Raw genomic sequence first — 56,639 nt, forward strand, 5'->3', positions numbered from 1 at the left:
CCCGCCGTACCCTTCCGGGCCACCAGTCCCGGATCGAGGTCGGACCACGTCAGCTCGCGGGTGGCCGACCGGTACACCACGAACGCCAGGAAGTTCAGCCAGCGCGTGGCCCGGTCCAGGTCGTAGCGGCGCAGCGTCCGGTCGGCCAGCGGCGCGCGGGGCTCCCGGCGGTAGATGCTCGCGAGGTACCCGTCCATCAGCCGGGCCCGGACGGTGCCGCCGTCGCCGTCGGCGAGCAGGTCGCGCGGGTCGCTCGCGGGGCCCATGAACGCGGTCCGGGCCAGCGACACCATCAGCGGCGTCGACAGGACCCCGGCGACGACGCCGTCCGGTTCCTCGCGCAGGTGCTCGAAGACCGGCTGCCAGCGGGCGCCCGCCTGCGGTGGGTGCGACAGGAACGCGATGGCGTCGTCCGCCCGGACCGGTTCGAGCTCGACCACCGCGGCCCGGGACAGCACGAGCCCGCCGTGCTCGACCGCCCGCGCGTACTCCTTGCTGCGGCACGTCACCACCAGCGGGCGCCGCGCCACCACCAGCCGGTCCAGCTCGGCGATCGCGGCCGCGTGCCACTCGGGCCGCATCTCGTCGAGGCCGTCGAGGATCGGCACGACCCGCCCCTCGTCGACGAGCAGGGCCGCGGTGCGATCGCCGGCGCCGGCCAGGAAGCGGTACTCCTCGACCATGCGCCGCGCCACGAACGCCTCGACGTGCTCCGCGTTCGGGTCCCAGGAGGCGATCGGCAGCAGTACCGGCACAGGTTCTCCGGCTTCCGGCCGCTCCAGCAGGTTCAGGGCGAGCAGCAGCGCGAGCATGCTCTTGCCGGCGCCGGGCTCGCCCAGCACGACCAGCTGGCGGTTCGGCAGCCCCCGGAAGGCGGCCGCGATCTCGTCGGCGTTGCCGGTCAGCGGCAGCGACCGCCACTCGGTGCCCGCGGCGTCGTCCAGGACCACCTCCCGGGCCGCGGCGACCGGCCGGCCCGTGGACGACCACCGGACCTGCAGCGGCAGCGGCTGGCGGAGCCGGCGCAGCGCGGCCTCGGCCACCCACTGCCGCCGCGCCTTGGCCGTCAGCCGCCGCACGGCCCGGTCCAGCCCGTCGTCGTCGGCGGGGCCGGCGCCCCGGCCGGGCAGTTCCAGCAGGCCGGCCGCGGCGATCAGCAGCACCACGGCGGTCCAGGCCGCCCAGGGCCACCAGCGCCAGGTGACCTGCACCGTGTCGGTGGCGAGATTGCCGGCCAGGCCGAGCGCCGCGGTGACGATCACGCCGGTCAGCACCGGCCGTCGAGGCATGGCCCAATGATCGCGGCGCGCCGCCGCGGAATACATCGACGAACGGTCAGGCTCGCCGCGCGACTCAGGCCCGCTACTAAGCTCGCCCGCATGGGCAAGGGGATCACCCGGGACAAAGTCGTCACGGCGGCGCTCGGGGTGCTCGACGACGGGGGCATCGACGCGGTGACGGTGCGGGCGGTCGCGGCCCGGCTCGACGTCAAGGCGCCCGCGCTCTACTTTCACGTGCGCGGCAAGCAGGAGCTGCTCGACGAGATGGGCACCGAGATCCACCGGCGGGTCGTGGCCGCGCTCGCCGGGCGGGCCGCGGACTCGCACTGGCACGAGGATCTGGTCGCCTACGCGGGGGCGCTGCGGGCCGAGTACCTGGCGCATCGCGACGGCGCGCGGGCGTTCAGCGGCACGCTGATCACCGATCCGGAGGTCCTGCGGGCCCAGGAACCCTGGCTGCGCCGGTGGTCGGCCGCCGGGGTGCCGCTCGACGCCGCCGCCGACGCGTTCGAGATGGTCACGGCGTTCGTGGTCGGGTTCGTGATCGAGGAGCAGGAGCGGCGGCAGTCGGCCGCGACCGATCCCGCGCGGTACTCCACGTCAGAGCGGGACCGGCGGCTCGGGACCGGCGTGCCGCTGGTCGCCGCGGCCGGGCACGCGCGCCGCGACGACGCAACGCGGTTCGAGCGGCAGCTCGGCACCCTCATCGCCGGGATCGCCGCGCGCTTGACTGCTTAACTTAGTTAAGCAAGGCTTGAACGTCATGACGCCAGAGAACTTGACCGACTTCTTCGTCGCCAGCGCCGGGGTGGCCGGGGCGCTGATCGGGCTGCTGTTCGTGGTCCTGACCGTGGCCGAGCCGCGGTTCGCCGCGCAGGAGAAGGCGGCGCCGCTGCACCGGGTCCGCGCCGCCGCCGCGCTCACCGCCTTCCTGAACGCGCTGACCATCTCGCTGTTCGCGCTCATCCCGGGCGACAAGCTGCCCTGGGCGGCCGTCGCCGTCGCGGTCGCCGGGCTGCTGTTCGTGCTGGCCACGCTCCTCTCGCTGGCCCGGCCGCGGGTGCTGCTGTCGCGGCGCATCCACGAGGCGATCTTCCTGGTCGGGCTGGCCGTCGTCTTCGGCTTCGAGCTGGCCGACGGCCTGCGCCTGAGCCGCCGGCCCGCGGACGAGGACCTCGTCAGCAACATCGCCGTGCTGGTCGTGGCCTGTTTCCTGATCGGTGTGTACCGCGCGTGGGACCTCGTCGGCGGCCCGTCCTTCGACCTCGGCCGCGAGGTCCGCGGACTGTTCAACAAGGACTGAGCGCCTACATGGCACCCATCTGACGCGCGAACGCCGCCGGGTCCTCCCGCCACGCGCGGTGACCCTGCCGGGCCATCGGATCGGGGAAGATCGACTCCTCGTCCGCCTCGACCCCGTCGAGGATCGCCGCGGCGACCAGCGCCGGGGCGGTCTTCGGGATCGGGAAGTCCCGGATCATGTCGGTGTCGACGGCGCCGGGATAGACGCCGTGCACGGTGATCTTCCGGTCGGCGAGCTGTGCGCGCAGGGCCTGGGTCAGCGACGCCGCCGCGGCCTTGGACGCCGAATACCCACCCATCGCCGGTACCGCGCCAAGGACCACCAAACTGAGCAGGTTCACGATCGCGCCGCCGCCGTTGCCCTCCAGCACCGGCACGAAGGCCCGGCTCATCGCGAGCGTGCCGGTGAAGTTGGTCCGCAGGTCCGCCTCGATCGCGGCCAGGTCCCCGGTCAGCGGGTCGGCGAAGTGCAGCGAACCGCCGTTGTTGACCAGCAGCGTCGCGTCGCCGGCCGTCGCCGCCGCCCGCGCGATCTGGCCGGGGTCGGTCAGGTCGAGCCGGATCGGCACGACGCGCTCGTCGCCACCGAAGGGAGTCAGGGTCTCCGGCCGGCGCGCGGCCGCGTAGACCTTGGTGGCGCCCCGGTCGAGCAGCGCCGATACGAGGGCCCGGCCGAGGCCGCGGTTCGCCCCGCTCACCAGGGCGGTACTGCCAGTGATCTGCATGTCCATCACCATCGCCCGGACCGCGGACGCCGCCCATTGCCCCGCTCGACCCCGGTTGCCGGCGAACGTGGGTCTGACAGGACCAGGCTCCGGCGGTACCACCGCGGCCATACTTGCGGCATGGACCGACGCACGGAGCTGGCCGAGTTCCTCCGCTCGCGCCGCGCCCGGGTCGACCCTGAAACGGCCGGGGTCCCGCCGTTCCACGGCCGCCGCCGCGTCCACGGCCTGCGCCGCGAGGAGGTCGCCCAGCTCGCCGGGGTCAGCGTCGACTACTACGTCCGGCTCGAGCAGGGCCGCGCCACCAACGCCTCCGCGGCGGTCCTCGACGCCGTCGCCCGCGCCCTCGGCCTGGACGCCGAGGAACGTGCACACCTGGAGCGGCTGACCCGCCCGGCCCGCCGCGGGCAGCGTCCGGCGCCGCCGCAGCGGGTGCGTCCCGCGGTACGACATCTGCTGGAAGCCATGACCGATGTGGCGGCTTATGTCGTCGGGCGGCGCACCGACGTGCTGGCCTGGAACCGGCTCGGCGCCGCCCTCATCCCCGGCCTCGACTCCGCGCCCGTCCCGCGGCGCAACTTCGCCCGGCTCCTGTTCGGCGACGAGGCGGCCGCGCGGGCGCTGTTCGCCGACTGGGACGCCAAGGCCCGCGACCTGGTGGCGTTCCTGCACGTCGACGCCGGCCGGCACCCCGACGACCCCGAGCTGGCCGACCTGGTGGACGAGCTCGCGCGGCACAGCGACCTGTTCCGCCGGCTCTGGGCCGAGCACCCGGTGCACGACAAGGGCCACACCACGGCCCGCCTGCGCCATCCCGTCGTGGGAACGATCGACCTGGCGTACGAGGCGCTGCGGCTGCCGGACGACCCCGAACAGCTGCTGGTCACGTACAGCGCCCAGCCGGACTCCGACGCCGCCACGGCGCTGCGGTTGCTCGGCTCCTGGCAGGCCGCGCCGGCCGGACCGTAGGCTCGCCGGCATGGAGATCGGGCTCGGGACCTGGCGGCGCGAGCCCAGCACCGTGGTGCGCCAGGCCGGGCCCGAGGACGTCCACGCGAAGTCCGTCATCGTCGCCGAGTCCGAGGTCACCGGGGTCCCGACCGAGTGGGCGCCGCACTCGCATGCGCGCCACGAACTCGTCTGGGTCCGCGGCGGTACGTTGACCTCCCGCGTCGGCAACCGCATCTACACCGTGCCCGCCGGGTTCGGCCTCTGGATGCCCGCCGGCACGGTGCACGGCGGGCGGCTCACGGCCAAGGCGGACTTCTTCGACGCGTTCTTCACGAAGGCGCCCGAGCCGACAACCGTGGCGCCCGAGCGCACGCCGGTGGCCTTCGACCGCCCGACGCTCGTCGCCATGACGCCGCTGCTCGAATCGCTGCTGCTGCGGCTCGCGCGCAAGGACCTCGAAGGCGACGCGCGGGCGCGCACCGAGGCGGTCGTGTTCGACGTGCTCGAGCCAGCCGAGCGGCAGTACGCGCTCGAGCTGCCCGGGGACCCGCGCATCGACGCGATCGCCGAGGCGCTGCTGGCGAATCCGGCGGACGACCGCGGGCTGCAGGAGTGGGCGGCCGCGCTCGGGGTGAGCGATCGCACCATCACCCGCGCGTTCCGGGGCGCGACGGGGCTGTCGTTCGCGCAGTGGCGGCAGGCGCTTCGCGTGCATCAGGCGCTCGTGCTGCTCTCCGAGGGCGCGGACGTGCGCGGGGTGTCCGAGTGGCTCGGGTACGCGCAGCCGAGCACGTTCATCGCGGCCTTCCGGCGGGTCATGAAGGTGACGCCCGGTAATGTCCGGAATCCCGTATCGCCTGTCCCGGATGCCGGATTGCCGACAAGGGGGCCCGTCGCCTAGCCTGCTAAGGCAAGGCAACCCTTACTAAACGGCCAGGGCGGGAGCACCAGGCATGCCAACGCCCTCGAACACGCTGCGTGGCGACGCGGTGGTGCTGCGCTACGGCAAGACCGCGGTCGTGCACGGCGCCTCGATCACGTTGCGGCCGGGCCACGTGACCGCGCTGGTCGGACCGAACGGCAGCGGCAAGTCGACCCTCCTGCGCGCGCTCGCCCGGCTGCACCGCGTCGACGGCGGGCACCTCACGCTCAACGACCAACCGGTCTCGATGCTCAACGCGCGCCAGTTCGCGCGCGAAGTGACGCTGTTCTCGCAGTCGCGGCCGGCGCCGCACGGCCTGACGGTGCGCGAGGTCGTCGCGTTCGGGCGCCATCCGCACCGGCGCGGCTTCGCGGGACCGTCCGCGGCCGACCGGCAGGCGATCGGACGCGCGATGGCGCTCACCGGCGTGCACGACATGGGCGATCGCGCGGTCGGCGAACTGTCCGGGGGCGAGATGCAGCGCGTCTGGCTGGCGGCGTGCCTCGCGCAGGAGACCGGCGTGGTGCTGCTGGACGAGCCGACGAACCACCTTGACCTGCGGTACCAGATCGAGACCTTGGATCTTGTCCGCGATCTCGCCGTCGAGCACGGCGTGGCCGTCGGCATCGTGCTGCACGACCTCGACCACGCCGCGCGCGTCGCGGACACGCTCGTGCTGCTGCGCGCCGGGCACATTCACGCATCCGGCGACCCGCTGGCGGTGCTCACTGCCGAGCACATCGGCGAGGTCTACGACATTCGCGTCGAGGTGAGCGTCGACGCGCGCACCGGACGCCTTCGCATCGACCCCGTCGGGCGGCACTCCGCTCGCCTTCGCATCCCCTCAGGAGAGAACCCCGCATGAAGTCGATAGTCCGCCTCGCGGCCCTCGGCGCCGTCGCCGTGGCGCTCACCGCCTGTGGCACCACGAACGTGGACACGGCCGGCCCCAGCGCCGCCCCGCCGAGCTCGCCGACCTGCGCCAACGACACCACGAAGACCTCGACGGCGCCCGTGTCGCTGACCGACGGCGTCGGGCGCAAGGTGGAGCTGGCCAAGCCGGCCCAGCGGGTCGCCGTGCTGGAGTGGCAGCAGACCGAGGACCTGCTCACGCTGTGCCTGACCCCGGTCGCGGCGGCCGACCCGGCGGGCTACGGCACGTACGTGAAGGCCGAGACCCTCCCCGCCGGCGTCAAGGACGTGGGGCAGCGCGGCGAGCCCGACCTGGACGCGCTGTTCGCCACGAACCCCGACCTGATCGTGATCGAGGCGTTCAAGCCGGACGACGAACTGCTCACCAAGCTCGCCGCGCGCGGCGTTCCGGTGCTCGCCACGCTCGGCGCGGACGCATCCGGGCAGATCGCGAACATGAAGAAGGTGTTCACGATGATCGCCCAGGCGGTCGGCCGCACCGAACGCGCGGACCAGGTGCTCGAGCAGTTCGACGCGCACCTGGCCGAGGCCAAGCAGAAGGTCGCGGCGGCGCAGGTGAAGAACCCCGACTTCCTGTTCTTCGACGGCTGGATCGAGGGCGGCAACGTCGTCATCCGCCCGTACGGCAAGGGCGCCCTGTTCACCGAGCTCGGCGAGCAGCTCGGCCTGAAGCCGGCGTGGACCGACGAGATCGACAAGAAGTACGGCAGCGGCGGCGTCGACCCGTCCTACGGCCTCGCCCAGACCGACATCGAGGGCCTCACCGCGGTCGGCGGCGCGACGCTGTTCTACTCCGACGACCAGACGGCCGAGAGCTACGTGCCCGAGCTGAAGAAGAGCCCGATCTGGACGGCGCTGCCGGCGGTCAAGGACGGCCGCGCGTACGCGTTCCCGGCGGGCGTCTGGGGCGCCGGCGGCCCGCTCTCCAACGAGCAGGCGATCGACGCGTACGTCAACATCCTGACCAAGGCGTGAGCCGACCCCCAAGCCAACCGCGGGGCCGCGCGAGCGGGTCGGCCGTCCTGGCCGTCCTGCTCGCCGCGGTCGTGTCCGCCGGGCTGTGGCACGTCACGCAGGGCACGTCGGGCGTCGGGTTCTGGAGCCTGCTGCGGTACCTCTTCGGCGCCCACGAAACCGTCGGCGGAGTCCCCATCGGGGATCTGGTGACCGGTTCGCGCCTGCCGCGGATGTTCGCCGGGATCGCGGTCGGGGTGGCCCTCGGCGTGGCCGGCGCGCTGCTGCAGTCGGTTACCCGCAACGCCTTGGCCGCCCCGGACACGCTCGCGGTGACCGCCGGTGCGTACTTCGCGCTGTGCGTCGTCGCCGCGATCGGCATCGGCGTGCCGCTGTGGGCCTCGGGCGCGGTCGCGTTCGGCGGCGGGCTGGTCGCGGCCGGCCTCGTGCTCGCCCTGGCCGGCAGCGCGGCCGGCATCGGCTCCACCCGGCTGATCCTGGCCGGCTCGGCGGTGGCGCTCGCGCTCGATGCGGCCACCGCGCTGCTGCTCATCCTGTTCAAGGAGAGCACCACCGGCCTCTTCGCCTGGGGCAGCGGCTCCCTCGCGCAGCTCAACCTCGACGCGGCCGAGCGCGCCGCCCCGGTCATCGCCGTCGTGCTGGTCGCGGCGCTGCTGCTGGCCCGCCGGCTCGACGTGCTCGGCCTCGGCGACGACGCGGCCGCCTCGCTCGGCGTGCCCATTCGCGCGACCCGCGCCCTGGCCGTGCTCGGCGCGGTGCTCCTGACGAGCATCTCGGTCACGCTCGCCGGCCCGATCGCGTTCATCGGCCTGGCCGCGCCGGTCGCCGTGCGCCTCGCCGCGAACCGGATCGGCGTGCTCGGCCGGCACGCGTTCCTCATCCCCGCCTGCGGGCTGGTCGGCGCGCTGCTGGTGCTGCTCGCCGACGCGGTGCTGCGGGCCGTGCTGGGCGCGCAGGCCGCCGCCTCGATCCCGACCGGCATCCCGACCTCGCTGCTCGGCGCGATCGTCATCGTGGTGCTCGCGCTCCGGCTGCGCGACGCGGGAGCGGCCCGCGAGGCCCCGCAGGCCCACGTGGCCGTCCGATCGCGCAGTCGTTTCCTGGCGGTCATTTCGGTTTCGACGGTACTGCTGGCAGCTGCCATCCTCACCGGCCTGCTCGCCGGCAGCCTGTGGCTGCGCACCGGCGACCTCGCCCAGTGGCTGCAGGGCACGGCGCCGAACCTGATCGCCCGCGCCCTGGACGACCGAGCCCCGAGGGTCGCGGCCGCCGTCGTGGCGGGCGCCGCCCTGGCGCTGGCCGGCACCATCGTCCAGGGCACCGTGCGCAACCCGCTGGCCGAGCCGGGCATCCTCGGCATCACGGCGGGCGCCGGCCTGGGCGCGGTGATCATCGTCACCTCGGGCGCCGCCGGCGGCCGCCCCGCGCTCATCGCCGCCGCCGTCGGCACCGGCCTGGCCACCTTCGCCCTGATCGCCCTGCTGGCCTGGCGCGGCGGCCTGCTCCCGGACCGCTTCCTGCTCATCGGCATCGGCTGCGGCTACGCGCTGAGCGACATCAGCACGTTCCTGCTCCTGCGCGCCGACCCGTGGGACACCCCGCGCATCCTGACCTGGCTCTCGGGCACCACCTACGGCCGCACGTTCGCCGACGTCCTCCCGGTGGCCGTGGTCCTGCTGGTCGCGACCCCCGCGGTGCTGGCCATGCGCCGCCGCCTCGACCTGCTCGCGATCGACGAGGACACCCCGCGCATCTTCGGCGTCCCCCGCGAGCGCTCCCGCCTGATCCTGCTCACGATCGCCGCGGTCGCCGGCGCGGTGAGCGTCGTCCCGATCGGCGTGGTGAGCTTCGTCGGCCTGGTCGCCCCGCACATGGCCCGCGCCCTGGTCGGCGCGCGGCACGGCCGGATCGTCCCGGTGGCGATGGTCCTGGGCGCCCTGCTCGTCTCGGTCGCCGACACCCTGGGCCGCACCCTGATCGCCCCGTCCCAGATTCCGGCCGGCCTCATGATGGCTCTGGTGGGCGCCCCGTACTTCGTGTGGCTCCTGCGCCGATCGACCCCAGGAACTCGCGGATGAGCGTATTGACCAGCCCCGGCTTCTGCCGCACGAGCCCGTGCGTGGTCCCGGGCACGATGGCCAGCTGCGCACCCGGAACGGATGCGGCAATGCGCAGCGTGTGCTCGGGCCGGATCGTGTCCCGATCGGCGGCCATCACGAGCACCGGCGCCGCGATCCGCGCAAGCTGATCCGGCTCGATGTGCGGTTCGCTCGTCCACAGCCGGAACAGCTTTTCGAGCACCACATCGGCATGCCCGGGCCCGTCGGGCGAGAGCCGCTCATAGGCCAGCCGCTCAGGGTCGGGCGCGCCGCCGTCGCCGTCGTCGTCCACATCGGACAGGTCGAACGCCGAGGGGTCGAGGTTGGCACTGATCGCCACGAGCGACCGGACGCGCCCGGGATGCGCAAGGGCGAGCATCAGCCCGATGATCGCCCCGTCGCTGAACCCGACCACGTGTACGTCCCGCAGCCCGACGGCATCCAGATACGCGCACGTGTCGCCCACCATGCGCGCGTAGCTGTAGTCGCCGTCGACGTCGGCCGACCGCCCGTGGCCGGGCCGCTCGAACGCGAACACCCGATAGTCGGCCACGAGCGCGTCGGCCTGCGCCTGCAGGTACTCGAGCGAGCACCACCCGCCGTGCAGCAGCAGGACGGGCTCGCCCTCGCCGGCGACCTCCGAGTACAGCTCGACGCCACCGATCCGGACGTATGCCACCGGTCCGATGGTACCGGCCGTGATCAGGACTCCTGGTCGCCGCCGACGACCGGAGGGGCGGTGGACTGGTCGTCGCCCCAGACCATTTCGTCCTCGGTCAGCCAGGTGCGGTGCTCTTCGTCCTCGTCGTCGGCGCCTCGGCGGGCGCCGGCCGCGCCCGTGCCGCGGTTGATGCCCAGGGCGCCCTCGTCCGCCACGCGGCCGCCGGTGCCGGAGAAGAGGTTGCCGGGGCGGCCGACGCCGCTGCCGCCGGTGGCCTCGGCGCTGGCCAGGTTGCCGCCGGTGCCGAAGGGCAGGCGGCCGGTGGCGCCCAGCGCGCCGATGCCGGCCGCGGTCGCGCCCAGGGCGGTGGCGGCCAGGGTGCCGTTGCTGAGCAGGGAGCCGCTGCCGGTCGAGCCCGGCAGGCCGCCGATGGCCAGGGAGTCGCCCGTGGTGGTCAGGCCGACCTGGTCGCCGGTGCCCGAGAGCAGGGCCACCTCGTCGGTCTTCGTCGCGTCCACCACCGGGGCGGCCGTGTTCACCGCGGCGCCGGTGCCGTGCACGCCGTGCGGGGACGACGTCGTGCCGGTGGAGGTGCCGAAGGTCAGCGGGTTCGTCGAGTCGACCGGCATCTCGGAGTCGGCGATGGAGACCGTCTCGGGCATGCGGTCGCTCGTCGTGTAGTTCGCGGCCAGGGTGGCGACCAGCGTGATCATGCGGTCGTGGGCCTTCTGGCGCTCTTCCTCGTCCTGGTTGTGGCCCATCCAGCCGCCGATCAGGCCGCCCGCCAGCATGCCGGGGACGCCGAGCGGGGCGCCGGCCGCGGCGCCGATGGCGGCGTCCTTCACGGTGCTGTTGTTGTCGTCCGTGTCGGCCGGGTTGGCCTCGGACTCGGCCCGCTTCTTGGCCTCCCGCAGCAGGCCGGACCAGCTGGTCAGGGTGGTGTGCACCGAGTCCAGGTCGGAGTGCAGGGCGGTGGAGAAGGAGCCGATCAGGCCCAGGCGGCGCTGGTACTCCGTGCCCGAGTCGCTCGACCAGCCCTTGGCCAGGCCGGCGAGGTCGGTGTGCAGGGTGTCGCGCAGGGTGCCGAGGGAGTCGCGCATCGAGCTGATCTTCGCGGCGACCGCGTCGATCTGGTCCGGGTCGCCGGCCATCAGCTGCTGGTACAGCCGCTCGTGGTCGAGGCCCGCGTACTTGGCGTGGAAATCGTCGGTCACGACTGCTCCCCCAGGGCCGTGGGCACGTCGGCGAGGGCGTTGGTGATCTCCTTGGCCCCGGCCGTGTTCAGCGACTCGGTGGTGCGGTAGTTCGCGGCGATCGTGGTGGTCGCCTTCTGCGCGGCCGTGATCGCGTTGTGCAGCTGCTGGAGGCGCTCCACGAACTGGTTGTACAGCGTGGTGTAGTCCTGCTCGGCCTTCAGCGCGTCGGTGAAGTTGCCGAGCTTCGGCGCCTTCACCAGGCCGCCGGCGGTCAGCACCGGGTCCTGGCGCAGGGCGGTGAGCACGGTGTCGGCCTCACTGAGCCGCCCGGCCAGCCGATTGTTGAACTCGACCAACGAGATCATGTTGATCGAGGAGTTTTCGCCTGCCATGACCAGTCCCACCCCCGTAGCCATCGGTCCCGACCGAATACTGCCTACAGTAATCGATACACGCCCATCCGCGCCGCCCCGTTCAACTCGACGGCCGGACCGTCGGAGTCGGCGCGGCCGCGGTGGCGGCGGCCGCGAAGTTCAACGCGGCGGCGGGGCTCAGCACCGGGCCGGTGGGCACGAGCGCGAGCAGGTCCCGATCGATCGGTACCGGCTTCACGTCCGCATATCCCAGCGAGCTCTGCGCCCCCTGCCCGGACGGCGCGGCGCTCGCCCCGCCGGAGCTCGCCGTCGCCTCGAGCGGGTACTTGATGCCCTGGTCGGTGATCATGTAGACCGTGGTGCCGGCCGAGGACCCCGCCACCGGCAGCAGCCGCACCAGCGCGCCGTGCCCGCCCGCGATGACCACGCGGTCCGCGCTGACCACCCCGTCGACGCCGACCCGCGGCGCGCTCACGTCGCCCGCGGTGATCTGCGCGAGGGTGCCCGGGATCTGGTTGTGCAGGTCGACGGTGACGGTCTGGGTGGCCGGGTCGGCCTGGCTGGTGAACTTCGCGCAGACCGTGGCCCCGTTGGGCACCTGGTGCATGGTCCACAGGTTGCGCGGCATGCCCGGCGGGTCGAAGTCGCCGGTGATCGGGACGGTGCCGATGGCCGACGGCGACAGCTCGGCCGGGCGCGCGGCCCCGCCCGCCACCAGCAGGTTGGCCGTCACCTCGCCGATCGTGGCCAGGCCCTGCGCGAGCATCACGTAGAAGGTGTCGTTCGTGTGGTACAGCGTCCCGATCGCCACATTCGCCCCGTTGAGCTTCTTCTGGCTGTTGCCGCCCTTGCCGGGGATCGAGGGCACCGCGAGGTCGGGTCCGGCCGGCAGCGCGTTGAGGAACGCGTCGTCGACCACCACCGGCCGCGCCGAGGACAGGTTGAGCGCGGCGCGGACCGGATTGCCCGCCGTGCCGCCGGTCACCTTGAGCCGGACGCCGTGCAGCAGCACGTAGGCCGTACCACCGTCGCCCAACGTGAGCAGCAGACCCTCGTCGCCCAGCCCCGCCCCGTCCGGCACCGCGGTCCCGATGAGCAGCGAGGTGGTCAGCGTCGGGCTGGAGGTCGAGCGCGGCCCCTCGCACACCTGCCACGGCAGGCCGACCAGCGAGCCGGGATCCGGCAGCGAGTCGGGCGCGCCGGCGATGCCGACGGGCACGCCGCGCGGGATGTCGCGCAGCTTGCGGTTGGACACCGTGGACACGTTGGGCGCCGGGCTGCCCATGATGAGCCGGGCGGAGGCGTAGTTCAGCACGGGGTACAAGCGGCCCTGCAAATAGACGAAGCGGGCGCCGGACTCCTGCTCGATGACGATCGAGTTGTCCTCGAGCGTCCCGCCGCCGGGCCTGATCTGGCCGTAGATGCCGAAGGCCGCGAAGACGATGGTGGCCAGCATCACGCTGCCGAAGATGGCCAGACCGAGCCGGCGCATCGGCAGGTCGGTCGTCTCCGGTTCCCCGGAGAGCAGGGCCGACGCGATCCGCCGGGTGACGAATCGGTGGGCCTGTACCTGCTCACTGCGGGTACGCATGGCAACTCATCCTCATTTCGGCGCCACCGGCTCGCACCGGGGGTCGGCGCGGCCCCCCCAGGATAGGTGCCGACCGATAGGCTGCGGGGACCCGGATCGCCACGGAAGCCGGGTGGTCGACGGGGAGAGGCAGCGGATGGCGGCGACGGCCACAGTTTCGCGACAGCGGGTGAGCGCACAGGCGGTCTTCGCGATCCGCCGGCGGCGCGGTGCGCTGGGCGACTTTCCGGTCGGCCGGGTGATGACGGCCCAGGTCGCGCTGCTCGCCATCGTCGTCGCCGTCCTGTCCGTCGACCCCTTCCTGCGCATCGCGTCCGGCGCGGTCGCGGTGATCCTGCTGCTGGTCGTGTCGATCCGGATCGGCGGCCGGTGGTGGCCGACCCAGCTGCGCCGGCGCGCGGCGGTGCGCTCCCGCCGGCTGGCCGCCCGCCGGGCGATGGCCACGGCGACCCGCAGCGGCGACCCGCGGCTGGTGGCGCTGGCCGCGCTGGCCCCCGGCGCGGCGATCCGCGAGCACCACGACCGCGGCAGTGACATCGGCATCGGCCAGGACGAGCACGGCTGGTACTGCGCCCTCGTCGTGGCCCCGTTCTCGTCCATGGACGGCACCCGCCGGGCCGCGTTCACGCTGGACCGCCTGGCCCGGGTGTTCACCGAGACCTCGGTCCCGGTCTCCCGCCTGCAGGTGGTCAGCTGCGTGCTGCCCGCGCCGACCCAGGCCGTCGGGTCCGGCGCCCCGCTCGTCCAGTCGTACCGCGAACTGCTCGGATCCGACGCCGTGCAGGCCGACCAGGCGCTGTGGGTGGCGCTTCGGCTCGCCCCGGCCGACGCCGCCGACGCCGCCGCGAGCCGGGGCGGCGGGCTGGACGGGGTGCACCGGGCGCTCGCCACGAGCATCGCCCGGGTCGGCAAGGCGCTGTCTGAGGTGGACGTTCCCTATCGCATCCTGGACGGGCTCGAACTGCTCGACGCCGTCAGCGGGGCGAGCGGCGGGGCGGCTGCTCCCGGTACCGAACAGGGGCGTTTCTGGCAGTCGAGCCATCTCGCCCAGGTCTGCTACGAGGTCACCGAGTGGCCGGGCGGGCGCCCGACGGACTTCCTGGCCGGGTTCAGCCGGCTGCCGGCCCTGCTCGTGAGCGTGTCGGTGCTGGTGAGCCCGGAGAACGGCGAGGTCGGGCTGCGCGGGCTGATCCGGATCGGGGCGCCGTCCGCCGGGATCGCGCAGGCCGGCAAGGCCGTGGAGGACCTGGCCCGGCAGGCCGGGGGCCGGGTCCGCCGGCTCGACGACGAGCACGGCCCGGCCGTGTACGCCACCTGCCCCACCGGCGGCGGCGCGTGAGCATGAGCGTGAGGGACGGCATGACAAGCACTGGTACGCACGTCGGCGCGGTCGACCAGCTCGCCTGGCTGCGGTTCGGGGCCGACCCGGCCGGGCTGGTCCTGGGCCGCAGCGTCGAGCGCGCGCTCGTGCCGGTCCGGATGTTCCGCGAGGAGCCGGTGCGCGTGGCGCTCATCGGCGGCTGGTGGCTGGCGTCCCTGGTCGCGTTCCGGGCGCTGGCGGTCGGGGCGTGGGTGGCGGTCAGCACCACCGCGCCCGAGCGCTGGCAGCCGCTGGTCCGCGCCACCCACGGCGGCACCGACCGGCTCGCCGTCATCGTCGGCGACCGGCCCATCAAGGCGACCGCGAGCTGGTCCAGCCCGGTGCTGCTGATCGACGACTTCGGCCCGTACGCCCCGGCCGCGCGCGGCAACCTCGCCCCCTGGCAGACCCGGCTGACCGTGCTGCCCTGGCTGACCCCGCCCGGCGCGGCGGTGGCCGGCTCGGCGACGCTGCTGATCGCCCAGCGCCTGGCCCCCGAGGAGGCGGCCCTGCTGCGCCTCGACGGGCGCACGGCGGGCCTGGTCCAGGCCATGCACGACGACATGATCGCGCTGGTCGGCGGCGGCGCCAACCGCTACGTGTGGGTCAGCCCGACCGCCGCCGAGACGCACTTCTTCGGCGCCCCGCACAGGTCTCGCTAGGGCTTGATCGAGCGGATCCAGCCGTACAGGTCGCAGACCCACAGCACCAGCGGCACCACCGAGACGATCAGCACCGTCTCGATGATGTCAAGCACGCGCGCCCACACCGGGCTGATCCGGCGCCCGGCCCCGGACAGCCCGTAGCCGACGCTGATCACGGCGAGCACGATCAGCGTGCCGAGCACCAGCGTCAGGCGCTGCATCGCGGACGTCTCCAGGAACCCGGCGAGGGCGACCGCACCCAGCGCGGCCGAGCCGGCGATCAGCAGCGGCAGCCGCTGGCCCAGCCCGAGGAACCAGCGCGCCCGGATCAGCAGCAGCAGCGCCAGCACCGAACACAGGATCAGGCTCGCCAGCGTGTGCCCGATGGCGAGGATCACGGCCGCGCCCAGCCCGACCGCGGCCACCCAGCCCAGCATCGCCGTCAGGAAGTCGTCGGCCCGCTTACTCTGGGCGAGCACCCGCTGACCGTCCACAGTGGTGGCGTCGGCGCGCAGTTCTTCGGGATCATTCGGTACCGTCGGAATCGGCAGCCGGGCCATCCGGTACGCGAGCATCGGCGTCGCCGGCAGCAGCGCGAACGCCAGCGCGAACACGACGGCGGCGCCGGCCGCGGGGCTGCCGCCGAACACGAGGTCCACCGCGGCGCCGAGGCAGATCGCCACCCCGACCGCGGCGGCGGCCAGGAAGACCTGGGTGGCGTCGGCCACCGCGACCGCGGCCAGGCTGGCGAACACCGCCACGGCCGCGCCGCCGACCAGCACGTGGGCCGCGGTGAGGTCGCCCAGGGAGCGGCCGCCGGCCAGCACGAGCAGGCCGCCGATCCCGCCGTACACCACGCCGACCAGGCCGAAGGCCACCCCGGAGCGGCTGTCGGACAGCGCCCGCGAGGCAATCAGCGCGGTCAGCACCAGCGCGACCGCCACGGCCAGCGCGACCAGCGCGCCCGGCAGCTGCGGCGGCCCGGCGGCCAGCGCGACCAGGGCCCCGGCGAGCAGCGCGGCCACGCCGAGGCCGAGGGCGAACCGGCGGGCGTTGGCCGCCTGCCACCGCCCGCCGCGCTCCTGCGTGCCGGTGGCCACCGCGTCGACCACGTCGTCGAAGACCACCTCGGGCGCGGCCTGCGCACGGGGCGTGAAGAAGAGCATCTCGCCGTCGCGGATGTCCAGCTGGGCCGAGGTCCGCGAGGAGTCCAGCGGCACCCCGCCGAGCCGAGACAGCACCCAGCCGCCGTGCGTCACGCCGTCGTCGGCCAGGTCCGGCCGGGCGTAGCGCAGCAGGGTCGGCAGCAGGTCGGCGATGGGAACATCGGCCGGCAGGGCGAGGTCCACCCGGCTCTGCGGGGCCACGATGGTGACCTTGCTGAGCCCGCCGCTGGCAACGGTCGGCACGAGGGGCACTCCTTCGGCGTCAGGACCATTAGGCTCTCTCGATGTCGGGCAGAGCGTACCCACAACGAGCCCCTTGGCGGGGCCCGCGGGTGCCAGGGGAGGAATCGTGAGTACCGTCATCTTCGGCCGGCCGGCCAGGCTGTCCGGCCCGCAGCTGCCCCGCGGCGAGCTGCTGCTGGAGTCGCCGCCGGAGCTTCCCGAGAACCTGCCGGGCGGCGCCGGGCGGCTGCTCATGATGCTGCCGATGGTGGCCGGCGCGGGCGCGATGGCGTTCATGTACGCCGGCCGCGGCGGCGGGATGATGACGTACGTCACGGGGGCGATCTTCGCGGTCTCGATGCTCGGCATGGGCGTCGGCTCGATGGCCAACGGGGGCGGCGGCACCAGCAAGGCGGAGATCGACGCCGAGCGGCGGGACTACATGCGGTACCTGGCCCAGGTCCGCCGGCAGGCCCGGCGCGCCGCGGCCCAGCAGCGCGCCGCGCTGTCCTGGATGTATCCGCAGCCCGACGCGCTGTGGTCGATCGCCGCGTCCCGCCGGATGTGGGAGCGGCGGATCACCGACGACGACTTCGGCCAGGTCCGGGTGGCGGTCGGCCCGCAGAAGCTCGCGGTGAAGCTGGTCACCCCGGAGACCAAGCCGCTGGCCGACCTCGAGCCGATGAGCGCGATCGGGCTGCGCCGCTTCGTGCGCGCCCACTCCATCGTGCCGAACCTGCCGATCGCGGTGTCGCTGCGGGCGTTCGGGCGGGTCGTGCTGCAGGGCGACCGGCCGACCGCGACCGCGCTGGCCCGCTCGCTGCTGTGCCAGCTGGCCACCTTCCAGGCCCCCGAGGACCTGCTCATCGCCGTGGTGGCCGCGCCCGAGCGGCAGCGCGAGTGGGAGTGGGTCAAGTGGCTGCCGCACGCCCAGAGCCCGCGCCAGGTCGACGGGGCCGGTCCGGTCCGGCTGGTCACCTCCACCCTGGCCGAGATGGAGGACCTGCTCGGCGACGAGCTGGCCGGCCGGCAGCGGCACCGCCCGGAGAACAAGGCGCTGACCACCGCCGCGCACGTGCTGGTGGTCCTCGACGGCGGCGAGGTGGCCCCGACCTGCCAGCTGCTCGGCCCCGGGCTGCAGGGCACCACCGTGCTCGACCTGTCCGGGATGGTGCCCCGCGACGCCGGCCGGTGGCTGCTGCACCTCACCGTGGCGCCCGGCTCGGCCCAGGTCAGCCAGGGCGACAAGGCGACCTCGCTGGGCGCGCCCGACGCGATGAGCGTCCAGCAGGCCGAGGGCCTGGCCCGCCAGCTCGCCCCGTACCGCCTGTCCCAGCGCGCCGGCGGCGAGGAGCCGCTGGCCCGGACCATGGACCTGCCCGACCTGCTGGGCATCGGCGACGCCGCGAACATCGACATCCGGGTCAACTGGCGCACCCGGCCGCTGCGGGAGCAGCTGCGCATCCCGCTCGGCCCCGGCCCGGACGGCTCCGTGGTGGAGCTGGACCTCAAGGAGTCGGCGCTGGAGGGCATGGGCCCGCACGGCCTGGTCGTCGGCGCGACCGGCGCCGGCAAGAGCGAGCTGCTGCGGACCATCGTCTCGGCGCTGGCCGTCAACCACTCCTCGGAGGACCTCAACTTCGTCCTCATCGACTACAAGGGCGGCGCGACCTTCGCCTCGATGGAGGCGCTGCCGCACACCAGCGCCGTCATCACCAACCTCAAGAACGACCTGCCCCGGGTCGACCGCATGCAGGAGGCCATCCGCGGCGAGCTGGTCCGGCGCCAGGAGCTGCTGCGCTCGGCGGGCAACTACGTCAACCGGCACGAGTACGAGAAGGCCCGCCGGGCCGGCGAGCCGCTCGAGCCGCTGCCGAGCCTCATGGTGATCTGCGACGAGTTCAGCGAGCTGCTGCAGGACAAGGGCGACTTCATCGACCTGTTCATCCAGATCGGGCGGATCGGCCGGTCGGTCGGCGTGCACCTCATGCTCGCCTCGCAGCGCCTGGAGGAGGGCAAGCTGCGGGGCCTGGACACCTACCTGTCGTACCGCATCGGCCTGCGCACCTTCTCGCCCATCGAGAGCCGCATCGTGCTCGGTGTGCCCGACGCCTACGAGCTGCCCGGCGCGCCCGGCCACGGGTACCTCAAGGTCGACACCACGACGATGCTGCGCTTCCGGGCGGCGTACGTCTCCGGGCCGTACCGCGAGATCAGCTCCACGCCCGGGTCGCAGGTGCGGGTGCAGCAGCGGGTGGTGCCGTACGGCACGGCCCGGGTCGCCATCCCCGAGCAGCCCAAGGCGCCCGAGCCGGAGCCGGAGCACGAGGGCAAGCAGATCTCGATGCTCGACGTGATGATCGGCAAGCTGCGCGGCCAGGGTCCGGCGGCCCACCAGGTCTGGCTGCCGCCGCTGGCCGAACCGTCCACGCTAGACATGCTGCTGCCGGCCCTGTCCGTCGACCCCGCCCGCGGCCTGAGCCCGGCCGGCTGGAACGGCAACGGCCGGCTCATGGCCGCCGTCGGCATCGTGGACCGGCCGTTCGAGCAGCGCCGCGACCCGATGGGGCTCAGCCTCGACGGCGCCGGCGGGCACGTGGTCGTGGTCGGCGGGCCGCAGGCCGGCAAGAGCACCCTGCTGCGCTCGCTGATCGGCTCCCTCGCCCTGACCCACACCCCGGCCGAGGCCCAGTTCTTCTGCATCGACCTGGGCGGCGGCACGCTGCGGGTGCTCGACGGGCTGCCGCACACCGCCGGGGTGGCCGGGCGGCGGGACGCGGAGGCGGTGCGCCGTACCGTCGCCGAGGTCGCCGCCCTGCTCGACGAGCGGGAGGCGCGGTTCACCGCCAACGCGATCGACTCGATGGCGGCCTACCGGGCGCGGCGGGCGGCCGGCGACTTCCCCGAGGACCCGTTCGGCGACGTGTTCCTGGTGGTCGACGGCTGGGGCCTGCTGCGCGAGGAGTACGAGGAGCTGGTCTCCGTCGTCACCACCCAGATCGCCCCGCGCGGCCTGGGCTTCGGCGTACACATCGTGATCAGCGCCACCCGCTGGGCCGAGGTCCGCAGCAACCTGCGCGACCTCATCGGCACCCGGATCGAGCTGCGCCTCGGCGACCCCAACGAGTCGGAGATCGACCGCCGGGCCGCGGCCAACGTGCCGGCCGGGGTGCCGGGCCGCGGCCTGACCCACGACAAGCGGCACTTCCTCTCCGCCCTGCCGCGCATCGACGGCAGCCAGCTCCCGGCCGACGTCTCCGACGGCGTGGCCGACCTGGTCAAGCGGGTGGCGGAGAGCTGGACCGGCCGCCCCTCGCCCAAGGTGCGGCTCCTGCCGCGACTGCTGCCCGCGGCGGACCTGGCCCGGGTCACGGACCGCGCGCAGCCCGGCATCCCGATCGGGATCAACGAGGCCTACCTGGCGCCCGTGTACCTCAACTTCGACGTCGATCCGCACCTGATCGTCTTCGGCGACTCGGGTTCGGGCCGGACCAACCTGCTGCGGCTGATCGGCCGCCAGATCATCGACCGGTACACGCCGGACCAGGCCAAACTGGTCGTCGGCGACTACGGGCGGGGGCTGCTCGGCGCGTTCGCGGCGGAGTACCAGCTGGCCTACTCCCCCTCGGGCCAGGCGCTCACCGACACCCTCAACTCGGTCCGCCAGGCCATCACCAACCGGCTGCCCGGCCCGGACGTGACCCCCGACCAGCTGCGCAAGCGCAACTGGTGGAAGGGTCCGGAGGTGTTCGTGCTGATCGACGACTACGACCGGGTGGCCGGCGTCGGCGGGAACCCGGTGTCGGCGCTGGTCGACCTGTTGCCCCAGGCCCGCGACGTGGGCCTGCACCTGATCGTCGCGCGGCGCACCGGCGGTGCCGCCCGGGCGCTGTACGAGCCGGTCATCCAGCGGCTCCGCGAGATCAACTCGCCCGGCCTGCAGATGTCCGGCAACCGCGAGGAGGGCGCGCTGTTCGGCACGCTGAAGCCGAGCCCGCAGCCGCCCGGCCGCGGGTTCCTGGTGCGCAACGCCGAGAACGTGGAGCTGATCCAGACCGCCTGGGTGGACCCGGCGTGACCGTCCGCAGTAGGTTGCGCGGGTAGACCACCGTAAATGGGGTCAGCGGGGAGCGGCCCCCATCAGCTACCGTTTTGTGCAGACGATGCACGGGGTCGTGCCGCCACTCACGGACGGCGACGGCCGCGGTGACCGCGACGGTCAGCCGGCCGGCGCATCGATGAAGTGAGTCAGCAGAGGAAGGGCGCGGGTATGAGCGGTACCAGTAGCGTGGATTTCACCACGCTCTATCAGGCTGCTAAGGACGTCAGGGCGGTCAAGGAAGAGATCAACGGCGAGGTCCGCGGCTTCGACGGGACCGTCGCCCACATGCTCAGCGGCTGGCGCGGCTCCGCGGCCACCGCGTTCCAGGGCCTGGCCGGGCAGTGGCAGCAGGACGTCGGCCGGGTGCTGCTCGCCCTCGAGGGCATCGCGGACGCGCTCGAGAAGTCCGCGGGCATGCACCAGCAGACCGACGCCGACCAGCAGGCCGCCGTCAACAGCATCATCGCCGGCATCAACCCGTCCTGAGAGGAACGCACATGAGCGACGGCGAAGTTTACGTCAACTACGCGGCCCTGCAGGACGGCGAGGCGCAGATCATCCAGATCTCGCAGCGCATCGAGCAGAAGCTGGCCGACCTCAAGAGCCGGCTCGCCCGGATCTCGTGGGAGGGCTCCGACCAGCAGGCCTACCTGGGCTACCAGGCCCAGTGGGACCAGGCGATCGCGGACCTGAACACCGTGCTGGCCAAGACCGGCGCGCTGGTCGGCTCGGCGCACGGCAACTACAAGCAGAACGAGATCAACAACACCCACGTGTGGGACGCCGGCTGAGCCCAGCTGGTTCGCATCGGGCCCGGGCCGCGCACGCCGCGACCGGGCCCGCTCGGCGTTTCAGGCCCGCATGCGCGCCGGCAGGCTCCGGCCCAGCCTCGGATGGGTCAGCGTGCGCGCCCAGCCCTCCGCCGCGTGCCGCTCGGCGGTCTCCCGCAGGGCCGGCGGCACCGCGCGCAGGCTCATCCAGAACGTCTCGAAGTCCGGCGCGAGGTACCGCAGCAGGTTCCTGGTGATCGCGTCCGGCGTGTAACCCTGCTGGTCGTGGGGGTCGTCGTCGTCGAGGTGATAGACCGGCCCGCGGTCCAGGTCCAGCACGAGCGCGCCGCCCTGCACGAAGCCGACCGCCAGCAGCCCCTCCTCGACCCGGTCGCGCATGGCCGCCTGCTGCTGCACCAGGTCGGCCAGCACGTCGCCACCGTCCGGCACGGCGCCGAAGAGCGGCTGGTCGACCACGAAACCGCCCGCCGGGTGTACTGCCGGAAACTCCGGCCGCCCGCCGTTGCTCGCGGCCAGGTAGTGCCGGTACGGGGCCGGCAGCGGCCGCCCGAGCGCCTGCTCGATCCCGGCCAGGGCGTCCTCGGCGAGCGTCGCCTCCACCCGGCAGCCGGGTGCGGGACCCTCCGTGCCGCGCAGGCCCCGCCGGGTGCGGTCGTTGCGGCTGGTGCTCACGCCGCCGACGTGGCGGAACGAGCCGTACAACTCGATCGGGACGAGCCCCAGCTGACGGCTCAGCGGCAGCCGGGCCCACGTCCAGCCGGCCGGGGTGAACGTGCCGCCGTCGCTCCACAGTGGATCGCCGCCGCGCCGGCCGAGCTCGTTGGCGGTCTGCACGCCCAGCACCCGCGCCTCGTCCCAGCCCAGGTCGCGAGGGGCGGGCGGGACCTCGACGAGCAGCCGGGCGTAGGGGATCCAGTCCGGGACGCCGTAGGGCATGATCTCGACGCCGTCCGGGTAGCGCTCCCGCAGCACGTCCGGCCCGGGGAACAGCAGCTGGCCGGCGTGCTCCATCGGCGACGGCGCGGACGGGTCGGTGGTGGTCACGCCGCGCCCCCGTCGCGCGACCACAGCAGCTCGCCGGTTTCCAGAGCCCTTCGCTGGTACGGCCCGTGCTCCCACCCCGCCCAGAAGATCTCGACCGTCGGCACCACGTCGCCGGCCTCCGCGGGCCGCGCGGCGATCAGCTTGGCCAGGTCCTGCTGGAAGCGGTCGGTCAGCAGCCAGGCCTCGGTCGCCGGGGCCACCTCGGCCAGGTAGACCCGCCGCGGCCCGCCGGCGTCGGCGCGCCAGGCCCGCCAGATCCGCAGCGGGCCGCGCTCGTACTTCAGCGAGGCGGCGGCGGACACGTCGGTGAAGTCCTGCGGCACGCCGGGGCGGGCCGTGAACCGCCGCGGGTCGTCCGGCACGGCGTCGATCAGCGCGAGCCGGGCCAGCCTCGGCGTCTCCCCGCCCGGCACGCCGAAGGCGCGGGAGATCTCGACGACGGCGTTGACCTCCGGCCGGGTGAGGGCCACGCCGGCGTCGAGCGCGGAGACGACGGTTGCCTCGGGTACCACGGCCAGATCGGTGACGACGGAGCGCCGCAGCGACACGAGGTCGGCGTCCGGGAGCCGGCCGGCCAGGGCGAGCAGCAGCTCGTGCAGCTGGACGAAGTACTCGTCCCCGGTGCCCGGCGCGAACCCGCGCGCCGCGGGCCACCACTGCAGGTGCACCTCGACGTCGGGGTCCTCAGCTGGCGCCATACGGCACCTCCGTCATCACGATGATCTCGGCGTCTTCCTGCCCTGCCCGCCGTAGCCTCTCACGGATGTCCGCGAGCATCTCCGGAGGCAGCGTGGCCGGGTCGGCGCGGCGGGTCTGCACGTCGGGCGGGAGGACCGCCTCCTGCTGCCTCGGGTACCACGAGAACGGCGCGATGTCGCGGGCCGACTCCCCGGAGAGCACGTAAACGACCATCGCCTTGCTCGGGTCGGGGTCGCGGCCCATGAACTTCATCGCCTCGCCGACGTCCCGGCTCAGGCTCACCACCTGCGTGGTGTGGCCGACCGGGTCGGTGGGCGTGCCGTACAGCACCCGCTTGGCCGGCTCGCTGATGCCGTCGCCGCGGAAGGCGTAGACCGGCTCGTGGCTGCCGACGGCCGGCATCCGCATGAGCCCGTCGTGGATCATGTCGGCGTGCCAGCGCATCTCGGCGCGCAGGCCCGGAATGCCGTCGCGCACCTGGGCGTCGATCGCCTCCCGGGCGGCCACCCGGTCGGCCATCGCCCGGTCCACCGCCGCGGCGTCGCCGGCCGCGGTGGCCTCGTTCACCCGGTGGTTGGCGTCGAGCCAGTCCCGGGCCAGGGCGCTGGGCGGCGAGTTGAACTGCCGCGACGCCCCGTCGGCGGGCTCCTCGTGCATCAGGTTGCGCACGAACTCCGGCGCGTGCATCGGCCGGCCGGTCGCCATCCGCTCCAGGTAGTCCGACGTGGTACGCATGATCTTGTTCGAGAACTCGGTCGCGCCGCCGGTGGCCCCGGGGTCGAGCTGCTCGCGGATCATCGTGTTCAGCAGGGAGTACCCGTAGCGGCTGTACACCGCCATCGCCACCGCGTGCGCCTCGGTCAGCCCGTCGCGCACCGCGTGCACCGCCGCCTCGTCGTGCGGGTCGATGCCGTTGTCCTCGAGCCAGCGCTCGACGTCCCGGGTCCGGAACTCCTCGTACCGCTCGCGGGTGCGCTCGTACACCTCGGGCGTGACCTCGCTGAAGCCCCCCTCGCGGGCCCGCTCCAGGTAGAGCGACTCGTGCGGCAGCAGCCCGTCCGGCAGGAAGGTGCGCAACTCGTGCGTGTCGACCGGGAGCCAGCGGTACAAGTCGATGGGCGAAAAGTCGTGCGTGGACGTGATCGGATCCATCCGCCCGATCCCGGCCGCGTCGGCGCCGCGCATGACCTCCAGCATCGAGTGGTCCGGCCCCGGCAGCATCCAGCCCATCAGCCCGGCCATGAACTCGCCGGAGGTGACGTGCGACGCGGGCCGCATCAGCTCGTGCGCGATCAGCATGCGCGCGGTGGTGCCGGAGACGCCGTCGACGACCGGGAAGCCGGCCTCGCGCATCCGGTCGGCCCACGGCCCCTGCACCTCGTGCAGCACCCCGCCCTCGCGGATGCGCAGCCGGGTGTCCTCCTCGACGGGCCGGCGGATGAACCGTTCCTGGTACGCCGTCTCGCGCTCGCTCAGCGGCACGCCCAGCCGCTCGTAGTCCGCGGGCGTACTGGCGTGCGCGCGCTGCTCGGCGGGGGTGCGCCAGTACCGGTCGCGGCTCTCGTTGAACTCCGCGAGGTTGTGCGCGGCCCGGTCCGACTCGCGCACGAGGTGCGGCAGCGACTCCTCGAGCACCATCGGCCGCGCGGCGCCGAGCTGGCGCACGAAGTCGACGTTGACGACATCGGACACCTGGTCGAGCACGCCGGCGTCGCGCGCCCGGATGACCAGCTCGACGAGCGTGTGACCGCTCCCGCGGTTGTCGAAGGCGGCGTTGTAGTACGCGGTCATCAGCTCGCGCACGTTCGCCGGCGGTACCGCGTGCTCCTGGCCCGTGAGGATCGGCTCGCGGCCGAGCATCCAGCCGACCTGGCCGGCGCTGCTGGGGTTGTCGCTGCGGAAGAACGTGCTGTCGACGCGGCGCTGGATGGCCCGCTCGGACGCGGTCGGATCGAGCAGCGTCTCGAGCCGCACCATGGCGGCGCGCAGATCGGTGACAGCCTGCCGCGACGCGGCGATGACGTCGGGGTGCTGGTACAGGTGCGCGCCGACGGCCCGCTCGTAGGCGTGCGCCCGCTCGATCCAGTGCGGGTCGCCGTAGAAGTCCTGGAACCGGAACACGGGCGGGCGCATGACCCGCTGCACCGGCTCGGCGAGCGGATCGTGCGCACCGCGATCGGCGACCTCGTCGCGCCCGCTTGCGCGGTCGTGCTCGCTTTGGCCGCTTTCATGGTGCGCGGCGTTCGCGTCGAAGGCGCCGGTGGGCTCCCCGGACCGTGGGTGCTGCTCCGCCTCGGTGGTTGGCTCACCCGGCCGCGTGTGCTGCTGCGCCTCGGTGGTTGGCTCACCCGGCCGCGTGTGCTGCTGCGTTTCGGCGGCGGGCTCACCCGGCCCCGGGGGCCTTTGGGTCTCGGTGGGCGGCTCGGCCGCGCGGTGGCGGCCCGGGGGCTCCGGCTGGCCGGCCGGCGGACGCTCCACGCCGTCGGGGCCGAACGTGCGCCAGTGGCCGTTGGGCGGCTCGACCGGAAGCCATCGACCGTTCACCATGTGGCCGGAGGAGACCCACTCCTTGCCGTTCAGGTCGGTCCACATTCGCTCGGTCGGGCCCTCGACGGTGTACCCGGTCTCGCGGGCGAACACGGAAGCCGGGGAGTTCTCGCCCCGGCCGACCTCGCAGGAAGCCAGCCTTATGTGCCGGCTCTCGCCGACCTGGATGCGGCCCTCCGCACGCAGCTGCTCGAACGCGCGGGCGAACTGCTCGCCGGTCATCCACCGCTCGCCGATCCGGAAGCCCGCGGGCGAGCCGTGCAGGTCGAGCACGACCTCGCCGGGGCGCGCCGGGTACGTCTCGGCGAAGCGGTGCATCCGGTCGCCGTCGGGATAGAACGAGTACCCGGCCGGCGTCTGCCGGGCATGGTCGCGCACCAGGTCGAGGGCGACCTCGTCGCTGACGAACCGGGGGTCCGGCACCGGCTGGCTGTGCTCGCCGAGCGGCTCATGCCCGTCCTGCGGCTGCTCCTGCTCGGCCCGCGGCTGCTGCTCGTGCCCGTCCTGCTCAGGCGCGGGCGGCCGCTGCTGCCCGTCCTGCTCGTGCTCACGCGCCGGCGGCCGCTCGTGGGCGGCCGGCCCGTGCTCATGCGCCCCAGCCGGCGATTCGTGCCGGGTCGATCCGGCGGGCGGCTCGTGCTGGGTCGTCCCGGCCGACGGCTCGTGCTGGACCGTTCCCGGCTCGCGCACCGTCGTTCCCGGCTCGCGCACCGTCGTTCCCGGCTCATGCTGGGTCGTCCCGGCCGACGGCTCGCGCACCGTCGTTCCCGGCTCGCGCACCGTCGTTCCCGGCTCGCGCACCGTCGTTCCCGGCTCGTGCAGCGTCGCGGGCGGGTGCTCACCGGCGGGCGCGTGTTCGGCGGCGGGCGGGGGCGTGTCGCGACCGGGCGGCGTACCGCTGGTCGGGCGGTCCTTGGACGGCTCCGCGAACCGCGCCTTCTCGAGGGCTTCCTGCGCGGCCAGGCGCTGCTGCCCCTCCGCGGTGAGCCGGATGTCCTTCGCGGCCTCCGGGTACACGACGTCCTTGTAGTGGTCGTCGTGCCGCGCCTTCACGTCGGCGTAGCCCTCGGAGTCCTTCGAAGTACTGCGCAGAATCTTGTAGTCATCATGCGACACGGTCTTCGCGTGATAGCTCTCGCCCGTGTGGATCTGCACCTCGAACGTGTGCCCCGTGACCCGATCGTGCCAGGCGGTGTTGATCCCGACATAGCCCTCGGTACGGTGCCAGAAGTTCTTGAACGACACCGGCTCGAACCGATGGTTGCCGTGCTCGTCCACCGCGTTGGTCAGATAGTCGAGCGTCCGCCGCGCGCCTTGCGTGTACTCCCCGTCGGAGAACCCGACGGTGTACCTGACGGTGTCCTTCATGTTCGCCAGATGCTCGTCCAGCGAGGCAGCCGGATCCTCGGCGATGTCCGCCGCAAGCTTGCGCTTGAAGGACACGTCGTCCTTCAGCCGGTGGTCCTCCCCCCGCAGCTGCCCGCCAACCTCCTCGGCCAGCCTGTGCATCTCCGGGGTGAGCACCTTCTCGGCCTGCTTGGCATGCTCCAACGCCCGGTCGGCCACCACTTCCTGATCAGCAGTGAGCGCCGGCTGCTGAGCCACGGTCTCGTCGGCCTGAACAGACTCCTCAGTGGACGCCTGCTCCTCGTGCGCCTGCGTCTCATCGTGCGCCGGCTGCGTCTCGTCCTGCGTCTGAGTCCCGTCGTGAGGCTGAGTCTCGTCGTGAGGCTGAGTCTCATCGCGCGGCTGCGTCTCATCGCGCGGCTGACTCTCGTCGTGAGGCTGAGTCTGATCGCGCGGCTGCGTCTCGTCGTGAGGCTGAGTCTGGTCCCGCGGCTGCGTCTCGTCCCGCGGCTGCGTCTCGTCGTGAGGCTGAGTCTCGTCGTGAGGCTGAGTCTGGTCCCGCGGCTGCGTCTCGTCCCGCGGCTGCGTCTCGTCGTGCGGCGGCTGAATCTCCTCGCGCGGCTGCGACTCGTCTCGCGGCGGCTGGGTCTCTTCGCGGGGCGGGTTGCCGTCCCGCGGCTGCGTCTCGTCGTGCGGCGGGTTGCCGTCCCGCGGTGGGGTGTCGTCGTGCGGCTCCGTGCCCCGATCGGCGAACTCGTTCTCACGACGCGCGGGCGGCCTCGAGTGCTCTTCGGTCCCCGGACGCTGATGACCGGGAGCCGGGCGCTCGGTGGTGGTCGAAGGGCGCTCAGTCGTGGTCGCCGCGCGCTCGGTCGTGCTCGCCGCGCGGTCGGTGGAGGTTGCCGCGCGATCGGATGTGGTAGCCGCTCGCTCGGTGGTCGTTGCCGCGCGGTCGGTGGAGGTTGCCGCGCGGTCGGTGGAGGTTGCCGCGCGATCGGTTGTGGTAGCCGCTCGCTCGGTGGTCGTTGCCGCGCGGTCGGAGGTGGTTGCTGCGCGATCGGTTGTGCTCGCCGCGCGGTCGGTGGTCGTTGCGGCGCGGTCGGTCGTGGTTCCCGGGCGCCCCGTCGTGGTTGCCGCTCGGTCGGTGGCGGTCCCGGTGCGGTCCGTGGTGGTGGCTGTGCGGTCGGTCGCCGATGCGGTGTAGGTCTCGCCGGACCGCTGCGTGGGGATGGTGCCGCCCGAGCGTGTGCCGGCGGCCGACTCGTAGCCGGTGGACATGACGGCGGGGCCCGTGGCCACGGCCGGGGTGGTGGTGGCGGGGGGTTCGGTGCGGGCCGGCTCGGCGCGTACCGGCTCCGGGCGAGCACCTCCCGACGTGACGAACCCCTCCGGCGCGGCGAAGGTGGTGCCCGCGTCGGCCAGCGTCACCCCGGGCTCCTGACCGCTTCCCGGGCGTTCGACCGTCACCGCATGCTCGGTGGTCGTCGGATGGGCGGTCGAGGTGGCGGAGGTGGTCGAGACATGGTCGGTCGTGGCCGCGTGACCGGTCGAGACCGTCGAAGTCGCCGCATGCCCCGCGGTGGTGGGGACGTACTCGGTCGTCGCCGCATGCCCCGCGGTGGTGGTCGTGACGTGATCGGTCGTCGCCGTGTGACCCGCGGTGGTGGTCGTGACGTGATCGGTCGTCGCCGTGTGACCCGCGGTCGTGGTGGTGACGTGCTCGGTCGTCGTCGGGTGGGCGGCCACCGTCGTGGTCTCGGCCGAGGACGAGGTGTGGCCCGTCGTCGTGGTTTCGCCGTTCAGCACGCTCAGGATGTGGTCCTGGCTCGGCTGGGCCACATGCGTCTCGCCGCTCGTGGTCTCCGCGCCCGGTCGGCCCGTCGTGAACTCCGTCTGCGCGCCCGGCCGGCCCGCCGCGAAGTCGGTCTCCGCGCCCGGGCGGCCCGTGGTCAGCTCGGTGTTCGTCTCGAAGTGCTCGCCACCGGTGCTCAGCGGCTGCCCGTGCTCGTCCTGCCGTACGAAGCCGTGCCCGCCCAAGTTGGCCCCGCCGATGAAGGCGCCCGCCGTCGCCTGCTTCGCAAGGGAGTCGAAGGTGATCGGCTCGCCGGTCGCCACGGCCAGGCCCAGGGCGCCGAACGTGTTGCCGGCCGCGCCCGTGGTCATGCGGCCCAGGAAGCTCTTCGTGAAGTTTGGCATGAACTTCGACGCGCCCATGTGGACGCCGCCGCCGGCCACGCCGAACGCTACGCCCGCGATGGCGCCGTTGATGACGTCGGTGCCGAGGGTGGAGGTGTCGAAGTGGGTACGGTGCCCCTCGCCGATCTGGATCGCCTGGATGACGACGTCGCTCAGGACGTTCTGGACGATCATGAAGATCATCGTCTTGATGACGTTCGTGGCGATGATGCGGATGAAGGACTGCGTGGCGACCTCGGCCACCGGGATGGCCGCGGTGGAGGCGCCGAAGGACGGGATCGCCATCGCCAGGTAGTAGGCGATCTGGATGGCCAGGATGATCAGCGCGATGATGAACTGGTACTTCGCGAACTCGATCTGCAGCGCCGTCTGGTCGCACAGCTCGCCGAGGGAGTTGCAGAGCTCGACGAGCTTGGGGAGGTACGCGTCCTCGCCCTCGCTGTAGCGTGCCCAGTACTGGGTGAAGTGGTCGGCCAGCTCGCCGCCGACCGCGCCGAGGACGCGCAGCGACGCCGCGTTGCCCTCGTCCAGCACGCTCTGCGCGCCCTGGGCCGCCTCCAGCCAGACGTCCTTGAGCCGCCACAGGGCGTCCTCGTCGCCCTCGGGCCAGTCGGAGCCGACGATCCATTCAAGCCACTGCAGCTCGCCCGGCAACTCCATGCCCATGGCGGTCCTCCCCCCGTGCGTCCAGCAGTCGGTCCGGTCAGGTGCCGGGTCGGTCGGTGCGCCAGTCGGACCACCAGCGATCGGCGATCCGGGCCGCCAGCCGCGGCGCGATCTCCTGGTACTCCTTGTCGGACTCCCCGAGCTCGATGTCGATGAACGCCGAGGTGCGCGACCAGACCATGGTCCGGGGCAGTGACTCGTCCATGCGCGCGCCCTGCTCGGTGCGCCACTGCCGCCACAGGCCGCTCGGATGCTCCGGCGTGTATCGGGCGTTGAGCATGCTCGCGAAATAGGTCGCGCGCTGCCGTCCCGTGGGAGGCGGCGGGGGCGCCGTCGACATCGCGAGTTCGGCGGCCTTGTCCGAAAGCTCATCCGGTACCGTCGAAGGCGCCTGAAAATCCCGCGCGGCGATGTGCGCGACGAGGTCGTCGTCGGGGGCGCAACCCCGCGTGCGGAGGTAGTAGGCGGACGCGTCCTGCCACACCCACACGCCGTCGGTGCGGTAACTCAGCGGCACCGCCCGGCCGGCCGCGGGGTCGAGCGGATCGACCTCGAAGCCGGACGCGCGCAGCACGATCGGGGCCGACTCCAGGTAGCGGATCAGCGACTCCCGCTCGGCCGGGTCCACGACCCGCCGCCGGTCGGCCGAGAAGTAGGGCGAGCCGTCGTCGTCCACCGCGTCGAAGACCGCCGCGATGCGCAGCGCGGGCGTGCCGGTCACTTCTGGAACTTCTTGTCGTTGGCGTCCTCGCCGCGGGCGGTGGTGTCGGCCATCTCCACCAGGCCGGCCGCCATGTCCTTGAGGCCGTCGCGCATCTGCGGGAAGAACTCGAGCGCGTTGATCTTCGGGTCGGAGTAGTTCTTGTCGAACGCCTCGCCGTACTGGTCGCCGCCCTGGCAGTGGCCCTCGGCGCCGATGCCGTCGACCAGTGCCTGGAGCACCTCCTGCATGCGGTTGCCCAGGTCCGTGTAGGACTTGGCGGCCGTCTTCACCTGCGGCCCGTCGATCCAGTACCCGCTCATGCCGACAGCCTAGCGACAGCGGTCACTCCCGGGCGTCCCACGTCAGCCGGTCCGCGGCGGCCGGCCGCCCGAGCCGGCCTGACGAGGGCCGGGCGCCCCACGTCAGCCGGTCCGCGGCGGCCGGCCGCCCGGGCCGCCCTGACCGGGCCCGGGGCGCATGTCGCGCAGGCCCGGCATGTCCTGCGGGTCGGCCGGGAACATCTTGCTGAAGTCGAAGTCGCCGCCCATCCCCGACAGCCCGGCGACGTCCGGCATGTTCGGGGTGACCAGCTCCTGGACCCGCCGGCGCAGGTCGTCGGTGGCGGCCTTGGCCGTGGCCACGATGCTCTCGCCGAGGGTCGCCGAGTCGAGCGCCCGGAACGCCCGCGGGTTGATGTCCACGGCCGTCAGCGCGCCCCGGTGGTCGACGGTCACCTTGACCAGCTCGTCCTCGGACGTGGCGGTCGCGGTCAGCTCGGCCATCTCCCGCTGCATCCGGCCGAGGTTGTCCCGGACCTGCTTGTACTGCTGCAGCAGCTCGTCGATGTGGGCCTGATACTCAGCGCGCACGGTCGTAGCCTCCAGCGGGCGGATAGGCGGGAGCCACCGGCCGGCGGCGCGCGCGGACGATCACGATCACGGCCACCAGGACCAGCACCAGCAGCAGCCCGGCCGCCGCCGCCACGCCGACCAGGACGAATGTGGGGATGCCGCCCTTGACCCCGACCGGCGCACCCGCGGCGAGCGGCTCGGCCGACGCGCTCGCGGAGGGTGCCACCGCCGGGGCGCCGAGGGGGTTGGCGGCCACCTCGGGAACCTCGGCGGTGAGCGCCTCCAGCGGCTGGACCACGCCGAAGCCGTAGTCGGCGTCGCGGCCCGGGGTGCCGGCGTCCTTCGCCGTTCTGATCAGCCGGTTGATCACATTCGCCGCGCTGAGCTGCGGGTACTTGGCCCGGATCAGCGCCGCGACACCCGAGACGAACGCGGTCGACGCGCTGGTGCCGTCGGCCAGGCCGTAGGTGGTGGAGGACTGCGACGGGGGCATGGCCACCGGCACCTGCGTGGCCGGCGCGGCGATCACCGCGGCCGCCCCGCGCACCGAGCCCGACCAGACCTTGCCGTCGTTGCCCACGCCGGTGACCGCGACGACGCCGGGGATGCCGGCCGGCACGAGCGGCTCGGTGATGCCCAGGTTGGTGTTGCCGATGCCGGCGATCACCACGACGTCGTGGTCGAGCGCGTACTTGACGGCTTCGAGCTCGTACTGGTGGCTCTCGCCGGTGTGCCCGAGCGAGATGTTGATGACCTTGGCCCCGTGGTCGGTCGCCCACCGGATGGCCTGCGAGGTGCTCTCCGAGTTGGACTGGCCGCCGGTGATCTGGTTGGCCACCGGCAGGATCTTCGCGGCCGGCGCGATGCCGAGCATGTGCTCGTTGCTGCCGCCCTTGGCCGCGATGATGCTGGCCACGCCGGTGCCGTGGACCACGCCGGCGGCGTCGGGCCCCCACCCGTCCGCGGGCCCGCCGGGCGCGGTCGTGCCGCCGTGCTCGACCTGCCCGTCGAGGTCGGCGTGGGTCGCATAGATCGGGCTGTCGATCACGGCGACGGTCACGCCGGCACCCTTGGTGATCTGTTGGACCTGCGCGATTTTGTACGGCGTGAGGTACCACTGCGCCTCCCGCACGTTGCGCGGGGCGGCGTGCGCGGCCGTGGGCGGGACGGCGGCGGCCAGCAGCCCGGCCAGCGCGGCGACGGCGACGAGCCGGCGCCTCACTGCCGCGTCCACTGGTTGGTGTTGCCAGGCGGTGGCGGGTAGCCCGGCGGCGGTGGTGGTGGATAGCCCGGCGGCGGCGCGGGATAGGCCTGAGCGGCGGCCCGGCGCCGGCGCGCCGACGAGCGGGCGACCACGATCAGCGTGACCACCAGCGCCAGCACCAGGACGACCGGGATCGCGATCAGGAACGCCACCTTGCCCATGTCGGCCTTGGACTTCGGCACCTCGGTGGGCCCGGCGCTCGCCCCGGGCGCGGCGGCCGGCACAGCGCCGAGCGGGTTCTCGGTCACCGCGGGCACGTCGGCGGTGAGGGCGTCCAGCGGGCGTACGGTACCGAAGCCGAAGTATTTGTCCCGTCCCGGATCGCCGTTGTCCTTGGCCGTCTTGACCAGCCGGTTGATCACGTTGGCCGCGTCGAGCTGCGGGTACTTCGAGCGCACCAGCGCCACCACGCCCGACACGATCGCGGTGGCGAGGCTGGTGCCGGCGGCGAGCCCGTAGGCCGTCTTGTAGGTCCCGGTCACCGACCCGACCGACATCTGCGAGCCGGGCGCCGCGAGGACCGTCTCCGGCCCGGACGCCGAGCCGTCCCAGAAGTCGCCGTTCTGGTCGACCCCCGACACCGCGATGACGCCGGGGATGTTGGCCGGGGCGATCACGTCGCGCATGCCCTCGTCGGTGTTGCCGACGCCGGCCACGACCACGATGTCCTTCGAGACGGCGTAGCGGATCGCCTCGACCTCCTCGGCCGTGGCCTTGCCGTTGTGCCCGTTGGAGAGGTTGATGACCTTGGCGCCGTGGTCGGCCGCCCAGCGGATGCCGGCGGAGATGGTCCGCGGCGTGCCGCTGAGTCCGGTGGACGCCGCGACCGGCAGGAGCTTCGCGGCCGGGGCGATGCCGAGCATGCGGTCGTCGCCGCCGCCCTTGCCGGCGATCACGGTCGCCACCTCGGTGCCGTGCGCGCTGTCCGCGTTGTCCGGGCCCCAGCCGTTGGCCGGGCCGCCGTTGGTCGAGGTGCCCTCCAGCAACTGCCCGGCCAGGTCGCGCTGGCCCGACCAGATCGGCGAGTCGACCACGGCGATGACCACGCCGGCGCCCTTGGTGACCTGCTGCGCCTGCGCGATCTTCAGCGGGTTGAGGTACCACTGGTACTGGCGCACCGGGTCGGCCTGAGCCGGCGCGGCCCCCAGCGCCGAGCCGGCCACTCCGGCCAGGACGGCCAGGGTCGCCGCGATCGCACGGCGCACGGTCAGCCTCGTCATCCGTCCACTTCGCAATCGCTCACGTCAGCCCAGCACGGTCGGCGCGGCGTCGGTGTCGCCGCCCCACGGATCCTCGTCCTCGGTCAGCCAGGTGCCGCGCTCGTCCTCGGGGGCGTGCGCGCCCGCGCCGTGGCCGCCGCCGGGCATCATCCCGCTGCGGCCCCGGCCGGCGTTGCCCCGCCCGGCCGCCCCGGGCATCCCGCCCAGGCCCATCGGCATCGACGGCCCGCCGACCGGCCGGCCCGCGGTGGTGCCGCCCAGACCCGCGCCGGCCCCGGCCCCGAGGCCGCCCATGCCGCCGCCGACCCCGCCCAGGCCTCCGCCGCCGGTGCCCAGGTCGCCGAGCCCGCCGCCACCGGCGCCGGCCAGGCTGCTCAGCGGGTCGGCGTTCGGGTCGAAGCCGCCGGCGCCGCCCGGGTCGAACCCGGTGCCCGTGCCGGCGGTGGGGTCGAACGCGCCGACGTCGCCCGCGTGCGCGTTGGGGTCGAAGGCGCTGGACTTGAACGGGTCGCTGCCGAGGCCGCCCACGCCCGCGCCGCCGCCCCCGCCCGGGAAGGTGGTGCCGCCGGGGAAGTCCGCGCCCCGGGTGGTGATGCCGGTCGTCACGGGCTCGGGGTTGGCCGTCGTCACCGAGGACTGGTTGTAGGCGTTGTCGACGCCGTTGTAGTAGTCCTCGGCCTCCTTGGTGTACCCGAAGATCCAGTCCCCGACCTGCGAGGTGACGTGGCCGAGGGTCTCCCGGGCGATGTTGCCGAGGGTGTCCATGAAGCCGTTCTTGAACATGCCGGACTGCAGGGCGACGCTCATGTACGGCTGGCCGGAGACGGCCCCGCCGGTCAGCACGCCGTAGGCGAAGATCCCGTTGGCCGCGTCGAGCTCGGCGGCCCGGCCCTGGACCTCGTTCAGCATGTACTCCGGCACCGGCATGTTGTCCTGCGCCCACTGGAGCTTGTCCTTGGCCGACTGCAGCATCGGCCGGACCCCGCTGTTCTTGGACGCGGTCTCCTCGATCGTCTTGGCGATCTTCTCCAGCTTGGCGAAGTAGTCCTCGGCCGCCTCGCCCTTCCAGCTCTGCTTCAGGTCGTGGATGCCGTCGCGCAGGCTGTCGGCCAGGGTCTGGGCGTTGCGGTAGATCGCGCCCCACTGCCCGTCGAGCACGTCGATCGCGCCGGGCCGGCCGGCCACGCAGACCTTGGTGACCATTTCCTCCCAGTCGGCCATCAGAAGCTCCCGTCCTGCGCCGGGCTGGTGACGGCCGTGGTGGAGGTGCCGGTGCCGCTGCCGCCCTGCGAGCCCTCGTTGAAGGCCTTCTCCACCGCCTGCACGTTGAGGGTGTTGTTGTGCTCGGCGTCCTTGTAGTTCTTCACGATCGACTCGGTGGCCTTGACCGCGGCGTCGAGGGCGTGCGCGATGTCCCGGTAGGACGCGATGACCGTGTCCACGTACCGGTTGTGCTTGTTGTAGACCAGCTGCGCGCTGTCGACGCCGCCGAAGTACAGGTCGCCCTGGTTCTTCGTCAGGCTCATCGCGCCGGTCTGCATGATCAGGTGGTCCTGGACGTACTGCTTCAGGCCCTCCAGCCACGGAATGGCGCCCTCGAGCGACTTGATGTCGACCTGTGTCGGCACCCCAGTATCGGGCGTTATCGGGCGAAGCACCCTCTGGACGCCGTCGTCTCCGCTCATCGCAGCCCCTCCCCCGTGACCGTCAGCCGGTTGCCCTGCACCTTAACGCAGCCGGGCCATCCATCGACGACCCCTTGGCATTGACCGGGAAAAATATCATCGCTGCCGCGCCGACCGGTTGGTGATGCTCATGGTCTTGCCGACGACGGGGGTGAACCCGCCGCCCGGCCCGGCCTTCCCGGCGTCCTTCGCGGACCGCCCGGCCCGCCACTGCCTGGCCCGCCCGCGGCGCAGCACCGGCGCCGCGATCAGGATGAGCACCGCGACCAGCAGCAGGCCCGCGGCGACGGCACCGCCGACGCGCCGTACCGCGGCATCCGCGTCGACCCGATCCGCCGGCGCGGCCAGCTGCCCCGTGGCCGCCGGTCCCGGGGTGCGCACGGTGCGGAACACCGCCGCGACCGCCTGGTAGGGGTTGACCACGCCGTACCCGACCTGCTCGTTGTGCCCCTGCGGCGGGTGGTCGGCCGTGCTGCGGATCCGGTCGGAGACCTCGGTCGCGGTCAGATCCGGGTTGTACGCCCTGATCAGCGCGGCCACCCCGGACACGTACGCGGCCGCGAAACTGGTCCCGCCCTCCTCGAGCAGCCCGTAGCCCCCGCCCCGCGGCGCCGGCCCGATGATCTCCATGCCCGGGGCCGCCACGTCGACGTACTCCCCGGTGCTCGACGTGCTCACCCGCTGGTCCTGCCGATCCACCCCGGCGACCGCGATGACGCCGGGATAGGCGGCCGGGAAGATCGGCTGCCCGTCGTTGGCCCCGCCGCCCTCGTTCCCGGCCGCGGCCACCACCACGATCTTGTGGTCGATCGCCGACCTCACCGCGTCGGCCAGCTCCTGCGTGGGGTTGCGAATCTGCAGCGAGAGGTTGATCACCTGCACGTTGGCCGCGACCGCGTCCCGGATCGCCTGCGCCACGATCGCCGGCTCCCGCGGATCGTTCGTGTTCTTCCCGGCCAGCACCCGCAGCGGCAGGATCTTCGCGTCCGGCGCGATCCCGGAGAACGTCGCGTCGGGCGAGTCCTTCCCGGCAATGATCGCGGCGACCACGGTCCCGTGCCCGACCGCGTCGCACGTCGGATCGGTCCCTCCCTGCGTGTAGTCCTTCCCGGCGAGCACCTTCCCGGCGAGCTTGGGATGCTGGTCGGACACCCCGGAGTCGATGACGGCCACGGTGACCCCGCCGCCGCGCGAGAGCTGCCAGGCGTTCCCCGGCTGCAGCCGCAACAGCGGCCACGGCGTCTCGGTGAGCTGATCGGAGCGCGACTGCCCGCAGTTGTTGGCCGCGTACAGCAGCGCGGGCCCGGCGAACGCGGGCGCCGCCGAACCGGCCACCACCAGCACCATGGCAGTGACAACCGTCAACACAGAGGCGCGCCGCACGCCCGAAAGCGTACCGGCACGCCCCTCGATGCGTGACCCGCCTCGTGCGAGGATCGTCGAGCGGCTGAACAACGGCGTGTCCCTGGCCGGCAGCCTCAAGCAGGAGGGCGCCGGCGCAGCGCTGACAAGCCGAACCACGCCGCCGCCACCACCGGGGCGTACGCCAGCAGGGCGACCAGCAGGCCCCACCAGAACCGCACGGTGCCCGCCCCGCCCGCGAAGCCGAGAAGCGCCCATCGCCCCACGTCCACCAGCAGCGGCCCGTAGTACAGCGCGAGGTACGCCGCGGCCAGGGGGTACCCCACCAGGCGGACCCAGCGGAACCACGATCCCACCCGCACGTCGCGCGGGGCCGCCGCGGCCAGTTCGGCCTGCCCCGCGGCATCGAGGCGGCCAGCAGCGCGGCGCAGCAGCAGGGACGACACCCGCCAGAGGTCGTGGCAGCCGGTGGCGGTGACCAGCACGCCGTACAGGTCGGTGCGCAGGAACACCATGCACTGCCAGAGCATGCCGGCGACCACGGCGTACACCATCGCCGGCACGGGAACCACCGGACCCGCCGCCAGCTGTACGCCCAGCAGGACCGCCAGCACCACCCCGTCCACGGCCAGGCCGGCGAGCTGCGGCCCGTAGCGGCGCCGGCGCGGGACGCTCCACAGCTGGGACAGGTCGGTCTCGAAGACCAGGAAGAACAGCCGCCGGTCGACGCCGAAGCGGCTGCGCAGCCCCAGGGCCCGCGCGGCCAGCCAGTGCCCCACCTCGTGCAGGGCGACCAGGGCGTACCCGATCGGCAGCAGGATCAGCAGCGAAGTCCCCAGCTCGCCGGTCGTCGACAGCACGTCGCTCGGGCGCGGCCACAGGTCGGGCCGGAGCGCGAAACAGGCGACGGCGAACGCGGCGGCCGCGGCGTACCCGCACCACGCCGCGGCCGAGAACAGCGGGCGGACGAGGGCCGGCGGCGGCCCGCCCGTCCATCCGCGTTGCTGGACCGGGGCGGTCGCCGGGAGTACCGGTGCCGCGTCCGCAGTTTCGACGAAGCCCAGGTCGGTCAGGGCGGTCACGAAGTCGGCCAGATCCACCGGCTCACCGGCGAACTCGGCCGCGCGGGCAGCCGCCTCGTCCAGGGTCGCGCCGTCGAGCAGGGCGCGCACCACCACGCCCCCGACCGGCGGGACGGCGACGAACGTGCCGCGCTCCGGGTCGCCGATCAGGACCTCGTCGCCCTCCTCGACGACCGAGAGCGGGCGCAGGCGCAGTGTGGCGGTCACGGCGCGCACACCGGGCAGGCGGGGTCGCGCGGCCACGCCTCGCGGCGCTGGGTGCAGCCGCCGGCGATGTCGATCAGGACCTCGGCGCCGGCCACGTACGGCGGCTCGTAGCCGGTCAGGTACCGCAGCGCCTCGAACGCGACCAGCGAGCCGACCAGCGCCGCGGCCGGGCCGTTGGCGCGGTTGAGGCTCGGCACGCGCGCGCTGAGGCGCTGGGCCGTCACCGCGGCCGGAGCCAGGGCCGTGGCCTCGGCGCCGCGGCCGTCGCCGTACGCACGGACGCGGCACGCCACGCACGCGCTGCGGCCCGGGTCGACGGAGTAGTAGATGAGCTGGGATCCGGTCATGCCGCCGCGGACGTGTGGGACGCCGGCGGCCACGCACGCCGCGTTGACCCAGGCGTCGATGTGCTCGCCCTGGTCGATGCCGGACACGACGACGTCGACGCCGGGCAGGAGGTCGGCGAGGTCGGCCGGGCCGCCGATCCAGCGCCGGACGGTGCGCACGTCGATGGCGGGGTTGGCGGCGCGGACCCACGCGGCGGCGCGCTCGACCTTGGGGGTGCCGAGGTCGGCTTCGCGGTACAGGAACTGCCGGGCCAGGTTCCGCGGCTCGACCACGTCGTCGTCCAGGATGGTGATCCGCCCGACGCCGAGCCCGGCCAGGCTCTGCAGGACGTTGGAGCCCAGCCCGCCGGCCCCGAGCTGCAGCACGTGCGCGCCCCGGACGCGGGCCAGCAGGTCGGCGTCGCTGCGCTCCAGCGAGGCGAACAGGTCGAAGAAGGCGAGGTTGCTGAAGTCGCGCCCGGCGCTCTCCCGGTCGGCCGAGCGGTCCGGATCGCACAGGATCCGCAGGCCGTCGAGGGCGGCCAGGGCGTCCGCCAGCTCGTCCGGGGTGACCTCGACGCCGTCGGCGGCCAGGGCCGCGCGCAGCTCGCCGGCGGTGCCGGGGTGGTCGCGCAGGACGGTGAGCAGCCGCTCCACCTGCCCCTCGGGGTCGCCGAGCTCGATCGCGCGGCTGGGGTCGCACACCAGCAGCAGCCCGTCGCCCGACCGCTCCCACGCACACTGCTTCAGGCCGATTCGCATCGTCGATGTCCCCCCACAGCGGACGGCCGCCCGGAAGCCCCCGGACGGCCGCTCCCGTCAGATCAGCAGTGCGAGTTCCCGGTCGACTTCACCGACTCCACCGTGCGGATTTCGATCTTCATCCCCGTCACCTCCTCCGCTCGACGACCTCCAGCGTGGCCGGGGCCGCTGCGAAAACGCTGCGATGGGCCTACTACGGCCGTAGCGCGGTGATAGGCGCCCAGCTCAGAGGTTGCGCAGGCCGATCAGGACGCGCTCCAGGAGGCTGTCCTCGGCCTCGACCGGCTCGTGCAGGGTCAGCAGGCCGTCGGTGATCATGTCGGCGACGAGGACGCGGGCCACCCCGAGCGGCACGCGCAGGCTCGCCGCGATCTCGGCCAGCGACTGCGGGCGGTCCGTGCAGAGGTTCGCGATGAGGCGTTGGTCGCGCCCGGCGTACCGGCTCGCCTCGATCCCCCGCCGCATGGTCAGCATCAGGGCCTCGATCGCGATCTCGTGCGCGGGCTCCGTGCGGCCCTTGGTCACGGCGTAAGGACGCACGAGCGCCCCCCGCGGATCCTCCTCGCCGTGCACCATGCCGCGCTACCCGGCGACGCTCTCGCGCGGCGGTGCGACCAGCGACTTGCCGACCCTTTCCACGAGCAAGGCCATCTCGTACCCGACGTGCCCCACATCGCACGCCCGCGCGGCCAGCACCACCAGTGAGGAGCCGTCGCTGATCGCCATGAGGATCAGGTACCCGGCCTCCATGTGCACGATCGTCTGCCGCACCCGCCCGCCCTCGAAGTGCCGCGCGGCACCGTCGGTGAGGCTGACCAGCCCGGCCGTGATCGACGCGAGCTGCTCGGCCCGGTCCGGCGGCAGGTCCCCGGTGGCCGCCAGCAGCAGCCCGTCGGACGAGACGGCGATGACGTGCGCCACCCCCTCCAGCGGCCGGGCGAAGCTGTCCAGCAGCCAGCTCAGGCTCTCCAGTGCCCCCGGACCCGTCATCCGCGCTTCTCCTCCGTCGGCTGGGCGGGGCCGGGCACGGCGCCGCCGGCCTGGCGTCCGCGCTGGACTCCCCGTTGGTACGACGACAAAAGCCCGCGCAGTTCCTCCGCGCTCGGGCGCTTGAGCTTGGCCGGCCGCTCGGGCACGCCGCCGGGCACGAGCTGGGCCTGGGGCGAGCGGACGGGCAGCCCGGAATCGGTGCGCGCCTCGATGCGCGGCTCCTGCGCGGCCGCCGCGGCGCGCCACCCCGCATCGGCCCGCGTCCGCCACATGCCCGCGTTCCCGTTCCCCGTGCCGTTGCCGTTCGCGGCAGCCGGGCGCGGCGCGGACGGCCGCGACCCGGTCATCACGCTGTGCCCGCGCTCGTGGAACCACGTCTCCTCGACCGACCGGAAGATCGGCAACTCGGTCGTGTCGTCCTCCTCCGCGGCCGGCGCGGGACCGGGCGCGGAAACCGGAGCCGAGGCCGGCAGGAGCGACGGCGCATGCGAAACCCGCGGGCGCTGCGGAAGAGCGGCACGCCGCTCCTCGGGCCGCAGCACGAGCGCGTCCGCGGGCAGCATGACCTCCGCGACGGTACCCCCGCCCGGGTTCTCCCCCAGCCGCACGACGATCCGGTGCCGCGCCGCGAGCCGCCCGACCACCGCGATCCCCATCAGCCGGAACGCCCCGGCGTCGACCGGCGCCGGCTCGGCCAGCCGCCGGTTGAACCCCGGCAGCGACTCGGGCGCGATCCCGATCCCCCGGTCCTCGATCCGCACCATCGTGCGGTCGCCGAGCCGCAGCCCCGACACCAGCACCGGCGCGTGCGGCGGCGAGAACCGGGTCGCGTTGTCCAGCAGCTCGGCGAGCAGCCGCACCACGTCGTTGACGGCCGGCGCCGCGACGAACACCCCGCCGTCGACCTCGGCGAACTCGACCCGCTCGTACAGCTCGATCTCCGACTGCGCGGCCCGGATCGCGTCCACCAGCGGCGCGTCCTGCCGCCGCGGCGGCGCGGTGTCGGCCCCGGCGAGCACCAGCACGTTCTCGTCGTTGCGGCGCATCCGGGTGGCGAGGTGGTCGAGCTGGAACAGCTGGGCCAGCCGCTTCGGGTCCTCCTCGCCGCGCTCGATCCGGTCGAGCTGGCCGATCATCCGGTCGACCAGGGTCTGGCTGCGCCGGGCCAGGCTGAGGAACATCGCCGAGACGCTGTTGCGCAGCACCGCCTGCTCGGCCGCGACCCGGACCGCCTCGCGGTGCACGGTGTCGAACGCGCGCACCACCTCGCCGATCTCGTCGCGGCTGTCGAACCCGGCCGGGCCGCGGACCTGGTCGGCGATGTCCTGCGGGGAGCGCTCGTCCATGGTCCGGGCGTCGCGCAGCCGCAGCACCAGCTCGGGCAGGTCGTGCTCGGCCACCTCGAGCGCGGTCAGCCGCAGCCGGCGCAGCGAGCGGACCATCGAGCGGGCGGTGACCACGGCCAGGCCGGCCACCAGGGCCAGCACCGCGAAGAGCACGGCGGACTCCAGGACGACCTGCCGGCGTACCCCGCTGCCGATCGCCGCCGCGTCCCCCACCAGCTGCTCGTCGAGGCGGGCCTCGGTCCAGCGCATCAGGTCGTTCACCGCGCCGAACACGGCCACGGCGTCGTCGGCGTCCACAGTGGCCGGTTGGCCGACCGAGCGCTGCAGGGTGCTGGTGAGGTCGTCGGCCATCTGGGTCGCGTCGCCGGCGATGGCCGCCTCGACGATGCGGCGCTGGGGCACGGTGGCCGACAGCGAGAACGCGACGAACGCCTCCTGCTGGCCGGTGAGCGTGGCCAGCAGCGCGGCGAGCTGGTGGGCGTCGAGCGAGCCGGTCTTGAGCGCGGCGAAGCTGACCGCCTCCTGCTCCGAGACGAGCGCCTTGGCCTTGGAGAACGCCGCGGCCGCGCGCAGCTCGTCGGCGAGGGTCTGGTCGGTGCGGACCTGGGCCACGGCCTCGCGGTACGAGACGAGGTCGTCGGCGACGACGCCGTAGCGCAGCAGCACCTCGGCCACCGAGATTCCCTGCCGGGTGCCGACGTCCTTGCGGATCGCCGCGAGCACGTCGAGCTGGTCGTCGATGCGGTTCAGCCGGTCCCGCACGCCGGCCGGGGCGCCGCCGAGCGCGTCGCGGCGCTCGACGTAGCCGGCGATCGCGGCGTCGGTCCGCACGATCTGCCGGTTGTACGCCTCGGCCTTGGCGTCGGGCGAGGACAGCAGCGCGGCGGCGGCCATCCGCTCGAGGTGCACCTCCTGGGCGAGCGCGGAGACGTCGGCCGAGAGCCGGGTCAGCGCGCCGACCGCGTCCGCGTCGCCGGCCCGGGCGCTCGCGTCGTGCAGGCGCAGCGCGGCCAGGGTGACGATGGCCAGCAGCGGGACGAGCAGGATCAGGCCGAGCTTGGAGCGGATGCGGGCGTTGGCCAGCCGGGGTGCGCGAAACCGCCACCCGCCGGCCGGCCTCTTCGATCCGGGCATGCGCAAAGCCTCCGCGTGCTCGTGGTCGCCTATGACGTCCCGGCGGATGCGACGGCGCAGGACACGGCATTCCACCATGAATGGCCGCACCACGGGAACCCTCTCGGTGCCACTGAGTAGATCAATATGCGGGGACTGGGTAATCGCAACCGCGGCGCGTATTAAAGACCCTCTTGACCCCCTCCGTACGAGTTGGCAAGGTGTGCATCCGAATGCACCGCCGAATCGATCGAGGGGAATCGACTTGCGACGCCGGCGCTTTCTCGCGGCGATGACGGCGGTGCCGGCATTGGCCCTGGGTGCATGCACAGTGGCGAATGCCAACGACCGCCCGGACATCCTCGTGGCGGCCAGTTTGGAACTTTCCGGCGGGGCCTCCGACATCGGTGTCGCCTATCAACGGGCACTCGAACTGCGCGCCGAACAGATCAATGCGAGCGGGCTGCTCGGCGGGCGGAAGCTCAGCGTGAAGGTGCAGGACAACCGGGGCGACCCGGCGACCGCGCTGACCCAGATCACCGCCTTCGCGGCGGACCCGGCGGTGACCGCGATCATCACCGGGACGTGCGCCGACTGCGCGAGCGGGGCGGCCAAGGTGATCGACGAGCGGCGGGTGCCGACGATCGCGCTGACGCCGGTCGCCGACGTCATCGCGCCGCCGGCCGAGCGCCGCTACGTGTTCCGGCTGGCCCCGGGGGCCGACGACGACGCGTCGCTGCTGGTCGGCGAGCTGGGCCGGGCCGGGCAGCGCAAGGTCGGGCTGCTCGCGGCCGACGACGCCTACGGCCGGTCCGGCGCCGACGCCCTGACCCGCGAGGCGGGCAAGATCGGGGCGAAGGTGGTGGGCCGCGGGCAGTACGCGCTCGGCGAGTCCGACCTGAGCAAGGCGGCCCGCGCGGCGCTGACCGGCGGCCCGGACGCGGTGGTGGTCTACGGCTACCCGGTCCAGGCGGCCCTCGCGGTCGGAGCGGTCCGCGCGGCCGGCTACCACGGCCAGGTCTACCTCGACGCGGTCGCGGCGGGCGAGCTCTTCCTCGGCGAGCAGTTCGGCGCCGACGCCACCGCGCTGGTCTTCACGCCCACCCTGGCCATCGACGACGTGATCGCCACGACGCCCGCGAAGGCGGCGCGGCGGCAGTGGTTCCAGGACTACACGTCGCGCTACGGCACCTATCACGGGCACGCCTCGTTCGCGGCGGACGCCCTGCAGCTCATCGCGAATGCGGCCGCCCAGTCCGGCTCGATCGACGGCGCGACCCTGCGAGCCCGCCTGGAAACCGTACAGGCGGACGGCCTGAGCGGCTCCATTCGATTTACGCCCGACAATCATTCCGGCCTCACACCGCAATCCCTGGCGATGCTCGAGGCGCGCGGCGGCCGGTGGCGCCTGCTCGGCTAGACCAGCTTTCCACACCACTGATTTGGGGGTCAGGCAGTGAGACGGTACCGCGCATTCCTGGTTTCGGCACTTACCGTTTTCTTGATCGGCGCGGCCGGGTGCTCGTCGGATTCCAAGCCGGAGTCCGCGGCCGCCGGCGGCGAGAAGCCGCTGGACAAGGTCACGTATCTGACGGCATTCGGCGCGGTCGGCCGCGACGCGTTCGCCTTCGTCGCCCAGGAGAAGGGGTGGTTCAAGGAGGCCGGGATCGACGTCAACATCCAGCTCGGCGCGGCCACCGGCGAGAACCTCAAGGGCCTCGCGTCCGGGCAGGCCCAGTTCGCCCAGCTCGACCTCATCGGGGCGTGGATTCTCGCGGGCAAGGGCGAGTACAAGGACTTCCGCACCATCGCCGCGATCCACCAGCAGACCCTGGTGTCGATCGTCGCGCTGGACGGCTCCGGCATCAGCGCGCCCAAGGACCTGGAGGGCAAGAAGCTCGGCGCGGCCACCGGCTCGGTGAACCAGCTGCTGTTCCCCGGCTACGCCAAGCTGGCCGGCATCGACGCCACCAAGATCCAGTGGGTCAACGCGCAGCCCGCCCAGCTCCCGGCGCTGCTGGCCGGCGGGCAGGTGCAGGCGCTGAGCACGTTCCTGATCGGCGTCAAGGGCATCGAGAAGGCGGCCGGCGGCAAGAAGACCGTGGTCCTGCCCTACAGCAAGTACCTCGGCGACCTGTACGGCAACGGCCTCATCACCACCGCGAAGATCGCCAAGGAGAACCCGGACCTCGCCAAGCGGTTCCGCGACGCCGCACTCAAGGGCCTGCAGTACACGATCGAGCACCCGGACGAGGCCGCGCAGATCCTCAAGAAGGCCCAGCCGGCCGCCGACGTCACCGCCGCCGTCGGCGAGATCACGCTGATGAAGCCCTATGTCACCTCCGGCAGCGGGCTGGGCGTGATGGAGCAGGAGCGGGTCGCCCGGGCCATCGCCACGCTGCAGGCCTCCGAGCTCATCCCGGCCGGCCTGACCCCGGACTCCGTCGTGGACTTCTCCCTGACCCCGAAGGCCTGAACGATGACCACTTCGACCGAGCCGGGGCCGTCGCGGTACTCCTTCGACAACGACGACCCGGAGTCCGTCGGCCGGCACAGCCACCTCTCGGACATCCTCGACCCGCACACGTTCGCGCGGCTCGGCGCGCTCGGCGACCTGACCGGCAAGCGCTGCCTGGAGGTGGGTGCGGGCGGCGGCAGCGTCGCCCGCCGGCTGGCCGAGCTGGCGGGACCGGGCGGCGACGTCCTGGCCACCGACCTCAACGTGCGGCACCTGCCGACCGGCGCCGGGTTCCGGGTGCTGCGCCACGACCTGGTGTCGGAGCCGGTGCCGGACGGGCCGTGGGACGTCATCCACGCCCGGATGGTCCTGCTGCACATCCCGCAGCGCGAGGAGGTGGTCGCCCGGCTGGTGGCCGCCCTGGCTCCCGGCGGCGCGCTGGTGATCGAGGACTGGGCGACGGAGTTCGGCCGGCTGTGCCTGGCCGCGCCGGACGAGGCGATGGCGGCGCTGATCGAGGAGTACCGCGACACCCTCGTGAACCGGGTGCTGCCGGCCCGCGGCAACGACCCGACCTGGGCCGCGCGGGTGCACGCGACGATGCTGGCGCACGGGCTGACCGACGTCGACACCGAGGTCAACGCCGCCTCCTGGCCCGGCGGCAGCCCCGGCGCCGTCCTGCTCGCGGTCAACGTGGCCCAGCTGCGCGACGACTTCATCGCGGCCGGGTTCACCGAGGAGAAGATCCAGCGGTTGTACTCCGCTGTGCGCGACCCGCGCCTCGTCGTGCGCAGCCACTTCATGTACTCCACGATCGGCCGCCATGCCTGAACAGCGCGCCGCGCCCCGGTGGACCGGCCTGGCCCTGCCCCTCGCCGGGGCAGCGGTCGCGGTCGGCCTGTGGTGGGGCGCGACCGCGGTGTTCGGCATCCGCTCGTTCTTCCTGCCCTCGCCCCCGGACGTGGTGGCGTCGTTCCGGGCCCAGCCGGAGTACCTGCTCACGGAGGCCTGGGCGACGCTGCAGGAGACGCTGGCGGGGTTCCTGATCGCGCTGGCCGCCGGGCTGCTCATCGCGATGCTGCTGACCATGTCCAGCACCGTCGAGCGGGCCACCCTGCCGCTGCTCGTCGCGCTCAACTCGATCCCCAAGGTCGCGCTCGCGCCGCTGCTGATCGTGTGGCTCGGGTACGGACCGGCCCCGAAGATCGTGATGATCGTGCTGATCAGCTTCTTCCCGATCGTGGTGTCGGCCGCCGCCGGGCTGTCGTCGACCCCGGCCGACCTCGGCGAGCTCGCGACCTCGCTCTCGGCGTCGTGGTGGCAGGCGTACCTCAAGGTCCGCCTGCCCTGGGCGCTGCCGCAGGTGTTCGTCGGGCTCAAGCTCGGCATCTCGCTGGCCGTGATCGGCGCGGTGGTGGCCGAGATCAGCAGCCCCAACGGCGGGCTCGGGGCCGTCGTCGTACTGTCCGGCAGCTCGCTGGACACCCCGCTCGCGTTCGCCGCCATCACGCTCCTGGCGATCCTGAGCATCGTGCTGTTCTACCTCGTCGTGGGCCTGGAGCGGCTGCTGCTGCCCTGGGCGCGGGCGATCACCGCGTGAGGCCGGGAGGTACCGCATGATCGAGCTGGCAGGCGTGTCGCGGACGTTCCGGACCCGGTCCGGCGACGTGGAGGCGCTGCGCGCGATCGACCTCGGCGCGGCGGCCGGCGAGTTCCTGGCCGTCATCGGGCGGTCCGGCTGCGGCAAGTCGACCCTGCTGCGGCTCGTGGCCGGGCTGCTGCGCCCGAGCGCGGGCCGGGTCGCGATCGGCGGCGCGCCGGTCACCGGCCCGCGGCCCGACGTGGCGCTGATGTTCCAGCGCCCGGCCCTGCTGCCGTGGCGCTCGGTGCTCGCCAACGTGCTGCTGCCGCTGGAGATCCGCGGCCGGGTCCGCGAGCCCGACCGGGACCGCGCCCGCGCCCAGCTCGACGCGGTCGGCCTGGCCGGCTTCCACCGCCGGCTGCCGCACGAGCTCTCCGGCGGCATGCAGCAGCGGGTCGCGCTGTGCCGGGCCCTCATCCAGCGCCCGAGCGTGCTGCTCATGGACGAGCCGTTCTCCGCCCTCGACGCGCTGACCCGCGAGGAGCTCGCCGGGCAGCTGCAGGAGGTGCACATGGAGCTGCGCCCGACCACGATCTTCGTCACCCACTCGATCCAGGAGGCGGTGCTGCTGGCCGACCGGGTCGCCGTGCTGAGCAACCGCCCGGGCCGCGTCCAGCGGGTCATCGCCGTCGACATCCCGCGGCCCCGCTCGTTCGGGCACAACGCGCACCTGACCGACGTCGCCGCCCACGTGGCCGAGCTGACCGATCTCCTGCACACGCACGAGCCGTCACCCGTGTGAGTTCCCCCGAGCGGCCGATTCTGCGGTACCGCACGGTTAACCCCTCCACGATCAGTTTCCGCAGCTCAGACGTCGTTGCAGTTGTCTGCCCTGATACGTGTGAGCCGCGATTTGGCGTGCCAGATCCGCCCGCCGGTGATCACCGAGCGCGACGTTGACTTGACATTGAGCCACGAGGATGGTTCGGGAGGTCAATGACGACCCGGATGGGGGGGAAAGCCGATGCCCGTCAACGAATCTCTCGACCTCAACCAGGTCCGTGCCGTGCTCGACCAGTCCGGCGAACCGTGGCGGATCTCCTACACGTCGATGACCGCGCTCACCGAGGCGGAGCGCGTCCGGCGTCTCGGAGTGCCGCCCACGCCGGGGCTCGACGTCGACCGCCTCGAGGAGGCCAAGGACGAACGCGCGGCGATGGTGCGCTCGGCGGTCGCCGAGTCCGTCGGCGCGCCGGTCGCGTTCGACCTGCGCAACGTCAACGGCGTCGACTTCACGACGCCGGTGAAGGACCAGCTCTCCTGCGGCTCGTGCGTCTCCTTCGCCACCGTGGCCGCGATGGAGCACGTCCGCCGCTTCACCACCGGCACCTCGGGACTGGCGATCGACCTGTCCGAGGCGCACCTGTTCTACACGCACGGCCGCAACGCCGGCGCCACCTGTTCCAGCGGCTGGTGGCCGGACCAGGCGTGCAACGCGTCCCGCGACATCGGGGTGACCTTCGAGGACTACTTCCCCTACACCCCGGGCGACCAGGACAGCAGCCGGCTCAACTCCGACTGGCCCAACCGGCTCGCCAAGATCACGGCCTGGAAGCTGCTCAACAACAACGCCGCCGAGATGAAGCGGTACATCTCCACGTACGGCTCGATCGGCGCCTGCTTCGACGTGTACCAGGACTTCTTCAGCTACGGCGGCGGCATCTACCGGCACCTCACCGGGGCCTACGCCGGCGGGCACTGCGTATGCCTCGTCGGGTACGACGATGCGCAGGGCTGCTGGATCGCCAAGAACAGCTGGGGCAACGGCTGGGGTGCGGGCGGCTTCTTCCGCATCGCGTACGGCGAGTGCCGCATCGAGGGCTACCAGACCGTCGGCATCGAGGGCGTGAACGTCCGCGCCTGGCTGCCGGACCAGCTGATCCTGGGGCTGTGGAGCAACGAGTACGACGCCAACGCCTGGGCCTACGGGGCCGGCCGCGGCTGGCTCAGGCTCGACGGCAACACCGCCGTCACCGACGAGGCGATGCTCCTGGAGCTCTCCGCCTCCAAGGCCGTGCGGCAGCCGGTCGGCCTGTTCGAGGACGCCGGGGCCATCCAGCAGATCTACGCCTGGTGAGCGAAGGAGGAGGATCGATGACCACCAGCAGCGAGCCCATCGCGGGCGAGGGCCCCAGCCGGACCCCGCCGAAGAGCGGCGCGACCACCGTGGAGCAGAAGGGCTTCACCGAGCCGAAGGCCTTCTCCCCCGCCGAGGTGGCGGCCAAGACCCAGGCCCCGCCGGCGATCGAGACGGCCCGCCCGACGCTGCTCCCGCCGACGGTGGCGGGCGCGCAGACGGTCGCGGCCGACGCGGTGACGGCGACCTGGCGCAGCAACCAGACGGTGACCGCGACCTGGTCCATCTCCGAGCCGCGCAACGCCTGGATGCACGTGAAGGACCTGGGCTGGCGCAAGCTCTACAACGGGCGGGACTGGGCGTTCACCGCCCTGGTCACGCTGGCCGCGCAGGCCCGGCAGACCCAGCGGCCGATCACCTTCCGCGAGGAGGCCGACGGCATGGTCTACGAGATCTACCTGTGGTGATCTGTTAGTCGCCGCGGACGGTGACCTCGACGCGCACCGTCCGCGCCGGCTCGCCCTCCCAGGCGCGGGCCAGGCGCAGCGTGAGGGTGCCGTGGCCGGGGCGGGTGGCGTGCAGCGCGACCACGCGCTCCCCCGCGGCACCCGGGGCCGCACCGCCGGGCCGGTACTCGTCGGACTCCACGCTCAGCAGGTCGCCGGGCAGATCGAACTGCCAGCGGTACCCGGTCGTCGGCGTCTCGCCCGCACGGACCACCACCCGGTCGCCCTGCGCGATCGAGACCGTCTCGGCGGTGCTGCCGGGGCCGATGGCCACCGCAACGTCAGCCACGTCGATGAGTCTACGCCCGTGCGCCCGGAAAGCTCGGCTCACGCCGCGGCCGGGTACGCGGCACTGATGGCATGCCGGACCGCGGTGGCGTCCTTGACGAGATGGCAGCGCCCGCGCGGCAGCCGCAGGTCGATCCCGCCCCGCCGGGCGGCCTGCATGCTGGCCGCGGCCAGCACCGACACGACCCCGTCGTCGAGCGCGGCGACGTCGGTACAGTCGACCATGACGGGCTTGAGCTGCTGCTCGACGAGCTCGCGCAGCACGTCGTACAGCGCCGGGGCGAGCGAGGCTCCGACGACCCCGGACAGCCAGACGAGCGAGGCGTCGTCCAGGTGGATCACGACCATCTGCTGCTTCACGGCACCACCTCCGGGCGTGTGACCCTGCGTGTACCCGACGCCCGAAAACGGCAAACCGGGACTGATCCCGATGCGGCCGGATTCCGTACACCATGACAGCCACGCCTCACGCCAGACCATCGACGCGAGGAGGTGCCGCGCGTGGTCCGCTCCAAGCAACACGCAGACACGTCCCGGGAGAGCCCCAGGCAGCACGGCGAGCACTACGCCAGCCGCGAGACCGCCTCGGGCGTCTTCACCCGCCCAGCGCCGCCGCCCCACACCTCGAGACCACCCGCACCACCGCGCCACGCGCCCGAACCTCCGGCACCGCCGCGCCACTCGCCCGAACCTCCGGCACCGCCGCCGGATCGGCCACCGCCGCCCGCGCCGCCGTCCTGGTTCACGCCGACGGTGGCACCAGCGCCGCCGGTGCCGCACGCTCCGCCGGTGCCGCACGCTCCGCCGCCGGCGCCTGCCAACGCGCCGCAGCTCTCGCTCCGGCCGCTGCGCACGCCGGCGCCGGCCGTGACCGCGATCCGGGTGGAGGCGGTGCCGGTGGACGGGTTCGAGTACGAGACGGCGGCTCCGTGGTGCAACGACCCTCCGGAGGCACCGCCACCGCCGGAACCGCCCGTCATCAGGCCGGCGCCGAAGCCGCTGTTCAACCCGCTGGCCCCGAAGCCGGAGCGGCGCACCATCACCTGGCTGGACGAGTGAGCCTCAGCTCGCGAGCGCGTCCGGGACGAGGCCGACGCCGGTGGAGGCGGTGAGGGCGGCGCTCAGGTCGGCCACGAAGCGGTCGACCCGCTCGCGGGGGACGCCCGGCATCAGGACCGCGTGGGCATTGCCGCGCTCGTCGGTCGCCAGCGGCCAGCGGTCCAGCAGCGGCTGGGGCGGGCGCGGGAAGACCACCGTGAAGGCCCGCGGCTGCGCGCGCCAGGCCGGCCAGCCGATGCCGCGCAGCTGCTGCTCGGTGTAGCGGGCCAGGGCGCGGGCGCTCTCCGCGCGGGCGCGCAGGCCGGCCGGGCCCCAGTGGCGCAGGAGGTACCAGAACCACAGCGGCGCGTGCCCGGAGCGCGAGCCGGTGATGGTGCTGTCCGGGGCGGCGGTGTACGTGATGTCGCCCCGGCCCGTATGGCGGTCCGCGAGGGCGACCACCACCCCGCAGGGGAACGGGACAGCCAGGAACTTGTGGCCGCTCACGGCCACGCTGTGGGCCCCGTCGGCGAAGGTGAAGGCGGCGCGGCCGGGCGGGTCGTCGAGGGCGAGTGGCACGCCGGCGAGGGCGGCGTCCGCGTGGATCCAGCGGCGGGCGGCGTCGACTCCGGCCGCATCCAGCACGCGGCCGATGCGGCCCACGTCGTCGATCGCCTCCGTCATCGTGGTACCGATCGACGCCACCACGATCACGCCCGTCCCGCGGCGGTTGCGGCCGTCCCGCGCCACCGCCGCGTACAGCAGGTCGTAGCGCATCTCCCCGCGCTCGTCGGTCGGCACCACGTGCAGGCGCATGCGCAGCAGCTCGGCCGCCTTGGCCACGCTGTAGTGCGCGGCCGCCGAGCAGTAGACGGTGGCCGCGGCCAGCTGCCGGCGGGCCTGCCACAGGGCCCAGTGCGTGCTCTCGGTACTCCCGGTCGTCACATACCCGTGCCGGTTGTCCAGCGGCGCGTCGAACAGGTCGGCGAGGAAGCCGATCACCTCGTACTCGAGGTGCTTGGTGTGCATCCGGTACGCCCCGCCGGGGGCGAACGGGTGCCCGACGTTGTTGAGCAGCAGGCGCTCGAACGGCGCCAGGGCGCTCATGTCGGGAAGGTCGGTGGCGCCGGGGTACCCGAGGTCGTAGTCGCGGTGCTGCAGCAGGTCGGCGTGCAACTGCTCCAGCCGGCCCGCGACCGTCGGGTCACCCGGCGACGGCAACCCGGGTGTCATCGGGGCCGCGATCCATGGTCGACGATCCGCCCGATCTCGCCCATCCACCGCCACACGTGGTAGATCGGGTCCGACTCGGGCGTCTCGGCGAGGGCCGGGTTCCAGCGCCAGTGCATGCTCGGGGTGCCGTACTGCGTGTTCCCGTCCCGCACCGAGCAGTCCACGGTGAGCGCGTTGAACTGCAGCTCCCCGCCGCGGTCGAGGACCAGCATGGTGCCGTCGATGAGCCGGGCGTAGCAGCGGCCCGGCAGGTCGGCCTCGCTGCGCGCGGTGCGCTGGGCGGTGACCCAGTCGCCGTAGGGCGTGTCGAGCGTGACCACCCCGATGCCGGCGAACACCGCCTCGTACGACATCGAGTCGGTCTTGTTGCACATGGAGGTGCGCGGGTCGAACCGCGGATCCGCGGAGTACCCCTCCCGCGCGTGCTGGGCCAGCCCGTACAGCAGGTGCGGGAGCGACGCCGCCTCGTCGTCGGCGAGGAAGATGCGGGTGGCGGTGCGCAGCTGGTCGTACAGGCGGCCGCTCGGTTCGCTGTAGAACAGGGCCACGCCGTGCGGGGCGAGCGGGTCGCGCCGGCGCCGCTCCCACGCGTGCCGGGCGTGCAGGAACGAGAAGCGCCGCAGCCGGGCCACGACCGCGCCCCGGTAGGTCGGCGTGATGTCCACGCTCGGCGCGGCGGGCGGCGGCGCCACCGGCTCGCTCGGCACGCTGCGCATGTGCCGCGGCGCCGGTGCGGGCTCCGGCTCCGGCTCGGCCGCGTAGCCCTGGTAGGAGGGCGGGACCTCGCTGGTGCGCTCGATCGCCCACCAGGGCACCGAGGAGGACGATGGCGGGTTCGGCTCCCAGTCGTTCTGCATGGTCGTGCGCGGGTCAGACATCGAGGTCCTGCAGGCGCTGATCGAGGACCCGCAAGGGGTCCGGGCGGCCCTTGCCGACCTCGGCGAGCACGGGGGCCTTCCCGGCGCGCAGCACGAAGCCCCACACCACGCCGGCGATGACGGTGAGCACCACCGCCGCCGGCAGGATCGCCTGCAGCGGGGAGTCGTCGGCGATCTGCAGCAGCGACGACAGGTGCGACACCATGATGGCCAGGACGCCCACGCCGCCGATCACGCCGAGCGAGGGCAGCACGGTGGTGACGAACAGTCCCTCGGTACTGCCGCCGCCCTTGCGGTAGTAGCGGATCGCGCCGATCGAGATGAGCACCAGCATCACCAGGATGCCCACCGCGCCGGCCGCGGACAGCCACGTGAAGATGACGCCGATCGGGTCCGCCCCGGCCGCGGCGAACAGGCCGACGACGACCAGCGCCGAGACGCTCTGCACGAGCGAGCCGCCGGTCGGCGCGCCCTGGGCCCGGCCGCTGGTGCCGGTGCGGGCCAGCCAGCCGGGCAGCACGCCCTCGCGGGCCATGGCGAAGAGGTACCGCGCGATCGTGTTGTGGAACGACAGCATCGCCACCGTCACGCTGGTGACCAGCAGGAGCGTCGCGAGCAGGCTCAGGCCGCTGCCGTACCACTGGTCGAACAGCGCGAACGGCAGGCCCGAGTCCGGGTTGGCGGCGGTCGCGGCGATCTGCTGGTCGCCGACGGCCACGGCCAGGGCCCACGCCGACAGCCCGTAGAACAGCGCCATGAACACGACCGCGGCGAGGGTCGCGCGGCCGATGCTGCGGCTGGTGCGGACCTCCTCGGAGTACGCGGGGGCGGTGTCGAAGCCGATGAATGCCGCGATGCCGAGCGCGAACGCACCGCCGATGCCGGGCGCCCACAGCCCGCTGACGTCGATCGGCGCGGCGGTGATGGCGTCGTTGAACGGGTGGGTGAAGCTGGCGATGTCGAACAGCGTGATGACGGCGAGCTCGATGCAGAGCACGGTGCCGACGACGAACGCGGACAGCGACACGTGCAGCAGCCCGCAGATGGCGACGATCAGCCAGATCACCGCGGCCCACAGCAGCCACGAGCCGCCGATCAGGCCGGCGATGGTGACGCCGATCAGGCCGTACAGACTCATCTGGATCGCGGAGTAGAAGACCAGGGCGAGCGCCCCGCCCACGAGCCCGGACATCGGCCCGAAGGCGTGGGCGAGCAGCGCGTAGGCCGGCGCGGCGTGCGGCACGGCGCGCGACATGGCCACGTATCCGACCGCGAGCAGCCCGAGCATGATGCCCAGCAGCGGGAAGGTCAGCGGGGTGGCGACGAGTCCGGTGGCCGCGTAGGTCGCGACGATACCGCCGGCCAGCACCGCCATCGGCGAGCTCGCGCCGACCTGAAAGAGCCACACACCGCCGCCGCTCATCTTCCGGCGGGTCAGTCCCTGCGTCGTCACCGGCCACCGTCCACAGTGGTCAAAAGGCAGGCGGGCACAGGTGTCACGGGGGGACGCATCGCGGCGCGTTCTCCAGCTTCTGCCGGCTGAGGCCGAAGTCGTTCGGACCACAACAGTCAATGTGATAAATGTCGCTGCGAAGTGTATCGGTGTGGATCTCGGCCGGACCACCACTGCGACCTGCGGGGTATTTCACATTCCGAGGCCTCATGATCACCTTGCGTTGAGCTTGTCGTTCGGCAACAAAGGACCCTTTGTCGAGTCAGCAACTTGACCCGGAAAAAACTGTTACGCGCCCGGCTCGTGGTGGTAAGAGGTGATCATCCGCGAGCCGGCCGAGCAGGGCCCCGTGGTCCGCCCGGCCCACCCGGAAGCGCACCGGCGCCGCCGCGCCCTCCCGCAGCAGGCCGAGCCCCGGCTTCCCGGGCAGCTCCACCCGGCACCCGATCCGCGCGTCCAGCCCCCGCATCAGTCCCGGGTGGAGCCGCGGCGTGGCCAGCACCAGGTGCACGCCCAGCGACCGCCCGATCCGTGCCACGGTCGTGAACGTCTCCGCGAAGTCCGGCCGCGCGGCGAGGAGCGCGACGACGTCCTCGACGACCGCGACCAGCCGCGGCAGCACATGCCCGGCCGCGCGGTACTCCCCGATGCCCGCGACCCCCGCCGCCCGCAGCAGCTCGTTTCGGCGCAGCAACTCGTCCTGCACCGCCGCGTCCAGCCGCCCCAGGGCGTCCCTGCCCAACAGGTTGCCCGCCACCCCGGCCGAGTGCGGCAGCCGCTCGAACCCCGGGAACGCCGCCATCGCGAGGTGATCGACGAGCAGCACCGCGACCTCGTCCGGCGAGTTGTGCACGGCGAGCCCGAGCACGACGGTGCGCAGCAGCTCGGACTTGCCGGTCCCGGTCGCCCCGACCACCAGCGCGTGCGGCCCGGCCCCGCCCTCGGCCTCCGCGCGCAGATCGAGCGTGACGGGCCGGCCGTCCTCCGCGAGGCCGATCGGCACCACCGGCCCCGGCGAGCCCTGGGCCCACCGCGCGGCCGGGTCGAACGCCGCCAGGTCCTCGATTCCCCACACCTGCTCCAGCACCTTGTGGACGGTACCGTGGTGACGATGGACAAGGCCTGGGCGCGCTACCTCGCCGTGACCGCGACCGTCGGCGTCTACATCGGCCTGGGCTTCTGGCTGCGTCCCGACGCCAACACGTACCTGCTGCTCGGCATCCCCATCACGCTCGTCTACCAGCTGGCCGTGGCCCGCCGCCCGCTGCGCGCCCTCTGGCTGCCCGACGGCTCGTTCCGCGTCGATCGCTGGGTTCTGCCCATCTTCGCGGTGCTGATCGTCGGTCCACTGTGGACGCTTGCCGAGGCCGAGTCCGCGCCCGTCGTCGTCTACTCGGTGCTGACCCTGGGCACCGCCGCCGGCGCCGCCTGTGCCCTGCGGGTGATGGAGCGCCGCTGGTGGCGCGAGCTCGCCTGGATGCTGGCGATCCTGGCCGTCGTCGCGGTGATCCGCGGCGACGTCCCCGGGGCCGTGCACTGGCTGCTGTTCTACCTCCCGGCCGGCTTCCTGGTCGAGGAGGTGCTGTTCCGCGGCGCGCTGGACCTGGGCAGCTGGCCCGGCGCCGCCTGGGTCTCGCTGCTCTGGGGCCTCTGGCACCTGCCGATCCTCGACGCCGTCACCCCGCTCACCGTGGCCTGGGTGCTCGGCGCCCAGCTGGTCCTCGGCCTGGGCCTGACCTGGCTGTGGCGGCGCAGCGGCAACCTCGCCGCCCCCGCCTCCGCCCACGCCATCCTCGACTCCCTGCGCAACGTCGTGGGTGCTTAAGGGGGTTACCCGGATCCGCCGATTGCGCCGGTACTGGATGATCGGTATGTGATTCGCTTCGTCCTGAACGTCCTGTGGGTCATCTTCGGTGGCGGGTTCATCCTGTTCCTCGGATACGCCCTCGCCGCCCTGATCTGTCTCGTCCTCGTCGTCACGATCCCGTTCGCGATCGCGTCGTGGCGGCTGGCGGTGTACTCGCTGTGGCCCTTCGGCCGCACCGTCCAGGCCAAGCGCGGCGGCGCGGGCGTGGTCACCGGCCTCGCGAACATCCTGTGGGTCGTGCTCGCCGGCTGGTGGCTGGCCCTGACCCACATCACGGCCGGCATCACTCTGTGCGTGAGCATCATCGGCATCCCGTTCGGCATCGCCCACTTCAAGCTCGTGCCGGTCGCCTTCTGGCCGCTCGGCCGCGAGGTCGTCGACATCGACTAGCGGTGCCCTTGCAACTGGCGCACCTCCGTCTCGAGCTCCTCGACGCGGGCCAGCAGGTCCAGCACCACCCCGAGGGCGGCGTAGTTCAGCGGCAGCTCGGCGTGC

General features: G+C 73.2%; 52 protein-coding genes (2 of these 52 only partly in view). 22 read left to right on the plus strand and 30 right to left on the minus strand.

What is annotated here, in order from left to right; all coding sequences use genetic code 11:
• Window positions 1-1,289: the 5' end (the start) of a hypothetical protein gene (locus ACQPZ4_RS39230; protein ID WP_433047788.1), read on the minus strand. It extends 3,742 nt beyond the left edge of the window; only the first 1,289 of its 5,031 coding nucleotides appear in the window; the start codon lies at window positions 1,287-1,289; its stop codon lies beyond the left edge, outside the window.
• 90 nt (window positions 1,290-1,379) lie between these two features.
• On the opposite strand from ACQPZ4_RS39230, the gene ACQPZ4_RS39235 reads away from it, so the two are divergent.
• Both ACQPZ4_RS39235 and ACQPZ4_RS39240 read left to right on the plus strand, forming a co-directional pair.
• On the plus strand, window positions 1,380-2,018 hold the full coding sequence (locus ACQPZ4_RS39235; protein ID WP_433047791.1) for a TetR/AcrR family transcriptional regulator C-terminal domain-containing protein: 639 nt from the start codon (window positions 1,380-1,382) through the stop codon (window positions 2,016-2,018).
• A 25-nt stretch (window positions 2,019-2,043) separates the two neighbouring features.
• Entirely contained in the window at window positions 2,044-2,583 is a 540-nt protein-coding gene (locus ACQPZ4_RS39240) for a hypothetical protein (protein ID WP_433047793.1), read from the plus strand.
• Window positions 2,584-2,587: 4 nt separating this feature from the next.
• Here the strand turns inward: ACQPZ4_RS39240 and ACQPZ4_RS39245 are convergent, their stop codons facing one another.
• Window positions 2,588-3,307 carry an SDR family oxidoreductase gene (locus ACQPZ4_RS39245; RefSeq protein WP_433047796.1) on the minus strand — a complete coding sequence of 240 codons (720 nt, stop codon included), beginning with the start codon at window positions 3,305-3,307 and terminating at the stop codon, window positions 2,588-2,590.
• 120 nt (window positions 3,308-3,427) lie between these two features.
• Here ACQPZ4_RS39245 and ACQPZ4_RS39250 point away from each other — a divergent pair, with 120 nt between their 5' ends.
• From ACQPZ4_RS39250 to ACQPZ4_RS39270, 5 genes are read left to right on the plus strand one after another with little or no spacing between them, the layout of a single operon-like run.
• On the plus strand, window positions 3,428-4,276 hold the full coding sequence (locus ACQPZ4_RS39250) for a helix-turn-helix domain-containing protein (protein ID WP_433047799.1): 849 nt from the start codon (window positions 3,428-3,430) through the stop codon (window positions 4,274-4,276).
• A gap of 10 nt (window positions 4,277-4,286) precedes the next feature.
• Window positions 4,287-5,159 (plus strand): helix-turn-helix domain-containing protein, encoded by an 873-nt coding sequence (locus ACQPZ4_RS39255; RefSeq protein ID WP_433047802.1) that lies wholly within the window; start codon window positions 4,287-4,289, stop codon window positions 5,157-5,159.
• 52 nt (window positions 5,160-5,211) lie between these two features.
• Complete coding sequence (locus ACQPZ4_RS39260; protein WP_433047805.1) at window positions 5,212-6,045, plus strand: ABC transporter ATP-binding protein; 834 nt, start codon at window positions 5,212-5,214, stop codon at window positions 6,043-6,045.
• A complete protein-coding gene (locus ACQPZ4_RS39265) occupies window positions 6,042-7,088 on the plus strand; it encodes an iron-siderophore ABC transporter substrate-binding protein (protein WP_433047808.1) in 1,047 nt (348 codons plus the stop codon). Before ACQPZ4_RS39260 ends, ACQPZ4_RS39265 begins: the two co-directional genes overlap by 4 nt.
• Window positions 7,085-9,166, plus strand: coding sequence for an iron ABC transporter permease (locus ACQPZ4_RS39270; RefSeq protein WP_433047811.1), 2,082 nt, complete (start codon window positions 7,085-7,087; stop codon window positions 9,164-9,166). Before ACQPZ4_RS39265 ends, ACQPZ4_RS39270 begins: the two co-directional genes overlap by 4 nt.
• On the opposite strand, the gene ACQPZ4_RS39275 is transcribed toward ACQPZ4_RS39270, so the two are convergent.
• The 4 genes from ACQPZ4_RS39275 to eccB form a co-directional block, all read right to left on the minus strand.
• A complete protein-coding gene (locus ACQPZ4_RS39275) occupies window positions 9,093-9,866 on the minus strand; it encodes an alpha/beta fold hydrolase (RefSeq protein WP_433047814.1) in 774 nt (257 codons plus the stop codon). The genes ACQPZ4_RS39270 and ACQPZ4_RS39275 overlap by 74 nt on opposite strands.
• Window positions 9,867-9,889: 23 nt before the next feature.
• Complete coding sequence (locus tag ACQPZ4_RS39280; protein ID WP_433047817.1) at window positions 9,890-11,062, minus strand: WXG100 family type VII secretion target; 1,173 nt, start codon at window positions 11,060-11,062, stop codon at window positions 9,890-9,892.
• The gene (locus ACQPZ4_RS39285; RefSeq protein ID WP_433047819.1) at window positions 11,059-11,436 is read right to left on the minus strand and encodes a hypothetical protein; all 378 of its coding nucleotides are present in this window, start codon (window positions 11,434-11,436) and stop codon (window positions 11,059-11,061) included. Before ACQPZ4_RS39285 ends, ACQPZ4_RS39280 begins: the two co-directional genes overlap by 4 nt.
• 82 nt (window positions 11,437-11,518) lie before the next feature.
• Window positions 11,519-13,009 carry a type VII secretion protein EccB gene (eccB, locus tag ACQPZ4_RS39290; protein WP_433047822.1) on the minus strand — a complete coding sequence of 497 codons (1,491 nt, stop codon included), beginning with the start codon at window positions 13,007-13,009 and terminating at the stop codon, window positions 11,519-11,521.
• A gap of 169 nt (window positions 13,010-13,178) precedes the next feature.
• Here eccB and ACQPZ4_RS39295 point away from each other — a divergent pair, with 169 nt between their 5' ends.
• A complete protein-coding gene (locus tag ACQPZ4_RS39295; protein WP_433047824.1) occupies window positions 13,179-14,348 on the plus strand; it encodes a type VII secretion protein EccE in 1,170 nt (389 codons plus the stop codon).
• Window positions 14,349-14,368: 20 nt separating this feature from the next.
• Entirely contained in the window at window positions 14,369-15,031 is a 663-nt protein-coding gene (locus ACQPZ4_RS39300) for a hypothetical protein (protein ID WP_433047827.1), read from the plus strand.
• Here ACQPZ4_RS39300 and eccD read toward each other — a convergent pair.
• On the minus strand, window positions 15,028-16,422 hold the full coding sequence (gene eccD, locus ACQPZ4_RS39305) for a type VII secretion integral membrane protein EccD (protein WP_433047830.1): 1,395 nt from the start codon (window positions 16,420-16,422) through the stop codon (window positions 15,028-15,030). The two genes, ACQPZ4_RS39300 and eccD, sit on opposite strands and share 4 nt — an antisense overlap.
• A gap of 106 nt (window positions 16,423-16,528) precedes the next feature.
• Here eccD and eccCa point away from each other — a divergent pair, with 106 nt between their 5' ends.
• From eccCa to ACQPZ4_RS39320, 3 genes are all read left to right on the plus strand, one after another.
• Window positions 16,529-20,479, plus strand: coding sequence for a type VII secretion protein EccCa (eccCa, locus tag ACQPZ4_RS39310; RefSeq protein WP_433047833.1), 3,951 nt, complete (start codon window positions 16,529-16,531; stop codon window positions 20,477-20,479).
• A gap of 192 nt (window positions 20,480-20,671) precedes the next feature.
• Window positions 20,672-20,989, plus strand: a complete 318-nt coding sequence (locus ACQPZ4_RS39315; RefSeq protein ID WP_433047836.1) for a WXG100 family type VII secretion target — start codon at window positions 20,672-20,674, stop codon at window positions 20,987-20,989.
• 11 nt (window positions 20,990-21,000) lie between these two features.
• Window positions 21,001-21,294, plus strand: coding sequence for a WXG100 family type VII secretion target (locus ACQPZ4_RS39320; RefSeq protein WP_433047839.1), 294 nt, complete (start codon window positions 21,001-21,003; stop codon window positions 21,292-21,294).
• 60 nt (window positions 21,295-21,354) lie between these two features.
• Here ACQPZ4_RS39320 and ACQPZ4_RS39325 read toward each other — a convergent pair whose 3' ends face one another.
• The 16 genes from ACQPZ4_RS39325 to ACQPZ4_RS39400 form a co-directional block, all read right to left on the minus strand.
• Window positions 21,355-22,338 (minus strand): SMI1/KNR4 family protein, encoded by a 984-nt coding sequence (locus ACQPZ4_RS39325; RefSeq protein WP_433047842.1) that lies wholly within the window; start codon window positions 22,336-22,338, stop codon window positions 21,355-21,357.
• A complete protein-coding gene (locus ACQPZ4_RS39330; RefSeq protein WP_433047849.1) occupies window positions 22,335-23,036 on the minus strand; it encodes a hypothetical protein in 702 nt (233 codons plus the stop codon). Before ACQPZ4_RS39330 ends, ACQPZ4_RS39325 begins: the two co-directional genes overlap by 4 nt.
• Window positions 23,023-29,793 (minus strand): hypothetical protein, encoded by a 6,771-nt coding sequence (locus tag ACQPZ4_RS39335; protein ID WP_433047852.1) that lies wholly within the window; start codon window positions 29,791-29,793, stop codon window positions 23,023-23,025. The genes ACQPZ4_RS39330 and ACQPZ4_RS39335 overlap by 14 nt, the downstream gene beginning before the upstream one ends.
• Before the next feature lie 37 nt (window positions 29,794-29,830).
• Window positions 29,831-30,514, minus strand: a complete 684-nt coding sequence (locus ACQPZ4_RS39340) for a hypothetical protein (protein ID WP_433047855.1) — start codon at window positions 30,512-30,514, stop codon at window positions 29,831-29,833.
• On the minus strand, window positions 30,511-30,816 hold the full coding sequence (locus tag ACQPZ4_RS39345; protein ID WP_433047858.1) for a hypothetical protein: 306 nt from the start codon (window positions 30,814-30,816) through the stop codon (window positions 30,511-30,513). Before ACQPZ4_RS39345 ends, ACQPZ4_RS39340 begins: the two co-directional genes overlap by 4 nt.
• A 102-nt stretch (window positions 30,817-30,918) precedes the next feature.
• Complete coding sequence (locus ACQPZ4_RS39350) at window positions 30,919-31,365, minus strand: YbaB/EbfC family nucleoid-associated protein (RefSeq protein ID WP_433047861.1); 447 nt, start codon at window positions 31,363-31,365, stop codon at window positions 30,919-30,921.
• On the minus strand, window positions 31,355-32,569 hold the full coding sequence (locus tag ACQPZ4_RS39355) for a S8 family serine peptidase (RefSeq protein WP_433047864.1): 1,215 nt from the start codon (window positions 32,567-32,569) through the stop codon (window positions 31,355-31,357). The genes ACQPZ4_RS39350 and ACQPZ4_RS39355 overlap by 11 nt, the downstream gene beginning before the upstream one ends.
• On the minus strand, window positions 32,566-33,831 hold the full coding sequence (locus ACQPZ4_RS39360) for a S8 family serine peptidase (protein WP_433047867.1): 1,266 nt from the start codon (window positions 33,829-33,831) through the stop codon (window positions 32,566-32,568). Before ACQPZ4_RS39360 ends, ACQPZ4_RS39355 begins: the two co-directional genes overlap by 4 nt.
• 24 nt (window positions 33,832-33,855) lie before the next feature.
• Entirely contained in the window at window positions 33,856-35,052 is a 1,197-nt protein-coding gene (locus ACQPZ4_RS39365; protein ID WP_433047870.1) for a WXG100 family type VII secretion target, read from the minus strand.
• Window positions 35,052-35,459, minus strand: coding sequence for a hypothetical protein (locus ACQPZ4_RS39370; protein WP_433047873.1), 408 nt, complete (start codon window positions 35,457-35,459; stop codon window positions 35,052-35,054). Before ACQPZ4_RS39370 ends, ACQPZ4_RS39365 begins: the two co-directional genes overlap by 1 nt.
• A 153-nt stretch (window positions 35,460-35,612) precedes the next feature.
• Window positions 35,613-36,863, minus strand: a complete 1,251-nt coding sequence (mycP, locus tag ACQPZ4_RS39375; RefSeq protein WP_433047876.1) for a type VII secretion-associated serine protease mycosin — start codon at window positions 36,861-36,863, stop codon at window positions 35,613-35,615.
• 131 nt (window positions 36,864-36,994) lie between these two features.
• Window positions 36,995-38,167 (minus strand): hypothetical protein, encoded by a 1,173-nt coding sequence (locus ACQPZ4_RS39380; protein WP_433047879.1) that lies wholly within the window; start codon window positions 38,165-38,167, stop codon window positions 36,995-36,997.
• Entirely contained in the window at window positions 38,164-39,255 is a 1,092-nt protein-coding gene (locus ACQPZ4_RS39385; protein WP_433047882.1) for a HesA/MoeB/ThiF family protein, read from the minus strand. Before ACQPZ4_RS39385 ends, ACQPZ4_RS39380 begins: the two co-directional genes overlap by 4 nt.
• Before the next feature lie 225 nt (window positions 39,256-39,480).
• Complete coding sequence (locus tag ACQPZ4_RS39390; protein ID WP_433047885.1) at window positions 39,481-39,831, minus strand: DUF742 domain-containing protein; 351 nt, start codon at window positions 39,829-39,831, stop codon at window positions 39,481-39,483.
• 6 nt (window positions 39,832-39,837) lie between these two features.
• On the minus strand, window positions 39,838-40,245 hold the full coding sequence (locus ACQPZ4_RS39395) for a roadblock/LC7 domain-containing protein (protein ID WP_433047888.1): 408 nt from the start codon (window positions 40,243-40,245) through the stop codon (window positions 39,838-39,840).
• Window positions 40,242-42,725 (minus strand): sensor histidine kinase, encoded by a 2,484-nt coding sequence (locus ACQPZ4_RS39400; protein ID WP_433047891.1) that lies wholly within the window; start codon window positions 42,723-42,725, stop codon window positions 40,242-40,244. The genes ACQPZ4_RS39395 and ACQPZ4_RS39400 overlap by 4 nt, the downstream gene beginning before the upstream one ends.
• A gap of 271 nt (window positions 42,726-42,996) precedes the next feature.
• Here ACQPZ4_RS39400 and ACQPZ4_RS39405 point away from each other — a divergent pair, with 271 nt between their 5' ends.
• The 7 genes from ACQPZ4_RS39405 (at window position 42,997) to ACQPZ4_RS39435 (ending at window position 49,348) form a co-directional block, all read left to right on the plus strand.
• Window positions 42,997-44,124 carry an ABC transporter substrate-binding protein gene (locus ACQPZ4_RS39405; protein WP_433066832.1) on the plus strand — a complete coding sequence of 376 codons (1,128 nt, stop codon included), beginning with the start codon at window positions 42,997-42,999 and terminating at the stop codon, window positions 44,122-44,124.
• Between the two features lie 36 nt (window positions 44,125-44,160).
• Entirely contained in the window at window positions 44,161-45,180 is a 1,020-nt protein-coding gene (locus ACQPZ4_RS39410) for an ABC transporter substrate-binding protein (RefSeq protein ID WP_433047894.1), read from the plus strand.
• A gap of 3 nt (window positions 45,181-45,183) precedes the next feature.
• Window positions 45,184-45,993 (plus strand): class I SAM-dependent methyltransferase, encoded by an 810-nt coding sequence (locus ACQPZ4_RS39415; RefSeq protein WP_433047897.1) that lies wholly within the window; start codon window positions 45,184-45,186, stop codon window positions 45,991-45,993.
• On the plus strand, window positions 45,986-46,762 hold the full coding sequence (locus tag ACQPZ4_RS39420) for an ABC transporter permease (protein ID WP_433047900.1): 777 nt from the start codon (window positions 45,986-45,988) through the stop codon (window positions 46,760-46,762). The genes ACQPZ4_RS39415 and ACQPZ4_RS39420 overlap by 8 nt, the downstream gene beginning before the upstream one ends.
• Window positions 46,763-46,778: 16 nt before the next feature.
• The gene (locus ACQPZ4_RS39425) at window positions 46,779-47,546 is read left to right on the plus strand and encodes an ABC transporter ATP-binding protein (RefSeq protein ID WP_433047903.1); all 768 of its coding nucleotides are present in this window, start codon (window positions 46,779-46,781) and stop codon (window positions 47,544-47,546) included.
• 222 nt (window positions 47,547-47,768) lie between these two features.
• The gene (locus ACQPZ4_RS39430; RefSeq protein WP_433047906.1) at window positions 47,769-48,881 is read left to right on the plus strand and encodes a C1 family peptidase; all 1,113 of its coding nucleotides are present in this window, start codon (window positions 47,769-47,771) and stop codon (window positions 48,879-48,881) included.
• Between the two features lie 17 nt (window positions 48,882-48,898).
• A complete protein-coding gene (locus ACQPZ4_RS39435; protein ID WP_433047909.1) occupies window positions 48,899-49,348 on the plus strand; it encodes a hypothetical protein in 450 nt (149 codons plus the stop codon).
• A 4-nt stretch (window positions 49,349-49,352) separates the two neighbouring features.
• On the opposite strand, the gene ACQPZ4_RS39440 is transcribed toward ACQPZ4_RS39435, so the two are convergent.
• Window positions 49,353-49,676, minus strand: coding sequence for a protease inhibitor I42 family protein (locus tag ACQPZ4_RS39440; protein ID WP_433047912.1), 324 nt, complete (start codon window positions 49,674-49,676; stop codon window positions 49,353-49,355).
• Between the two features lie 38 nt (window positions 49,677-49,714).
• A complete protein-coding gene (locus tag ACQPZ4_RS39445) occupies window positions 49,715-50,035 on the minus strand; it encodes an STAS domain-containing protein (RefSeq protein ID WP_433047915.1) in 321 nt (106 codons plus the stop codon).
• A gap of 429 nt (window positions 50,036-50,464) precedes the next feature.
• Here ACQPZ4_RS39445 and ACQPZ4_RS39450 point away from each other — a divergent pair, with 429 nt between their 5' ends.
• The gene (locus ACQPZ4_RS39450) at window positions 50,465-50,734 is read left to right on the plus strand and encodes a hypothetical protein (protein WP_433047918.1); all 270 of its coding nucleotides are present in this window, start codon (window positions 50,465-50,467) and stop codon (window positions 50,732-50,734) included.
• A gap of 3 nt (window positions 50,735-50,737) precedes the next feature.
• Here the strand turns inward: ACQPZ4_RS39450 and ACQPZ4_RS39455 are convergent, their stop codons facing one another.
• From ACQPZ4_RS39455 to ACQPZ4_RS39470, 4 genes are all read right to left on the minus strand, one after another.
• Entirely contained in the window at window positions 50,738-51,946 is a 1,209-nt protein-coding gene (locus ACQPZ4_RS39455) for a histidine decarboxylase (protein ID WP_433047921.1), read from the minus strand.
• The gene (locus tag ACQPZ4_RS39460) at window positions 51,943-52,824 is read right to left on the minus strand and encodes a hypothetical protein (RefSeq protein ID WP_433047924.1); all 882 of its coding nucleotides are present in this window, start codon (window positions 52,822-52,824) and stop codon (window positions 51,943-51,945) included. Before ACQPZ4_RS39460 ends, ACQPZ4_RS39455 begins: the two co-directional genes overlap by 4 nt.
• On the minus strand, window positions 52,817-54,277 hold the full coding sequence (locus tag ACQPZ4_RS39465; RefSeq protein ID WP_433047927.1) for an APC family permease: 1,461 nt from the start codon (window positions 54,275-54,277) through the stop codon (window positions 52,817-52,819). Before ACQPZ4_RS39465 ends, ACQPZ4_RS39460 begins: the two co-directional genes overlap by 8 nt.
• Window positions 54,278-54,539: 262 nt before the next feature.
• Complete coding sequence (locus ACQPZ4_RS39470) at window positions 54,540-55,364, minus strand: FtsK/SpoIIIE domain-containing protein (RefSeq protein ID WP_433047930.1); 825 nt, start codon at window positions 55,362-55,364, stop codon at window positions 54,540-54,542.
• Window positions 55,365-55,388: 24 nt separating this feature from the next.
• Between ACQPZ4_RS39470 and ACQPZ4_RS39475 the strand changes: the two genes are divergently transcribed.
• Window positions 55,389-56,102: a lysostaphin resistance A-like protein gene (locus ACQPZ4_RS39475; RefSeq protein ID WP_433047933.1), complete on the plus strand. Its 714-nt coding sequence runs from the start codon at window positions 55,389-55,391 to the stop codon at window positions 56,100-56,102.
• A gap of 48 nt (window positions 56,103-56,150) precedes the next feature.
• Complete coding sequence (locus ACQPZ4_RS39480) at window positions 56,151-56,534, plus strand: YccF domain-containing protein (protein ID WP_433047935.1); 384 nt, start codon at window positions 56,151-56,153, stop codon at window positions 56,532-56,534.
• On the opposite strand, the gene ACQPZ4_RS39485 is transcribed toward ACQPZ4_RS39480, so the two are convergent.
• Window positions 56,531-56,639, minus strand: partial view of a chaperone modulator CbpM gene (locus tag ACQPZ4_RS39485; RefSeq protein ID WP_433047937.1) — the 3' end only. Its footprint extends 185 nt past the window's final position; only the last 109 of its 294 coding nucleotides appear in the window; its start codon lies off the right edge, out of view; it ends in the stop codon at window positions 56,531-56,533. The genes ACQPZ4_RS39480 and ACQPZ4_RS39485 overlap by 4 nt on opposite strands.

It is taken from the genome of Dactylosporangium sp. CS-033363, assembly GCF_050942475.1.
Taxonomy (GTDB): Bacteria; Actinomycetota; Actinomycetes; order Mycobacteriales; family Micromonosporaceae; genus Dactylosporangium.

Bases quoted from the DNA above. Each gene is read 5' to 3' on its own strand.
- ACQPZ4_RS39235 (WP_433047791.1), top strand. From the start codon at position 1,380: ATGGGCAAGGGGATCACCCGGGACAAAGTCGTCACGGCGGCGCTCGGG.
- ACQPZ4_RS39240 (WP_433047793.1), top strand. From the start codon at position 2,044: ATGACGCCAGAGAACTTGACCGACTTCTTCGTCGCCAGCGCCGGGGTG.
- ACQPZ4_RS39245 (WP_433047796.1), bottom strand. From the start codon at position 3,307: ATGCAGATCACTGGCAGTACCGCCCTGGTGAGCGGGGCGAACCGCGGC.
- ACQPZ4_RS39250 (WP_433047799.1), top strand. From the start codon at position 3,428: ATGGACCGACGCACGGAGCTGGCCGAGTTCCTCCGCTCGCGCCGCGCC.
- ACQPZ4_RS39255 (WP_433047802.1), top strand. From the start codon at position 4,287: ATGGAGATCGGGCTCGGGACCTGGCGGCGCGAGCCCAGCACCGTGGTG.
- ACQPZ4_RS39260 (WP_433047805.1), top strand. From the start codon at position 5,212: ATGCCAACGCCCTCGAACACGCTGCGTGGCGACGCGGTGGTGCTGCGC.
- ACQPZ4_RS39265 (WP_433047808.1), top strand. From the start codon at position 6,042: ATGAAGTCGATAGTCCGCCTCGCGGCCCTCGGCGCCGTCGCCGTGGCG.
- ACQPZ4_RS39285 (WP_433047819.1), bottom strand. From the start codon at position 11,436: ATGGCAGGCGAAAACTCCTCGATCAACATGATCTCGTTGGTCGAGTTC.
- eccB (WP_433047822.1), bottom strand. From the start codon at position 13,009: ATGCGTACCCGCAGTGAGCAGGTACAGGCCCACCGATTCGTCACCCGG.
- ACQPZ4_RS39300 (WP_433047827.1), top strand. From the start codon at position 14,369: ATGACAAGCACTGGTACGCACGTCGGCGCGGTCGACCAGCTCGCCTGG.
- ACQPZ4_RS39315 (WP_433047836.1), top strand. From the start codon at position 20,672: ATGAGCGGTACCAGTAGCGTGGATTTCACCACGCTCTATCAGGCTGCT.
- ACQPZ4_RS39320 (WP_433047839.1), top strand. From the start codon at position 21,001: ATGAGCGACGGCGAAGTTTACGTCAACTACGCGGCCCTGCAGGACGGC.
- ACQPZ4_RS39330 (WP_433047849.1), bottom strand. From the start codon at position 23,036: ATGGCGCCAGCTGAGGACCCCGACGTCGAGGTGCACCTGCAGTGGTGG.
- ACQPZ4_RS39335 (WP_433047852.1), bottom strand. From the start codon at position 29,793: ATGGGCATGGAGTTGCCGGGCGAGCTGCAGTGGCTTGAATGGATCGTC.
- ACQPZ4_RS39345 (WP_433047858.1), bottom strand. From the start codon at position 30,816: ATGAGCGGGTACTGGATCGACGGGCCGCAGGTGAAGACGGCCGCCAAG.
- ACQPZ4_RS39360 (WP_433047867.1), bottom strand. From the start codon at position 33,831: ATGACGAGGCTGACCGTGCGCCGTGCGATCGCGGCGACCCTGGCCGTC.
- ACQPZ4_RS39365 (WP_433047870.1), bottom strand. From the start codon at position 35,052: ATGGCCGACTGGGAGGAAATGGTCACCAAGGTCTGCGTGGCCGGCCGG.
- mycP (WP_433047876.1), bottom strand. From the start codon at position 36,863: ATGGTGCTGGTGGTGGCCGGTTCGGCGGCGCCCGCGTTCGCCGGGCCC.
- ACQPZ4_RS39385 (WP_433047882.1), bottom strand. From the start codon at position 39,255: ATGCGAATCGGCCTGAAGCAGTGTGCGTGGGAGCGGTCGGGCGACGGG.
- ACQPZ4_RS39390 (WP_433047885.1), bottom strand. From the start codon at position 39,831: ATGGTGCACGGCGAGGAGGATCCGCGGGGGGCGCTCGTGCGTCCTTAC.
- ACQPZ4_RS39395 (WP_433047888.1), bottom strand. From the start codon at position 40,245: ATGACGGGTCCGGGGGCACTGGAGAGCCTGAGCTGGCTGCTGGACAGC.
- ACQPZ4_RS39400 (WP_433047891.1), bottom strand. From the start codon at position 42,725: ATGCCCGGATCGAAGAGGCCGGCCGGCGGGTGGCGGTTTCGCGCACCC.
- ACQPZ4_RS39405 (WP_433066832.1), top strand. From the start codon at position 42,997: ATGACGGCGGTGCCGGCATTGGCCCTGGGTGCATGCACAGTGGCGAAT.
- ACQPZ4_RS39415 (WP_433047897.1), top strand. From the start codon at position 45,184: ATGACCACTTCGACCGAGCCGGGGCCGTCGCGGTACTCCTTCGACAAC.
- ACQPZ4_RS39420 (WP_433047900.1), top strand. From the start codon at position 45,986: ATGCCTGAACAGCGCGCCGCGCCCCGGTGGACCGGCCTGGCCCTGCCC.
- ACQPZ4_RS39425 (WP_433047903.1), top strand. From the start codon at position 46,779: ATGATCGAGCTGGCAGGCGTGTCGCGGACGTTCCGGACCCGGTCCGGC.
- ACQPZ4_RS39430 (WP_433047906.1), top strand. From the start codon at position 47,769: ATGCCCGTCAACGAATCTCTCGACCTCAACCAGGTCCGTGCCGTGCTC.
- ACQPZ4_RS39435 (WP_433047909.1), top strand. From the start codon at position 48,899: ATGACCACCAGCAGCGAGCCCATCGCGGGCGAGGGCCCCAGCCGGACC.
- ACQPZ4_RS39455 (WP_433047921.1), bottom strand. From the start codon at position 51,946: ATGACACCCGGGTTGCCGTCGCCGGGTGACCCGACGGTCGCGGGCCGG.
- ACQPZ4_RS39460 (WP_433047924.1), bottom strand. From the start codon at position 52,824: ATGTCTGACCCGCGCACGACCATGCAGAACGACTGGGAGCCGAACCCG.
- ACQPZ4_RS39475 (WP_433047933.1), top strand. From the start codon at position 55,389: ATGGACAAGGCCTGGGCGCGCTACCTCGCCGTGACCGCGACCGTCGGC.